Raw genomic sequence first — 54,581 nt, 5'->3', positions numbered from 1 at the left:
ACGTGATGCTCGTGGCGGACGGCACCGACGGCAAGACCACGACCCGCATCGGCTTCCGCCGCGACGAGATCACCAAGACCCGTCCCGACGGTTCGACCTATCCCGCGCACCGCAGCGTGCGCATCGCCCGCAAGACCGGAGAGGAGATCTGAGCATGGCCACCGAGACCACCCAGATCCCGCGCCTCAAGGACAAGTACCGCGGCGAGATCGTGCCGGCGCTGCGTGAGCAGTTCCAGTACGGCAACGTCATGCAGGTCCCGGGCCTGACCAAGATCGTCGTCAACATGGGCGTCGGCGAGGCGGCCCGTGACGGCAAGCTCATCGAGGGTGCCCTGAAGGACCTGACGGCCATCACCGGCCAGAAGCCCCAGGTCACCAAGGCCCGCAAGTCCATCGCGCAGTTCAAGCTGCGTGAGGGCATGCCGATCGGCGCGCACGTCACGCTGCGCGGCGACCGCATGTGGGAGTTCCTCGACCGGCTGCTGACGCTGGCCCTGCCCCGCATCCGCGACTTCCGGGGGCTCAGCCCCCAGCAGTTCGACGGTCGCGGCAACTACACGTTCGGCCTCACCGAGCAGGTCATGTTCCACGAGATCGACCAGGACAAGATCGATCGGTCACGCGGCATGGACATCACGGTCGTCACGACCGCCACCACCGACGACGAGGGACGCGCGCTGCTGAAGCTGCTCGGGTTCCCCTACAAGGAGAACTGAGATGGCGAAGACTGGTCTGAGGGTCAAGGCCGCGCGCAAGCCCAAGTTCGCGGTCCGCGGGTACACCCGCTGCCAGCGGTGCGGCCGCTCGCAGTCGGTCTACCGCAAGTTCGGCCTGTGCCGGATCTGCCTGCGCGAGATGGCCCACCGCGGCGAGCTGCCGGGCGTCACCAAGAGCTCCTGGTAACCCACCACCACTGATACGCCGCAGGTCCCTTCCCACTCGGAACCCGAGCACGAAGACCGAAACCACGGCGAGAACGGAACACACGCAATGACGATGACCGACCCGATCGCGGATCTGCTGACGCGGATCCGCAACGGCAACCAGGCGTACCACGACTCCGTGAGCGCGCCGTACAGCAAGCTGAAGGAGGGCGTGGTCCAGCTGCTCAAGCAGGAGGGCTACATCACCGACTTCGTCGTGACCGACCCGGCCGAGGGTGAGGTCAGCAAGACCCTCACCGTGACGCTGAAGTACGGCCCGCACCGTGAGCGCTCGATCGCCGGCATCCGCCGCATCAGCAAGCCCGGCCTGCGGGTGTACGCCAAGTCCACCAACCTGCCCAAGGTCCTCGGCGGCCTCGGCGTGGCGATCATCTCCACGAGCCAGGGCCTCCTGACGGACCGTCAGGCCAACAACAAGGGCGTGGGTGGGGAAGTCCTCGCCTACGTCTGGTGAGAACGGAAGGGTAGACATGTCACGCATCGGCAAGATTCCCGTCGCCGTTCCCGCAGGTGTCGAGGTCTCGATCGAGGGTCAGGACGTCCGCGTCAAGGGACCCAAGGGCGAGCTCGCGCACACCGTGGCCGAGCCCATCGTCGTCAGCAGGACCGACGACGGTGCCCTCGCGGTGGAGCGCCCCGACGACGAGCGTCGCAGCAAGGCCCTGCACGGCCTGAGCCGCACGCTCATCAACAACATGGTCATCGGTGTCACCGAGGGCTACGAGAAGAAGCTCGAGATCGTCGGCGTCGGCTACCGCGTCGTCGCCAAGGGCCCCACGGCCCTGGAGTTCGCGCTCGGCTTCAGCCACCCCGTGCCGGTGGAGGCCCCCGCGGGCATCACCTTCGCGGTGGAGTCCCCGACCAAGTTCAGCGTGATCGGCATCGACAAGCAGGCCGTCGGTGAGGTCGCCGCGAACATCCGCAAGATCCGCAAGCCCGAGCCGTACAAGGGCAAGGGCGTTCGTTACGCCGGCGAGCGCGTCCTGCGCAAGGCCGGAAAGGCTGGTAAGTGATGGCCATCTCCATCAGGCACAACAAGACCACCAAGGGTCGCACCGCCTCGCGGCTGCGTCGCCAGATCCGCGGTCGCAAGAAGATCGCCGGTTCGGCCGAGCGTCCCCGTCTGGTCGTCACCCGTTCGAGCAAGCACATGGTCGCCCAGGTCGTCAACGACCTGGAGGGCCGCACGCTCGTCTCGGCGTCGACCATGGAGGCCGACCTGCGGTCGGCCGACGGCGACAAGACCACCAAGGCCAAGCGCGTCGGCGAGCTCGTGGCCGACCGGGCCAAGGCGGCCGGCATCGAGAGCGTCGTCTTCGACCGGGCGGGCAACAAGTACGCCGGTCGTGTCGCGGCCCTGGCCGACGGCGCCCGCGAGGGCGGACTGGAGTTCTGATGACCCACACCGACAAGCAGAGCCAGACCCTGGCCAACGAGATCCTGGAGAGTGCCGCATGAGCGCACGTCGAGCGGGCGGCGGAGGTCGCGGTCGCGGAGGCGATCGCGGCGCCGAGAAGTCCAACTACATCGAGAAGGTCGTCACGATCAACCGTGTCGCCAAGGTCGTCAAGGGTGGTCGGCGCTTCAGCTTCACTGCCCTGGTGATCGTGGGCGACGGCGACGGTCAGGTCGGCGTCGGCTACGGCAAGGCCAAGGAGGTCCCCACGGCGATCTCCAAGGGTGTGGAGGAGGCGAAGAAGAACTTCTTCCGCGTCCCCCGCATCCAGGGCACCATCCCGCACCCGGTGCAGGGCGAGAAGGCGGCCGGCGTCGTCTTCCTGCGTCCGGCATCGCCCGGTACCGGCGTCATCGCCGGTGGCCCGGTGCGCGCGGTGCTCGAGGCGGCCGGCATCCACGACGTGCTGAGCAAGTCGCTCGGCTCGTCCAACGCGATCAACATCGTCCACGCCACGGTCGAGGCGCTCCGTCTGCTGGAGTCGCCCGAGCAGGTCGCGCAGCGTCGCGGCCTGACCGTCGAGGAGGTCGCCCCGGCGGCCCTCATCAAGGCCGGCGCCGAGGGCTACCAGCCCTCCCCGTCCGAGGCAGGTGTCTGATGGCCAGTCTCAAGGTGACCCAGGTCAAGTCCGGCATCGGCCGTCCCCAGAACCAGCGCAACACCCTGCGTTCGCTGGGCCTGAAGCGGATCGGTGACGTCGTCGTCAAGGAAGATCGCCCCGAGCTGCGCGGCATGGTCGAGACCATCCCGCATCTCGTGACCTTCGAAGAGGTGGAGTGACATGACACTCAAGCTGCATCACCTGCGTCCCGCCCCGGGAGCCAAGACCGCCAAGACCCGCGTGGGTCGCGGTGAGGCCTCCAAGGGCAAGACCGCGGGTCGAGGAACCAAGGGCACCAAGGCCCGCTACCAGGTCTCCCAGGGCTTCGAGGGCGGACAGGTGCCGTTGCACATGCGTCTGCCCAAGCTGAAGGGGTTCAAGAACCCGTTCCGCGTGGAGTACCAGGCCGTGAACGTCGATCGCATCGAGGCGCTGTTCCCGGACGGCGGGTCGATCGACGTCGACGCGCTCGTCGCGGCCGGCGCGGTCCGCAAGGGCCACCCGGTCAAGGTGCTCGGCGGCGGCGAGATCGGTGTGGCCGTCCAGGTCACCGCCGACAAGTTCTCGGCCAGCGCGAAGTCCAAGATCGAAGCAGCCGGGGGCAGCGCCACCGAGCGCTGAACCCACCGCAGGGAGCCCGGTGCCGTTCGGCTGGGCCCCTGACAGCCGGGGGCGACTGTTAGAGTCGCCTTCGGCTGTTGCCACTCCTACATCCAGACGACATCCCCGAGAGGGGCCGAGGGAGGACTTCGGTGCTCAGCGCCTTCGTCAACGCGTTCCGAACACCGGACCTACGCCGCAAGATCCTGTTCGTCCTCGGCATCGTGGTGCTGTTCCGCCTCGGGTCGCAGACCCCGGCGCCGGGCATCAACGTGCCGAACGTCCAGACCTGCATCGACCTGGCGTCGCAGGGTGAGAACAGCAGTCTGTTCTCGCTCATCAACGTGTTCTCCGGCGGCGCGCTGCTGCAGCTCACGGTCTTCGCGCTCGGCATCATGCCGTACATCACCGCCAGCATCATCCTGCAGCTGCTCGTCGTGGTCATCCCGCGGCTCGAGGCGCTGAAGAAGGAGGGTCAGAGCGGTCAGGCGAAGATCACCCAGTACACCCGCTACCTGACGCTCGGTCTGGCGATCCTGCAGGCCACCGGCATCGTGGCGCTCGCCCGCAGCGGTCAGCTCTTCGGCGGCGCGTGCAACCTCGACCTGCTCTACCGTCCCGACAGCATCCTGTCGTTCCTGCTGATCGTGCTGATCATGGTCGCGGGCACCGCGATGATCATGTGGTTCGGCGAGCTCATCACCGATCGCGGTGTCGGCAACGGCATGTCGATCATGATCTTCACCCAGGTCGTCGCGACCTTCCCAGGGGCCATGTGGGCGATCCGTCAGACCAACGGCCTGGCGACGTTCTTCCTGGTGCTGGCGGTGGGCCTCGTGGTCGTGGCGGGCGTCATCTTCATCGAGCAGGCCCAGCGCCGGATCCCGGTGCAGTACGCCAAGCGCATGGTCGGTCGCCGGATGTTCGGCGGCTCCTCCACCTACATCCCGCTCAAGGTCAACCAGGCCGGCATCATCCCGGTCATCTTCGCCTCGAGCCTCATGTACCTGCCGGCCCTCCTGGCGCAGTTCAACGAGGGCACCTCGTGGGCGCTCTGGATCACCGACAACTTCGTCGTGGGCGACAGTCCGCTCTACATGGTCACCTTCTTCGCGCTGATCGTGTTCTTCACGTACTTCTACGTGTCGATCACCTTCAACCCCGAGGAGGTCGCCGACAACATGAAGAAGTACGGCGGGTTCATCCCCGGCATCCGTGCGGGCCGGCCGACCCAGGAGTACCTGGGCTACGTGCTCTCGCGCATCACCGCGGCGGGCGCGCTCTACCTCGGCCTCATCGCCCTGATCCCGATGTTCGCCATCGCCCTGCTGGGCGCCAGCCAGAACTTCCCGTTCGGCGGCACGACGATCCTCATCATCGTGGGCGTCGGCCTGTCGACGGTGCAGCAGATCGAGAGCCAGCTGCAGCAGCGCAACTACGAAGGGTTCCTGCGTTCATGAGACTGCTCATCATGGGCCCGCCCGGTGCGGGCAAGGGGACCCAGGCCGTCGGCCTGGCCGAGGCGATCGGTGGGGCGCACGTCTCCACCGGTGACATCTTCCGTGCCAACGTCGCGGAGCAGACCGAGCTCGGCCGGACCGCCCAGCAGTACATGGACGCCGGTGAGTACGTCCCCGACGAGGTCACCAACGCGATGGTGCGGGACCGGTTGGCCCAGGAGGACGCCCGCAGCGGCTTCGTCCTGGACGGCTACCCCCGCACGGTCGACCAGGTCGAGACGCTCGACGGCATCCTCGCCGAGCTCGACTCCAGCCTCGACGCGGTCGTGGCGCTCGTGGTGGACCCCGAGGAGCTCATCGGCCGCCTGCTGAAGCGGGCCGAGACCAGCGGACGGGCCGACGACACCGAAGAGGTCATCCGGCACCGCCAGGAGGTCTACGCCGCCGAGACGGCGCCGCTGCTCGCGGTGTACGGCGAGCGTGGCCTGCTGCGCGAGATCGACGGCGTCGGTGACGTCGACGAGATCGCCGCCCGGATCACTGCCGCGCTCGATCTCTGACGCAGGGGACGACCCGGCGGTGTTCGGACGAGGCGTCGAGATCAAGACTCCCGACCAGGTGGCCGTCATGCGGTCCGCCGGACTCGTGGTGGCCGAGTGCCTCGCCCGTGTCCGGGCCGCCGTGGCCCCGGGCGTGACGACCGCGGAGCTGGATGCGATCGCCCGGGCCTGCATCGCCGAGCACGGCGCGACGTCGAACTTCCTCGGCTACGGCGCCACCGACCTCGCGGGTACGGGGGGATTCCCCGGCGTGATCTGCACGTCGGTCAACGACGAGGTCGTCCACGGCATCCCCGGTGACCGTGCCCTCCGCGAGGGTGACGTGATCTCGATCGACTGCGGTGCCGTCGTCGACGGCTGGCACGGGGACGCCGCCGTCACGGTGGCCGTGGGCACGGTGGCGCCTGAAGTTGCCGAGCTCGCGTCGGTCACCGAGGCGGCCCTCTGGGAGGGCATCGCAGCGGCCCAGCCGGGGGGGCGACTGGGCGACGTCGGGCACGCGGTGCAGGCCTGCGTGCGCGCACACGGCGACTACGGGATCGTCGACGCCTTCACCGGTCACGGCATCGGCACCGCGATGCACCAGGAGCCGGACGTGCCGAACACGGGACGCCGTGGCCGGGGCCTGCGTCTGAGCCCGGGGCTGGTGATCGCGATCGAACCGATGCTGACGCTCGGGTCCCCGTCGGTGCGCATCCTCGCCGACGACTGGACCGCCGTCTCGGCCGACGGTTCGTGGGCGGCGCACGTCGAGCACAGTGTGGCCGTCACGCCGGAGGGCCCGTGGGTGCTCACCGACGCCGACGGTGGCCGGGCACGCCTCGCGGCCGCCGGCGTGCCCTGTGGCGCCCGCTGACCCGAGGCGGTAGGTGAGCAACCGAACCCGCCGTCGGGCGGTAGGTGGGGCACCGAATGAGCCGGCCTTTCGGTTGCTGAGCCACCGCCGTCGCCGGCGAAGGGTTGCTGACCTACCGCCCGAGAGGGGTCAGCGGTGCAGTTCCATGGTGCAGCACTTGACGCTGCCGCCGGCCTTGAGGAACTCGTCGAGGTCGACCGGCACCGGAGCGTAGCCCCGGGCGGCCAGCCGCCCGGCCAGCTCGGTCGCGTCGGCCGGCAGGAACACGTGCCGTCCGTCCCCGACCGCATTGAGCCCGAACGACAGGGCTTCGGCCTCGGAGCACAGGAGCGCATCCGGGAACAGCTCGCGCAGGGTCCGACGGCTGTGTCGGCTGAACGCGCCGGGGAAGTACGCGATGTCCGGTGGCGCCTCCCCGTGTCCGTCGTCGAGCACGGCCAGGGCGGTGTCGAGGTGGTAGAACCTCGGGTCGACCAGCTCGAGGGACACCACCGGCCGGTCGAGCACCGCGGCCGCCTCGACGTGGGCGGCGAGGTCGGTGCGGAACCCGCTGCCCGCGAGGACGGCGTGGGCCAGGACCAGGAAGTCGCCCTCGCCCTCGCTGGGGTGACCGGCCGGTTGCACCGCGAAGTCGTGCGCCGTCAGCCAGGTGGCGTGGGCCGGGGCCTCGGCCTCACGTTCCGTGTACCGGAACCGCGAGCCGTACGCCCGGTCACCGGCGACGACGGCCCCGTTGGCGGCGAACACCATGTCCGGGTGGTCCGCGAGGGGTTCGATCAGCTCGACGGTGTGGCCGTGGCTCCGGTACGTCCGGACCAGCGCCTCCCACTGGGCGAGCGCACGGGCCCGGTCGACCGCGACGGAGGTGTCCATCCACGGGTTGATGGCGTACCGGACGGCGAACGCGGTCGGGCGGCACATCACGTAGCGACGGGCCCGTGACGAGCGGACCGTGCCGGGTGCGGGCTGCGGACCCGTCCGCGGGTCGTCCAGGACCGTCACGTGCTCTCCTTCGTCGAACGATGCAACGAATCCATGCTAGGGGCCGGCGGTGTCGACGGACGAAGCAGAAACTGGCGTCGCACGCGGCGAATTGCTGCGCAGATTTCCGTTCCACGACGGTTTCTTGCACCATGGGCGGATGGACGCCATCGACGAACGCCTGCTCGCCCTGCTCGTCGAGGACGGGCGCGCCAGCTACACGGTGCTGGGGGACCGGGTCGGGCTGTCCGCGCCGGCGGTGAAGCGACGCGTCGACCGGCTCGTGGCCGACGGGATCGTGCGCGGTTTCACCGCGGTGATCGACCAGGCCCACCTGGGCTGGACCACCGAGGCCTACGTCGAGGTGCACTGCCACGGCACCATCGGGCCCGAGGAGCTGCGCGCGTCGTTCGCGGGCGTGCCGGAGGTGCAGGACGCCGCCACGGTCACCGGTCAGGCGGACGCGATCCTGCGCATCGTGGCGCGCGACGTCCGGCACCTCGAGGACGCCCTGGAGCGGGTCCGCACCCGCGCCGCGGCGGTCGAACGCACCGAGACGGCGATCGTGCTGTCGAGGCTGGTCGAGCGGCGGGCAGCGCTCGGTACCGCCGACTGACAGCGAGCGCACAGCCGGTGTTGATCTCCCGGACATCTGGGTCGCCTAGCCTCCTCGCGTGAGTATCCAGCGGCCGCTCGTCGTCGCGTTCGTGCTCGCGGTCCTGGTCAACGGACAGGCGGCCCTCCTGTCCGAGGTGGACGGGCCCGCCCCGGTCGGGACCGCGCCCGTGGCGTCCGCCGTCGGGCCGATCCCGGCTGCCCTGGAGCGACGACCCCCTGCGCTGCGGGCCGTGCCCGAGCTCGACGTCGCGACGACCGCGCGCTGGTCGGTCGCCGTGCTGGACGGCCCGACCGGTGAGGTGACCACCTGGGGTGACCCGGGAGCGTTCGACACGGCCAGCATCGTCAAGGTGGACATCGCCGTGGCCCTGCTCCTGCGGGTGCAGGACGAGGACCGCGGGCTCACGTCGGTCGAGCGTGACCTCGCGACCCGGATGATCACGGTCAGTGACAACGACGCCACCAGCACCCTGTTCCGGGCCGTCGGAGGGGAGTCCGGTCTGGAAGCGGTCAACGCCCGGCTCGGCGTCGAGGGCATCGACGTCCCTCCGGGCGCCGACTGGGGCCTGACCCGGACCACCGCCACCGCCCAGGTCAGACTCCTGCAGCGCGTGTTCGCGGCGGACTCGCCGGTCTCGACCGAGCACCGGATCTGGTTGCAGCAGGCCATGACCGACGTGGCCCCGGACCAGCGTTTCGGGGTCGGTGCCGCGGCCGACGACCCGGCGACCACCCCCCTCAAGGTCGGCCTGCTGCAGCGGTCCACCACAGGGCGGTGGGTCGTCACGAGCATCGGGCAGGTGACCACCGACGGCCGCCCTCGCTTCATGGCCGTGCTCACCGAGGGTTCGCCCACCCTCGCCGAGGGTGTCGCCCTGTCCGACCGCCTCGGCGCGGCCGCCGTGGCTGCCCTGACCTGAGGCCGCGACCGCCGAGGCCGATTTGAACACCGGGACCCGCCCGGCGTACACTTGCCTGTCGGCCTTTACAGGCGCGCCTTCCCCTGCCGTCAGGCAGTCCCCACCCGGACCCGTGAGAGCGGAGGGTTGTCGTGCGTGCGCTGGCCGTCCCGACGAAGTCGACACGAGAAGCTGAGGTTCATGGCGAAAAAAGAAGGCGTCATCGAGATGGAAGGCGCGGTGGTGGAGGCTCTCCCCAACGCGATGTTCCGCGTTGAGCTGGCCAACGGGCACAAGGTGCTCGCCCACATCAGCGGCAAGATGCGCCAGCACTACATCCGGATCCTCCCCGAGGACCGGGTCGTGGTGGAGCTCTCGCCGTACGACCTCAGCCGTGGACGCATCGTCTACCGCTACAAGTAAACACGCACGTCCATCACGCACGCACTGCACCCGAAGAGAGTTCTCATGAAGGTCAACCCGAGCGTGAAGAAGATCTGTGACAAGTGCAAGGTGATCCGTCGCCACGGCCGCGTCATGGTGATCTGCGAGAACCCTCGTCACAAGCAGCGACAGGGCTGACGCAGAGCCCCAGCAGGTCTTCTTCACCAGCACCACGCAACATCTGAACGCTCCCGCCACCGAGGGTGGCGGGTCACCCCCGGAAGCGTAGGCCGGGGCCCGGCTCAGGATCCCCAGCGGTCCTGGAGGCAGCCGGGACGCCTCAGGTGACCACACCTCGCTCAACGGAAGGAACTGCCTCTATGGCACGCCTCGTAGGAGTTGATCTCCCGCGCGAGAAGCGCATCGAGATCGCACTCACCTATGTCTTCGGTATCGGACGCACCCGCGCCACCGAGACCCTCGCCGCCACCGGCATCGATCCCCACACCCGGGTCCACGCCCTGGACGACTCCCAGCTCGTCGCCCTGCGTGACCACATCGAGGCCCACTACCAGGTCGAGGGCGACCTGCGACGTGAGGTCACGGCGGACATCCGCCGCAAGATGGAGATCGGCAGCTACCAGGGCCGTCGCCACCGCGCGCACCTGCCCGTCCGTGGCCAGCGCACCAAGACCAACGCGCGGACCCGCAAGGGCCCCAAGCGCACCGTCGCCGGAAAGAAGAAGTGATCGCCTGATGCCTCCCAAGAGTGCCGGCACCAAGAAGGTGCGTCGCAAGGAGAAGAAGAACGTCGTTCAGGGCGAAGCCCACATCAAGAGCACGTTCAACAACACCCACGTCACCATCACCGATCCGTCCGGGGCCGTCATCGCCTGGGCCTCCGGTGGCACCGTGGGGTTCAAGGGCTCGCGCAAGTCCACGCCGTTCGCGGCGGGCATGGCTGCGGAGGCCGCCGGCCGCCAGGCCATGGAGCACGGGATGAAGAAGGTCGACGTGTTCGTCAAGGGCCCCGGTTCGGGCCGAGAGACCGCGATCCGCTCCCTGAGCGGTGTCGGTCTGGACGTCGGCACCATCTCCGACGTGACCCCCAGCCCCCACAACGGCTGCCGCCCGCCCAAGCACCGTCGTCTCTGACGTTCGAACTTTCCCCTAGGAGCAACCACCATGGCCCGTTACACCGGTCCTCTCACGAAGAAGTCGCGTCGTCTCGGCGTCGACCTCGTCGGTGGTGACGCCGCGTTCGAGCGTCGCCCGTACCCCCCCGGACAGCACGGCCGGACCCGGATCAAGGAGTCCGAGTACCGCACCCAGCTGCAGGAGAAGCAGAAGGCTCGCTACACCTACGGCGTGCTCGAGAAGCAGTTCCGTCGCTACTACGAGCTGGCCTCGCGCCGGCCCGGCAAGACCGGCGACAACCTGCTGACAATGCTCGAGAGCCGTCTGGACAACGTCGTCTACCGCTCGGGCCTGGCCCGCACGCGGCGCCACGCCCGCCAGCTGGTGACCCACGGTCACTTCCTGGTCAACGGCGTCAAGACGAACATCCCGTCCTTCCAGGTGAGCAAGTTCGACATCATCGACGTCAAGCCCAAGAGCCTGGAGACCACGCCGTTCATCATCGCGCGTGAGACCCACGACTCCGACACGGTGCCGGCGTGGCTCGACGTCTCGCCCACCCGTGGCCGCATCCTGGTGCACCAGCAGCCGGTCCGTGAGCAGATCACGGTGCCGATCCAGGAGCAGCTCATCGTGGAGTACTACTCCAAGATCTGATCACCCCCCTTCGAACCGGGTCCTCAAATAGTGGTGGCCCCGGAAAGGAACACACATGCTGATCGCCCAGCGCCCCACCCTGACCGAAGAGGTCGTCGACGAGTTCCGTTCGCGGTTCGTCATCGAGCCCCTCGAGCCGGGATTCGGCTACACCCTCGGCAACTCGCTGCGTCGTACGCTGCTGTCGTCGATCCCGGGTGCGGCCGTCACCTCGATCAAGATCGACGGTGTCCTGCACGAGTTCTCGACCGTCCCCGGTGTCACCGAGGACGTCACCGAGATCATCCTCAACCTGAAGAACCTCGTCGTCTCCTCCGAGAACGACGAGCCGGTCGTCATGTACCTGCGGGCCGACACCGCCGGCGTCGTCACGGGAGCCAACATCGAGCCCCCGGCCGGCGTCGAGGTGCACAACCCGGACCTGCACGTCGCTACCCTCAACGACAAGGGCCGGCTCGAGATCGAGCTGGTCGTCGAGCGGGGCCGCGGCTACGTGTCGGCGGTGCAGAACAAGACCGGTGACGAGGAGATCGGGCGCATGCCCATCGACTCGATCTACAGCCCGGTGCTGAAGGTCACCTACAAGGTCGAGGCGACGCGTGTCGAGCAGCGGACCGACTTCGACCGGCTCGTGGTCGACGTCGAGACCAAGAAGTCGATCCTCCCGCGGGACGCCATCGCGTCGGCCGGGTCGACCCTGGTCGAGCTGTTCGGTCTGGCCCGTGAGCTGAACGTCGAGGCCGAGGGCATCGACATCGGCCCGAGCCCGGTCGACGAGCAGCTCGCTGCCGACCTGGCCCTGCCGATCGAGGACCTGAACTTCACGGTGCGGTCCTACAACTGCCTCAAGCGCGAGGGCATCCACACCGTGGGTGAGCTCATCACGCGCTCGGAGCAGGACCTGCTCGACATCCGCAACTTCGGCTCGAAGTCGATCGACGAGGTCAAGGCGAAGCTGGCCGAGATGGGCCTGGCCCTGAAGGACAGCCCGGCCGGGTTCGACCCGTCCGCCGTCATCGCCGACTACGACGAGGACGCGAGCTTCGCCGAGGACGAGCAGTACTGAGCCCGCTCGGGTCCGCGCTGCCGTCCGCACGGACCCGATCCCACTGAAACCGGAGACATCATGCCCACGCCCACCAAGGGTCCCCGCCTCGGCGGCAGCCCCGCGCACCAGCGGCTGATCCTCGCCAACCTCGCGCAGAATCTGTTCGAGCACGGCAAGATCACCACCACGGAGGCCAAGGCCCGCCGCCTGCGTCCGTACGCCGAGTCGCTCATCACCAAGGCCAAGACCGACACGGTGGCCAACCGCCGCCAGGTCGTCAAGGTCATCCGCGACAAGAGCATCCTGCACACCCTGTTCACCGAGATCGGCCCGGCCATGGCCAGCCGCCCCGGTGGATACACGCGGATCACGAAGATCGCGCCGCGCAAGGGCGACAACGCCCCCATGGCCGTCATCGAGATCGTCGAGGAGAAGACCTTCGCGGCGCAGAACCAGACCCCCAAGAAGTCCGCTCCCGCTGCGGCACCGGTCGAGGAGGCGCCGCAGGCCGACGCCGACGTCGTCACCGAGGCCGAGTCGACCGAGGTCCTGACCGAGGAGTCGCCGGCCGTCGCCGAGGACACCACCGCGGACGACGCGCCCGCGGACACGGCAGCCGAGGACGAGACGAAGTCCGAGTAGCACCTGCTGCACCGCGAGCGGTCCGTCACCGGTTGGTCATCCATCGGGGCGGGCCGTTCGTGCGTCCCGGCACTAGGCTGGCCCCATGAAGCGCGCAATCGTGGCGGGTGTCGTCGCCGTGGCCCTGGCGGCCGGCCTCGCGGTGTTCGAGCCCTGGACCTTCTGGACCCGCTCGACCGTGGTCGAGGCCCTGCCGACGGTGAGCGCGCCGGCTGACACCGACGTCGACCCGGCCGAGGCCGCGGCGGTGCCCGCGCCGCCGGCCGAGCCGGTCGAGCTGTCCCGGGGCGAGTTCATCACCCAGGAGCACGCCACCAGCGGCGTCGCCCGGGTACTGGAACTGCCCGACGGTTCGAGGGTGCTGCGTCTGGAAGGCTTCTCCACCCGCAACGGACCCGACCTCGTGGTCGTGCTCTCCGAGGAGACCGCGGGCGGCGACTGGTTCAAGTACAACGACGTGCGGATGATCCCGCTCGGCGACCTCAAGGGCACCGACGGCGACCAGAACTACGACATCCCCCTCGACGGGGACCTCGCCGGCATCCAGAGCGCCGTCATTTGGTGCGACCGGTTCAACGTCTCGTTCGGTTCGGCGCCGATCAGCCTGTAGGTCGGGTCGTCCGCAGCACCCGGAACCCGCGCGAGCTGGCGACACGTTCGGTGGGCCACCCCTGGTCGACGAGCCAGCGGTGGAGCGAGTCGGCCCCGAGGTTGCGGCCCACCACCATCATCAGCTCCCCGTCCGGGGTCAGGCGCGGCAGCCAGCGCAGCAGCAGCTCGTGCAGGGCCTGCTTGCCGACGCGGATCGGCGGGTTGGACCAGATCGCGTCGAACTGCACCTCCGGGGGCACGCCGTCGGGCGACGCCACCCGGACGGCGAGCCCGTGCCGTTCGGCATTGAGTGCCGTGAGCTCGCGCGCCCGGTCGTTGACGTCGACGGCCCACACCTCGGCGGACGGATGCGTGCGGGCCGCCGCCAGGGCGAGCGGACCCCAGCCGCAGCCGAGGTCCAGCAGGCGGCTGGTCGACGGGCGGACCGTCACCTCGTCGAGCAGCACGCCGGTCGCGTGGTCCAGACCGTCCCCGGAGAACACCCCCGATCCGGTCGTCACGGTCCATGTCTCACCGACCATCTCGACGGCCAGGTCGCGCCGACGGTCCTCGCTGTCGGGCGTGGGGGAGAAGTACTGAGCGGCCACCCCCCGATTGTGGCAGCGTGACGAGCGGGACCCTCGTCCGGTCGAGGTCTTCACCCGGCCCGGGCCCCATGATGCCGGCATCCCCGCCGGCCCGATCTGGAGGATCCTCATGAACCGTCCCCTACGTGCCACCACCCTCGCGGGCGCCGCAGCGACCCTGGTCGTCGGCGTCGCCGTCGCCGGCGTCAGCACCCTGCCGGCCGGAGCGTCGTCCGGCACCAGCAACACCGCTGCCGTGGGCCTGTCGTCCGACGGTCTGCGCCTGGCCGAGTTCAAGACCCTGGTGCCGGGGACCTCGCGCAAGTCCGTCGCGATCACCGGCCTCGTGGGCGACGCGAAGCTCATCGGCATCGACCAGCGGGTCGCGAACGGGCTGCTCTACGGCGTCGGCGACGCAGGCGGCGTCTACACGTTGCGCGGCGCGAAGGCCACCAAGGTGTCCCAGCTGACCGTCGCGCTGCAGGGCACGGCGTTCGACGTGGACTTCAACCCCGCCGCGGACCGCCTCCGCATCATCAGCAACGCCGGTCAGAGCCTGCGCCACAACGTGGTCCCTGACGGTGTCACGGCCGTCGACGGCTCGACGGCCTACACGCCGGGCGTCATCACGACCGGCCTCCAGGCGTCCGCCTACACCAACAACGACGTCAACGGCGACACCGCGACGACGCTGTACAACATCGACGCCGCACTCGACCAGCTGGTCATGCAGGTCCCGGCCAACAGCGGCAGTCTCGTCGCCGTCGGCAAGCTGGGGATCGATCTGGTCTCGGCGACCGGGTTCGACATCGACACCGAGCTCGCCGGCACCAAGGCCGACGAGAACACGGCCTACCTGATCGGTACGCCGGTCGGCGGGGTGCCCACCCTGTACACCATCAACCTGCTGACCGGGTCGGTCGAGGAGGTCGGGGACTTCGGGACCGACATCATCGACCTCGCGGTCGTGCAGGGCTGATCGGTCCGCCTCGCTCGTGCCGTCCGGTTCCTGCGACGACCTGGTCGTCGCAGGGGCCGGACGGCGGGACGCTCAGGCGCCCTGCGCCTCCCACGCCTGCCGCACCCGGACCGGGGCGACGAGCAGCCAGGCCTCGGTGACCAGCTCGAGCAGCTCGCGGGGGTCCACGCGGTCGAGGTCCACCAGCACGTAGTCGTACCCGTCGTAGTGCGGGGTGGTGAAGAAGGCCGGGTCAGCCCCGCTGACGAGTGCCTCCTTGTCCGAGGAGCTGCACCGCAGGGCCAGTGCACCCGGGGCGTCGGCCTCGCGCCGGAGCCGCGCCACGAGCTTTCCCTTGACCTTGATCGAGGGGCTCGCGTAGGTGACGGACTCGGTGGTGTCGGGGAAGGTCGACGTCGCGAAGGCCACGACGGCGTCCCAGCTGCTGGCCATGGGCTCAGTCTGCCAGCGCCGACAGCCGCGCGAGGAATGCGCGTTGACCGACGACCAGGGCGGGCTCGGCCTCGTCGAGGGTGAACCACTGCACCCGGTCGAGCTCGGGGAACCGCTGGACGGTGCCGGACCCGGGCGGCCAGACCATCTCGAACTCGCCGGGCTCGACCGCCAGGGGATCCAGGTCGGCCTCGATCGTCCAGATCCGGACGGTCTTGCGGGACTGACGGACCTCTCCCAGATCGGTCCACGGGCCGGGTGGGACGGGCAGGCCCAGCTCCTCGGTGAACTCGCGCCGCGCGGTGTCGGCGAGCTCCTCGTCCGGCTCGACGACCCCCTTCGGGATCGTCCAGGCCGCCTCGTGCCGCCGGGCCCAGAACGGCCCGCCGAGGTGGCCGAGCAGCACCTCGACGCCGGCCGCGCCGCGCCGGTGCAGCAGCAGACCCGCGCTCTGCAGGACGGCCACGACTACTCGTCCCGCCGACGTCGGGACTGCTCGATGCGCGCGGCGATGTCCTCGTCGGCGGGGTAGCTGACCTCCTCCAGCACCAGCCCGTGCGGCTCCATCACCTTCACGCGGCCGTCACGGACCCGGCCGGAGAGGACCTCGGCGGCGAACTCCGGCGGGAACCGGCGTTCACCCACGGCCACCAGGCAGCCCATCAGCGAGCGCACCATGGCGTGGCAGAAGGCGTCGGCGCGCACCGTGGTGGCGATGGTCTCGCCACCACGGATGGTGCGCAGCGCCAGCAGGGTCCGGATCGTGGTGGCCCCGGCGCGCTTCTTGCAGAAGGCGGCGAAGTCGTGCTGGCCCAGCAGGTGCTCGGCCGCGGCGTTCATCAGGTCGACCGAGAGCGGACGCGGGTGGTGCACGATCATGCGGCGGGCCAACGGATCGGGGCCCGCGGGGTGGTCGGTCATGCGGTACACGTAGCGACGTTCGGTGGCGGCGAACCTGGCATCGAACCCCGGTGGCGCCTCCACGACGGACTTGATGCGGATGTCGTCCGGCAGGTAGCGGCGCAGACGCCGCTCCAGCACCCCCGGATGGGTGTCGAGGTCGACGTGCGCGACCTGTCCGCGGGCGTGCACGCCCGCGTCGGTGCGGCCGGCGCACGTCAGGGTGGGCGTGGGGTCGAGCCTCAGCATCGTGCCGAGCGCGGACTCGATCACGCCCTGCACCGTGCGCTGTCCCGGCTGGACGGCCCAGCCACGGAAGTCGGTGCCGTCGTAGGCCAGGTCGATGCGCAGTCTCACCCGGACACGGTAGTGGTCGGTCGCCGGCTCAACCTCGTCCGGCCCTGCGGAGCGGCACGTAGCCGTCGCCCTTGTCGGGATCGTGGAAGTCGCGGACCAGTCGGACCAGCAGGTCCGGCTTCTCGACGATCACCGCGTGGGTCGAGCGGGGGACGACGGCCAGCTCACCGTCGGGGAGAGCCTGGTACATCTCGACGGCGTGCTCCAGACGGACTTCGTCGTCGTCGCCGAGGACCACCAGCACCGGCAGGGTCAGCCGGTGCAGCTGCTCGGTGGTGACGACCGGGCTCTCGTGGTGCATCCGGTCCAGCTTGGCCACCACGACGGGCCAGTGGTCTCGGCCGTCCGGTGACACCTCGCCGTAGGAATCTGCCAGGAACGCCGGCGGATCACCGTCGAGCACACCGGCGTGCCAGCCCTCGTGGTGGAACGGCGCCGCGGCGAACACCAGGTCGCGCACCAGGTCGGGTCGGGCGAGAGCGACGTGCAGGGCGACGATCGCCCCGTCGCTGTACCCGAACAGGTGCACGGGCCCGCACCCCAGCCGGTCGATGAGTGCCGCCGTGTCGGCGGCCATGAGGTCGTGGCCCAGAGGACCGTCGACGTCCGGCGTCCGCCCGTGGCCCCGCTGGTCGGGCGTGATCAGGCGGTAGTGACCGGTCAGTCCGTCGAGCAGGGGGTCGAGGGCGCGGGAGTCCACCCCGCCGGGGTGCAGCAGGACGAACGGCTCGCCCTCACCGCGGTCGGCGAACCACAGGTCGACGGACGGCCCGGGCGGCACGGCTCAGGCCCAGCGCTCCGAGGCGGCGACGAAGTCGAGCTGCCGGCCACCGGTGTAGATCTGCTTGGGCCGGGCGATCTTCTGCTCCTTGTCGTCGACCAGCTCGAGCCACTGCGCCAGCCAGCCCGAGGTGCGGGGGATGGCGAACAGCACGGTGAACATCTCGGGCGGGAACTGCAGCGCCTCGTAGATGAGACCGGAGTAGAAGTCGACGTTGGGGTACAGCTTGCGGGACACGAAGTACTCGTCCTCGAGGGCGATCTTCTCCAGCTCCACCGCGATCTTCAGCAGCGGGTTGACGCCGGTGACCTCGAAGACGTCGTCGACGGCCTTCTTGATGATCGTGGCGCGCGGGTCGTAGTTCTTGTAGACCCGGTGCCCGAAGCCCATCAGCTTCTCGTCACCGTTCTTGACGCCCTCGATGAAATCCGGGACCTTCTCGACGGTGCCGATGCGCTTCAGCATCTTGAGCACGGCCTCGTTGGCGCCGCCGTGCAGCGGGCCGTAGAGGGCTGCGATGCCCGCACTGACCGCGGAGTACGGGTCGACCTGGCTGGATCCCACCGAACGGACGGCGTTGGTGGAGCAGTTCTGCTCGTGGTCGGCGTGCAGGATGAACAGCACCTCGAGCGCCTTGGCCAGCCGCGGGTCCGGGTCGTACTTCTGCTCGCTCATCTTGAACAGCATCGACAGGAAGTTCTCGGTGTAGGTCAGGTCGTTGTCGGGGTAGACGTAGGGCTTGCCCTGCGCGTGCCGGAAGGACCAGGCGCCGAGGGTCGGCATCTTGGCGATGAGCCGCACGATCTGCTCGTGCCGGATGTCGGGGTCCTTGATGTTGCGGGCCTCGGGGTAGAACGTCGACAGCGCACCGACGCTCGACAGCAGCATGCCCATCGGGTGTGCGTCGTAGCGGAAGCCCTGCAGCTGCGACTTCAGGTTCTCGTGGACGAAGGTGTGGAAGGTGATCTCGTGCACCCACTGGTCGTGCTGCTCCTTCGTGGGCAGCTCGCCGTGGATGAGCAGGTAGGCGACCTCGAGGTACGTGGACTTCTCTGCCAGCTGCTCGATGGGGTAGCCCCGGTACTCCAGGATCCCTCGGTCACCGTCGATGTAGGTGACGGCGCTGCGGGTCGACGCGGTGTTGGTGAATCCCGGGTCGTAGACGGCCAGTCCCGGCTCGTCGTCGGTGCGGCCGATCTGCCCGACGTCGCCGGCACGGATCGTGCCGTCGAGGATCGGGATCTCGTACTCTTCGCCGGTCCGGTTGTCACGGACGGTGAGGGTCTGGTTCTCGGTCACGATGGGTCTCCTGTGACGATCGACAGCGGCGTGTGACGGGTCTGACACGCACCTCCAACCTAGCCCGCCCGGGATCGCGGGGCAGGACAGGGTCGGCGGGCCGCCTCGTTTTGACCTGACCGGTCATCCGCGGTTAGTCTTGTACGTCGTTGTGTCCTGCGGTTTCCCGCCCGGACGACCAGCCGCCCACCGGTGGCGCAGTCGTCGGTGTGCGACCTCGCGGACACCGACCCCCGCCGGAGCCATCCAGCACCAGACATCCCTGCAACGAGAAGGTCACCGCCGTGCGCACGTACAGCCCCAAGCCTGCTGACATCACCCGTCAGTGGCACGTCATCGACGCCGAAGACATCGTCCTCGGCCGTCTCGCGGTCCAGGCTGCGACGCTGCTGCGCGGCAAGCACAAGGCGACCTTCGCCCCGCACGTCGACGGCGGCGACTTCGTGATCATCGTCAACGCCGAGAAGGTCGCCCTGTCGGGCAACAAGCGCACCGACAAGCTCGCCTACCGGCACAGCGGCTACCCGGGCGGCCTCAAGTCGATCGCCTACGGCGACCTGCTCGAGAAGGACGCCCGCAAGGCGATCGAGAAGTCGGTCCGGGGCATGCTGCCCAAGAACCGCCTGGGTGACCAGCTCATCGGCAAGCTCAAGGTCTACTCCGGCCCCGAGCACCCGCATGCCGCCCAGAAGCCCCAGCCCTTCGAGATCACGCAGATCTCCCAGTAAGCGACAGAGAGAAAACAGATCATCGTGGCCCAGACTGAGCAGGCAGCGTCCACCGCGGACGACACCGACTTCCAGACCGACGCCGACGGCGTCGCGTACACCTCCGAGAGCGCGCCGTCCGCCGACGCTCCCGAGAAGCCCGCGACGATCGTGCCCGGCGCGGCCACCGGTCGCCGCAAGGAGGCGATCGCCCGCGTGCGCATCGTCCCCGGCACCGGCGTCTGGACCGTCAACGGCAAGCCGTTGGAGGACTACCTGCCCAACAAGCTGCACCAGCAGATCGCCAAGGAGGCGTTCGCCGAGACCGGTCTCGACGGCCGCTTCGACGTGATCGCCCGGGTGACCGGTGGCGGCATGACCGGACAGGCCGGCGCGCTGCGCCTCGGCGTGGCCCGGGCCCTCAACGGCATCGACGAGGAGGCCAACCGCCCGGTGCTGAAGAAGGCCGGACTCCTCACGCGCGACTCGCGCATCAAGGAGCGCAAGAAGGCCGGTCTCAAGAAGGCCCGCAAGGCGCCGCAGTACAGCAAGCGCTGATCCCCACGTGGGTCGGATCTTCGGCACCGACGGTGTCCGCGGACTCGCCAACCGGGACCTGACCGCAGAGCTGGCCGTCGACCTGTCGGTGGCGGCGGCCCACGTGCTGGGCGAGCGCGGCGAGTTCGCCGACGCCCGGCCCACCGCTGTCGTCGCCCGCGACCCGCGGGCCTCGGGGGAGTTCCTCGAGGCCGCGGTGGTGGCCGGTCTGGCCTCGGCCGGCGTCGACGTGCACCGTCTGGGGGTCGTCCCCACTCCCGGCTGCGCGTTCCTCACCTCGTTCCTCGAGGCGGACATGGGGGTCATGATCTCGGCGAGCCACAACCCCATGCCCGACAACGGCATCAAGTTCCTCGCCCGCGGCGGGCACAAGCTCGACGACGCCATCGAGCTGCTCATCGAGCAGCGCCTGGAGGAGCCCTGGGACCGGCCCACGGGTCGGGACGTCGGCCGCGTGGGCGACAGCCACGCCGGGCTCGCCACCTACGTGCGGCACCTCGTCGACAGCGTCCCCGCGCGGCTCGACGGACTCCGCGTGGTGCTCGACTGCGCCAACGGCGCCGCCCACGAGTCCGGCCCCGGCGCCTTCGAGGCGCTCGGCGCCGAGGTGGTCGCGATCCACGACCAGCCCGACGGGCTCAACATCAACGAGGCCTGCGGCTCGACCCACCTGGACGACCTGCAGGCCGCGGTGGTCGCCCACGGTGCCCAGGCCGGTTTCGCCTTCGACGGCGACGCCGACCGGTGCCTGGCCGTCGACGCGGACGGCACGGTCGTCGACGGCGACCAGCTGCTCGCGATCCTCGCCACCGCGGCCCGCGACGCCGGCGGCCTGCGGGACGACACCGTCGTGGCGACCGTCATGAGCAACCTCGGCTTCGTGCAGGCGATGGAGCGCGAGCAGATCCGGGTGGTGCAGACCGCCGTGGGTGACCGGTACGTGCTCGAGGCGATGCGGGCCGGCGGCTACTCCGTCGGGGGCGAGCAGTCCGGTCACGTCATCATGAGCGAGTACGCGACCACCGGGGACGGCGTCCTGGCGGCGCTGCACGTGGCCGCCCGGATGGTGCAGACCGGCCGGACGTTGGCCGAGCTCGGAGCCCTCATGACCCGCCTGCCGCAGGTGCTGGTCAACGTGCCCGACGTCGACAAGACCCGTGCCGCGACCGACCCCGTCCTGCAGGGAGAGGTCACCGCCGCCTCGGCGCGGCTGGAGGGCCGCGGTCGGGTGCTGCTGCGGCAGTCGGGCACCGAGCCCCTCGTGCGGGTGATGGTCGAGGCCCCGACCCAGGACGAGGCCGCCGCCGTCGCGGACCATCTCGCCGGCGTGGTCCGCTCCCGCCTGGCCCTCTGACGCGACGGCGAGCGACAGCGCGTCGCGACGGCGGTACTCTCCCCGGGTGACCGGCATCACGGTGGTGGAACCGCACGACGACGCGATGATCACCCGCTGGCACGAGGCGTACGAGCGGGCCTTCGACCGACCCTTCGACCAGCCGTGGACGCTGGCCGAGAAGCGTGAGCACGTGCGGGACGACGCCTACGAGCACCTGACCCTGGTGCTGCTGGGCGACGATGCCGGTCGCACCGTCGCCGGCGGGTGGACCAAGCTCCCGCAGAAGGACAACACCGGGCTGGCGTACGTCGAGGTGTTCGTCGACCCGGGCCACCGGCGCCAGGGCTGGGGACGCCGCGTCGAGTCGGCGGTCGTCGACCTCGCCCGGGCCGCCGGACGGGCCAGGGTCGTGGGGGAGGCCGCCTGGGAGGTGGCGACGCCGACCGGCGACGCAGGCCGCTTCGCCGAGGCCTGCGGCTACCACCTCGACCTGATGTACGCGCAGCGCGAGCTGTTGCTCCCGGCCGCGGTACCGGCCCTCCGCCTGTCACCGGCGTACACCCTCGACTCCTGGAGAGGGTCGTGCCCGGACGCCTGGGTCGACCAGTACGCGGATCTGCGACGCCGCATGAACTCCGAGGCCCCGGCCGGTGAGGTCGAGCTGGAGGACGAGTTCTGGGACGCCGAGCGGGTCCGCGCGGACGAACGGAGCGTCGCGGCGCAGAACCGGCAGATGCAGATCACCGTGGCCCGCGACGGCGGGGGCCGGCTGGTCGGCCACACCCAGCTGGCGTTCCCCGGGGGCAGCGACGAGGTCTACCAGTGGGACACGTTGGTGCTGCCCGACCACCGCGGCCACGGACTCGGGCTCGCCCTCAAGGTCCGCACCATGCAGACCTCGGCCGACCTGCTCGCCGGTCGCCGGCGGATCCACACGTACAACGCGGCATCCAACGCCCCGATGATCGCGGTCAACGAGCAGCTCGGCTACGAGCAGGTGGCGTGGGTCGGGGAGTACGCGCGCGACGTCTGAGCGTCCGGTCAGAGCTTGCGGAGGCGGACCCAGGCGACCGAGTGGTCCTTGCCCTTGCGCAGCACGAGGTCGGCCCGGCTGCGGGTGGTGGTGATGTTCTCGCGCAGGTTCGGCCAGTTGATCGTGTCCCACAGCTCCTCGGCACGGGCCGCGGCCTCGGTGTCGGTGAGCTCGCTGTACCGGTGGAAGTAGGAGTCGGGGTCGGCGAAGGCCGTCTTGCGCAGGCTCAGGAACCGCTCGATGTACCAGCCGCGGATGTCGCGACCCGAGGCGTCGACGTAGATCGAGAAGTCGAAGAAGTCGCTGATCGCCAGACCGGGGCTGCCGTCCCCCCGACGCCGGGCCGGGGCCAGCACGTTGAGGCCCTCCACGATGACGACGTCGGGACGGTTGAGGGTCACCACGTCGTCGGTGACGTCGTACGTCAGGTGGGAGTAGACCGGAGCCTCCGCGGCCTCGGCCCCCGACTTGACGTCGATGACGAACCGCAGCAGCGCCTTGCGGTCGTAGGACTCCGGGAACCCTTTGCGTTCGAGCAGGCCGCGGCGTCGCAGCTCGTCGTTGGGCAGCAGGAAGCCGTCGGTGGTCACGAGCTCGACCTTGGGCCGCTCCGGGGCGTGGCTCAGCAGCTCGCGCAGCAGCCGGGCGGTCGTCGACTTGCCCACCGCGACCGAGCCCGCCACGCCGATGACGTACGGCGTGCGTTGCGGCTGGGGGTTGCCGAGGAACTTCTCGGTGGCCCGGTGCAACCCGGAGGCGGCCCGGATGCGCATGCTGATCAGCTGCGTCAACGGAAGGTAGACCTGCCGGACCTCCTCGAGGTCCAGCTCGTCGCCGAGCCCCCGGACGCGCTCGATCTCGGCGGCACTGAGCGGTTGAGGGGCGTCGCCGGCGAGCTCGGCCCAGGCGGCGCGCTCCAGCTCGACGTACGGCGACGTGTCGCGTGACATGGTCTCCATTCTCACGATGCCCGGTCCGGGCCGTGCACTCGGTACCCTGATGCGCATGTGCGGAATCGTCGGATACGTGGGGCAGCGCTCGGCACTCGACGTCGTGATGGGCGGTCTGCGGCGCCTGGAGTACCGCGGCTACGACTCCGGTGGTGTCGCCCTGGTCGCGGACGGCGAGATCGTGAGCGCCAAGAAGGCCGGCAAGCTCGCCAACCTCGACGCGGTGCTCGCCGAGACCGTGATGCCGCCGGCCACGACGGGCATCGGACACACCCGGTGGGCCACCCACGGTGCACCGAACGACCGCAACGCCCACCCGCACCTGGACGAGAGCGGCCGGGTCGCCGTGGTGCACAACGGCATCATCGAGAACTTCGCGGAGCTCCGCGCCGGCATCGAGGCATCGGGACGAGAGCTGTCGTCCGAGACCGACACCGAGGTGGTGGCCCACCTGCTGGCCGCGGAGATGGAGCGGACGCCGGACCTCACCGAGGCGGTGCGGCTGGTCTGCCGGCAGCTCGAGGGGGCGTTCACCCTGGTGATCTGTCATGCCGACCACCCCGGGACGGTGGTGGGCGCGCGCCGCAACTCCCCGTTGGTGGTCGGCCGCGGTGACGGCGAGAACTTCCTGGGGTCCGACGTGGCCGCGTTCATCGAGTTCACCCGGGACGCGATCGAGCTGGGGCAGGACCAGGTCGTCACCATCACCGCCGACGACGTCGTCGTGACGGGGTTCGACGGTCGCCCCGCCGAGACCCGCGAGTACCACGTCGACTGGGACCTGTCGGCCGCCGAGAAGGGCGGCTACGAGTGGTTCATGCTCAAGGAGATCGCCGAGCAGCCGCAGGCCGTGGCCGACACGCTGCTCGGCCGCCACGGTCGTGACGGACTGCTGCAGCTCGACGAGATGCGCCTGTCCGACGACGAGCTGCGCAACGTCGACAAGATCGTCGCCATCGCCTGCGGCACGTCCTACTACGCGGCCATGGTGGCCAAGTACGCGATCGAGCACTGGACCCGCATCCCCGTCGAGGTCGAGCTGGCCTCGGAGTTCCGCTACCGTGACCCGATCCTCGACAAGACCACGCTGGTCGTCACCATCAGCCAGTCGGGGGAGACCGCCGACACGATCGAGGCCATCCGCTACGCACGGCAGCAGCGGGCCCGCGTGCTGAGCATCTGCAACACCAACGGCTCGACCATCCCCCGGGAGTCCGACGCCGTCATCTACACCCACGCGGGCCCGGAGGTGGCCGTCGCCTCGACCAAGGGGTTCCTGTCCCAGCTGGTGGCCTGCTACCTGCTGGGGCTGTACCTGGCCCAGGTGAAGGGGGTCAAGTACGGCGACGAGATCGCCCGGATCATCGCCGATCTCGAGGGTGTGCCGGCAGGCATCCAACGGATGCTCGACGACGGTGACGAGATCCGCAAGGTCGCGCGCGACCTCGCCGGGTCACGCTCGATCCTGTTCCTCGGGCGGCACGTCGGCTACCCGGTCGCGCTGGAAGGGGCGCTGAAGCTCAAGGAGCTGGCCTACATCCACGCGGAGGGATTCAGCGCCGGCGAGCTCAAGCACGGTCCCATCGCAGTCATCGAGGAGGGTCTTCCGGTCTTCGTCGTGGTGCCGCCCAAGGGCCGTGACCTGCTGCAGAAGAAGATCGTGAGCAACATCCAGGAGGTCCGCGCCCGCGGGGCCCGCACGATCGTCCTGGTCGAGGACGGCGACGACGACGTCGTGCCGTACGCCGACCACCTGATCCGGCTCCCGCGGCTCCCCACGCTGCTGCAGCCGCTGGTCGCCACGGTGCCGCTGCAGATCTTCGCGTGCGAGTTCGCGGCGCAGCTGGGCCACGACGTCGACCAGCCCCGCAACCTCGCGAAGTCGGTCACGGTCGAGTGACCCGGCAGGTGCGGGGCATCGGGGTCGACGTGGTGGACCTGGCCCGGTTCGCCGAGACCCTCGAGCGCACCCCGGGCATCCGGGAGCGACTCTTCACCGGCGACGAGCGGGACCTGCCGCTGGAGTCGCTCGCCGGCCGGTTCGCGGCCAAGGAGGCGCTGGTCAAGGCGCTGCGGGGATCGCACGGCCTGTCGTGGACCGACGTCGAGGTCGTCGTCGACGACCGGGGCGCGCCGTCGTTCCGCCTGTTCGGTCCGGCGCGTGACCGGTGCGACCAGCTGGGCGTCACCGCCCTGCACCTCTCGATCTCCCACGACACCACCGTCGCCACCGCCTTCGTGGTCGCCGAGGAGGGCTGACGTGCTCGCCGCCCACACGGTCGCCGACGTGCGTCGGGCCGAGCAGGGCCTCGCGGACGACACCGGCTGGGACGTCCTCATGCAGCGGGCCGCCCGCGGACTCGCCGACATCCTGGACGACCGGCTGCCCCCCGGGGCCACTCCCGTGGTGCTGGTCGGTCCCGGTCACAACGGCGGGGACGCGCTGTTCGCCGCGGCGCACCTGGGCGAGCGCGGTCGCCGCGTCAACCTGTGCCTGCTCGACCCCGACCGGGTGCACGGGCCCGGGCTGGCCGCCGCGCTCGCGGCCGGCGCCAGCGTCGTGGACTCCCCGCGCGGGCACACCCACCTCGTCGACGCGGTGTTCGGGATCGGGGCCCGACCCGGATTGGAGGGTCCGGCCGCCGAGTGGGCCCGTTGGCAGCGCGAGGAGGATCCGTGGACCCTCGCCGTCGACGTGCCGTCGGGTGTCGACGTCGACGGCGGCACGTTGCCCGGTGAGCACCTGCTGGCCGACGTGACGGTGACGTTCGGGACGCTCAAGCCGGCGCTGCTGCTGGGTCCGGCCGCCGACGCCGCGGGCGACGTCGTGCTGGTCGACATCGGACTCGGGCCGCACCTGGCGACGCCCGCCGTCGAGACCTTCACCCCGGACGACGGGCCCCCTGCCGGTCACCGGATGACCGGAGACGGTCCGGAGCACAAGTACTCGCGCGGTGTGCTCGGCGTGGCCGCCGGGTCGGAGGCCTACGCGGGGGCCGCTCACCTGGTCGTCGCCGGTGCCCAGGCCGGGCCCGCCGGGATGATCCGGTTCGCCGGGTCCGCCGAGCTCGGCCGACGTGTCGTCGACCGGGCGCCGGAAGTGGTCGCCGGACCGGGACGGGTGCAGGCCTGGGTCGTGGGACCGGGCGGCGACGACGGGACCGCCGAGCTGGTCCGGGCCGCGCTCACCGAGCAGGTGCCGGTGCTGCTCGACGCCACGGCACTGCAGTCGCTGCCCGACCGGTTCGACGTCCCCGCCCTGCTGACTCCGCACGCGGGCGAGCTCGCCCGGATGCTCGGCGTCTCGCGGGACGACGTCGACGACGACCCGTGGGGTCACGCCCGGGCCGCGGCCTCGCGGTGGGGGGCGACGGTCCTGCTCAAGGGTCGGCGCACCCTGGTCGTGCCTCCCGAGGGCCCGACCCGCGCCAACCGCTCCGGCACGCGGTGGCTCGCCACGGCCGGCACGGGCGACGTGCTCGCCGGGCTCGCCGGCGCCTGGTTGGCCGCCGGGCTCACTCCGCTGGAGGCCGGCTCGGTGGCGGCACACCTGCACGGGGCCGCCGGGGTCCGGGCCAACCCCGGCGGCCCGGTCACGGCCTCGGGGGTCGCTGCCGCCGTGCCGGCCGTGACCGCTGACTTCCTGGCGGGGGACCTGCACCGGGTGCGTGACTGGTGAGCGCCCACGGCGGCCCTCCCCAGGCCGAGGCCCACGTGGACCTCGACGCCTACCGGGAGAACCTGCGGCTCCTCGGGGACCTGGCCCCGGCCTCGGCCCTCATGGCGGTGGTGAAGGCCGACGCGTACGGCCACGGCATGACCGAGATCGGCCGGGCCGCGCGGCAGGCCGGAGCCGACTGGCTGGGTGTCGCCACGGTCGAGGAGGCGCTCGCCCTCCGGTCGGGCGGCGACGACGGCCCGGTGCTGTGCTGGTTGGCCTCGCCCGGAGCCTCGTACGCCGCCGCGGTCGCTGCCGACGTGGAGGTGACGGCGTCGTCGGTCGGCCAGCTCGAGGAGATCGTGGCAGCGGGCGGACGGCCGCGGGTCCAGCTGAAGGTCGACACGGGACTGTCGCGCAACGGAGCCGCCCCCGAGGAGTGGCCGGACCTCGTGGAGGCCGCCGCCCGTGCCCGCGACGCCGGCCGGATCGAGATCACCGGCACCTGGTCGCACCTGGCCTGCGCAGACGATCCGGAGCACCCGGCCAACGAGCTCCAGGAGCGGGCCTTCCGCGCGGCCCTGGACGTCGTCACCGCGGCGGGGGTCGACCCCGGGCTGCGCCACCTGGCCAACTCGGCGGCCACCCTCACGCGTCCGAGCACGCACCTCGATCTCGTGCGGGTCGGCATCGCCGCGTACGGGATCCCGCCGGACCCCCGTCTGTCGATCGACCTGCCGCTCCGGCCGGCGTTGACGCTCCGGGCCCGGCTCGCGGCGGTCCGCCGGGTGCCGGCCGGCACGGGCGTCAGCTACGGTCACCGGTACGTCACCGAGCGGCCGACCACCCTCGGGCTCGTGCCCGTCGGCTACGGCGAGGGTGTGCACCGGGCCGCGACCGGTCGCGCCGAGGCAGGGTTCGCGGGTCGGCGGGTGCCCGTGGTCGGGACGATCTGCATGGACCAGCTGGTCGTCGACCTGGGCGACCTCCCGGCGGACCGCGGTGATGTCGTGACCCTGTTCGGCGACGGCAGCGACGGCGAACCGAGCGCCACGGACTGGGCCGAGGCCGCCGGGACCATCGGCTACGAGGTCGTGACAGGGTTGGGGGGCCGGATCCGGCACACCTACGGAGGACGACGATGAAGCGCCTGACCACCGCCGCGGTCACCGCAGGGGCGTTCGCGGCAGCCGGGGCCACCGCGACCGTCCTCAACCAGCGCCGCGCGCACCACCGCCGCCTGCGCCGTGGGGAGGCGGTCGAGTTCGGCAGCGTGCGCGGCGACCGGCACACCGTCGTGGCGAGCGACGGCATCGCGATCAACCTCGAGATCGACGAGGTGGACCCCGGCACGCAGGACCCGGTCACCCTCGTGCTCGTCCACGGCTGGATGTGCGACCTCGACACCTGGCACTACCAGCGGCTCGCACTGCGGGGCCGGGTCAGGATCATCGCCGTCGACCAACGGGGGCACGGCCGGTCGGGCCGGACCTCAGGACGCAGCTCGACCTTCCCCCTGCTGGCGGACGACCTCGCGCGCGTGATCGAGGCCCACGCGCCGACCGGGCCGGTCGTGCTGGTCGGCCACTCGATGGGCGGCATGGCCGTCATGCAGCTGGCCGCCGACCGGCCGGACCTGTTCGGCGGACCGGTCGCCGGGGTCATGCTGATCGGCACCAGCGCGGGGCGCCTCGTCCGCGGGAACGCCGCCCTCCAGCGGGTCGGCGCGCTCATCGGTGTGTCGAGCCCCCTGCTGGACTGGGGTCGCGGATTCAACAGCTACTCGGTGATCCGGCGTTGGGCCGTGGGGCCCGATGCCGCCGAACGTCACGCCGACATGTCCAACGAGATGATCCTGCGCGCCCCGACCCGGGTCATCACCGACTTCTACCCGAACTTCCCGAGCCTCGACCTGTTCCACGCGTTGCCCACCCTCGCGACGGTCCGCACCGTCGTGCTGTGCGGCACCGCCGACCTGCTGACCCCGCCGAAGCACAGCCGCCGGCTCGCCGACGAGATCGACAGCGCGACGCTGACGCTGGTCGACGGGGCCGGACACATGGTGATGTTCGAGGAGCACGAACGGGTCACCGAGGCGCTCGAGCACCTGGTCGCCGAGGTCGCATGAGCTCCTACCACGCCCTCGACGTCATCGATGCCGAGCCGGAGCACGCCGAGGTGGTCGCCGACATAATCCGGCGTTCGTTCGGTGCCCGGCCTGCGCTGGACCCGCCCGCGACCGCAGTGCACGAGACGGCCGAGGCGGTCGCCCGCGTGCTGGCGTCCTCCGGCGGCATCCTCGTGGAGCGGCGGGGCCGTCCGATGGGCGCCTTGCTGTTCGACGAGTCCCGTGCCGGTCTGCTGGGACTGCGGCGGGTGGCCGTCGACCCCGAGATCCAGTCGCGCGGGGTCGCCTCGGCGATGGTCGGCGTGGCGGAGGACACCGCCGAGGAGCGGGGGAAGGACGGCATCTGGCTGCACGTCCGGGAGGAGCTGCCGGACACGATCCGGTTCTGGGCCCGGCGCAGGTACGAGCAGGTCGGCGCCCGCGGGCCCCTGCTGGAGTTCGGCAAGACGCTCTGGCTGGCCCGGGAGGCACCGACGCCCCAGCACCTGCACGGGATCGCCGCCCGGTTGGCGACCCTGCTGCGGCCGGGTGACCTGCTGGTGCTGTCCGGCGACCTGGGGGCCGGCAAGACCACGTTCACCCAGGGGCTCGGCGCTGCGCTCGACGTGCGGGGTCCGATCACCTCGCCGACGTTCGTCCTCGCGCGGACCCACCCGTCGTTGGCCGAGGGCCCCCCGCTGGTCCACGTGGACGCCTACCGGCTCGGTGACGTGGCCGAGCTCGACGACCTCGACCTCGATGCCACGACCGAGGAGGCGGTGACGGTCGTGGAGTGGGGAGAGGGTCTGGCCGAGCAGCTGGCCGAGTCGCGTCTGGATATCCGCATCGAGCGTCGACGCGCGCGTCCGGGCGACCCCATCGGCACGGCCGTCACGGACGACGGACCCGGCGAGGAGGTCCGGGTCGTCTCGATCAGGCCCCGCGGCCCACGATGGGTCGGCGTCCCGCTGAGGTCGACGGTGGTGGGCCGCCCCTAGGCTGGCCCCGTGCTGCTGCTCGCCTTCGACACCGCCACCCCGGTCGTGACCGTGGCCGTCCACGACGGTCGATCGGTGCTCGCGGACGCGCACGCCGAGGGATCGATGGTCCACGGGGAGCGACTCGCCCCGGCCGTCCAGGAGGCGATGGCGGCGGCCGGAGCGGCGATGGGTGACCTCACCGACGTCGCCGTGGGCGTGGGACCGGGGCCCTTCACCGGACTCCGCGTCGGCGTGGTGACCGCCCTGACGCTCGCCCACACCCTGGGACTGCGGTCGCACGGCGTGTGCACCCTCGACACGGTCGCCGCCCAGGTGGAGCCGGCCGGCCCGTACCTCGTGGCGACCGACGCGCGTCGCAAGGAGGTCTACTGGGCGCGGTACGACGCCGACGGGGGTCGCGTCGAGGGCCCCGACGTGGCCACCCCTGCGACGCTGGCCGCGAGGTTCCCCGGACTGCCCGTCCACGGGCCGGGGGCCCGGCTCTACGCCGACCTGCTCACCGGCGGGGGAGACGCGGCGGAGCCGTCGGCGAGGGTGTTGGCCGAGCTGGTCGTGCAGGGCCGGGTCGCCGAGCTGCCCCTGCAACCGCTGTACCTGCGCCGCCCCGACGCGGTCCCACGCGTCGTCCGACCGTGATCCGTCGTGCCGTCGCCGCGGACGCCGGGGCGATCGTGGCGATCGAGCAGACCTCGTTCGACGACCCGTGGTCAGCGGCGGCCGTCGAGCAGGAGCTGTCGGAGCGCTCGCGTCTGGTCGTGGTCGACGGCCGGTTGCGGGGCTGGGCCACGGTCATGGTCGTGGGCAGCACGGCCGACCTCCTGCGGATCGCGGTGCGACCGGAGCACCGCCGTGTCGGACTCGGGGCTGCCCTGCTCGACGCCGCGGTGGCGGCCGCGGTCACGGCCGCGGCGACCGAGATGCTGCTCGAGGTGCAGCACGACAACCGGCCCGCCACGGCCCTCTACGCCACCGCGGGGTTCGAGGAGATCGCCCGACGCGCCGACTACTACGGCCCCCGGCGGCACGCCGTGGTGATGCGCCGACCACTCGGACAGGACCCGCCTCCCGACGGAGCTCGGCTGCTCCCGTGACGCCCGACCTGCACTGACGTGGCAGGCAGGGCGGCGTGATCGCGGTGGTAGGTTGGGCCCGCCCAGAGACCCATCCCACCGGACCGCGCGAGGCGTCATCATCTCCACCCTCACCACCATCCTCGGACAGGCCTGTCTCTTCACGGTGACCGACGGGGGCCAGCGCCTCGAGGAGCTCTCCGCCCGCGAATGGGCCATCCTCGCGGGTGCCTGCAACGCCCACGCGCTGATGGCTCCCGGACGAGAGCTGACCGTCCACGTGTACCACCCGGACGGCCAGCACTTCCCCCGCACGACCGACGACCGCAGCTTCGACGGCCGCAGCCGCCTGTACCGTCGGCGCCGGCTCACGCTCAGGATCCGCAACGACCTGCAGGTGTCGCCGGCCCCCGTGCCCGACAGCCGGCAGCGGGTGCTGCTGGAGGGCGACACCCGGCACGTCCTGCTGTCCGACGACGCCACCGCGGTCGAGAAGCCCCTGCTGGTGCAGCCCGGTGACCTTCGCGGGCGGATCCTGCGATCAGCGCGGGGACGAGCACCGCTGTGGTACGACGAGCTGCGCGACCTCGAGGCGCTGCGCCACCGGTGGTCGATCACGCGGCCGCGTCGGCGCCGGGTCTACACCGACGACTTCGCGCCGGGCGGCGACCACGAGGAGGACACCGTCGTGCCGGCCGGCCCGGTGGCCCCCGGCGCTCCCCGGGCGGTGCTGGTCGGCATGCACTGGTTCGAGATCGGCGGCGCCGAGCGGTGGGCGTTCGAGACGGTGCGGCTCGTGCGCGAGGCGGGCCTCCTGCCCGTCGTGCTCACCAGCCGCGACTCGCACCACGAGTGGATCACCCGCCCGGAGCTGGAGGGTGCGGTCCTGCTCCCGTTGTCCGAGCCGACGGCGCTCACCCAGACGCCCGGCGGTGAGCAGCTGTTGCGCGCCGTGCTCGAGACCTTCGACGTACGCGGCGTGGTCGTGCACCACAGCCAGTGGCTGTACGACCGGCTGCCCTTCGTCAAGCTGAGCCGGCCGGACGTCCCGACGGTCGACTCCACCCACATCGTGGAGTACCGGGGCGGGGGGTTCCCGGTCAGCGCCGTGCTGGCGGACCACTCCATCGACCTGCACCACGTCATCTCGCCGTCGTTGGCCGCCTGGATGGTCGACACGCAGCGGGTCCCGGCCGAGAAGGTCGTGATGGCGCCGCTCGGTGGTCTCACGGTCGAGGCCGCGGACCAGGCCTTCCGGCCCCGTCCGGACGGGCGACCGTTCACCGTGGCGTTCGTGGGCCGCCTGGCGCGCCAGAAGGCCCCCGAGGTGTTCGTGGCCGCGGCCGCGCGGGCCCGGTCCCGGGGGTCCGACGTCCGGTTCATCCTGCACGGCCACGGCGAGCTGGCCCCCTGGGTCGACGACCTCGTCGACCGCGCCGGACTGCAGGACGTCCTCGAACGACGCTCCGGCGACGTCCCCGTGGTGCGGACGCTGGAGGACTCGGACCTGCTCGCCGTGACCTCCCACAACGAGGGACTCACCCTCACGACCCTCGAGGCGGTGGCCCACGGTGTCCCCGTCATCTCGACCGACGTGGGTGCGCAGTCCGACCTCGTCCCGCGCGAGGCGCTGGTCCCGCGGAACGTCCACCGGGCGGTGCCGGCCCTGGCCCGACTGATCGGCGAGCTCGCCGACGACGAGGCCGCGCGCCGACTGCTCTGGGAGACCGAACGCACCGCCGAGCGCAGGCTGCTCACCCACACGTCCGCCAACGACTGGTTCCGAGAGGTGGTCTCGACATGGTGATGGTTGCTGCCGTCGTCGTCACGTTCAACAGGCTCGACAAGCTCCGCACGGTCCTGACGTCGCTCCAGGCGCAGACGCTGCCGCCGGCCTGGATCGTCGTCGTCGACAACGCCTCGACCGACGGGACCGGTGACTACCTGGCCACGCTGGAGACCAGCGTCCCGCTGAAGGTGGTCTCGATGCCGGAGAACCTCGGCGGTGCCGGTGGCTTCTCGCGCGGGATGGCCGAGGGCTACACGCTGGGCGCGGACCACGTGTGGATCATGGACGACGACTGCTACCCCAGGCCCGAGGCGCTGGAGCGTCTCGTGGACGGTCTGGACTCCGCCGTCGACGAGCTCGGCCCCGACGTGCCCTTCGCGTGCTCGGTGGTGACCTTCACCGACGGCACCATCTGCGAGATGAACAACCCGGTGCCGACCTGGGACTGGGGACGGCTGCTGGTGCGTGGCCAGCGCAACGTCATGGTCACGGCCTGCTCGTTCGTGTCGGTCCTCGTGCCCCGCTGGGTCCTGGCCGAGCACGGGTTGCCGTACGCGGAGTACTTCATCTGGTTCGACGACCGGGAGTACACCCTGCGTCTGACCCGACAGTGCCCCGGGGTCCAGGTGCTCGACAGCGAGGTCGTCCACGACATGGGCGACAACAAGGGGGTGAACTTCTCGATGGTGTCGACCGACAACGCCTGGAAGTTCGCCTACGGCATCCGCAACGAGGCCTCCTGGCTGCTGCACCACGGCGGACTGCTGAAGTTCCTCGAGTTCGGGGCCCGCCTGGCCGTCAACTTCCGGGGCGGCCGGGTCCCGTGGCGGCTGCGGCTGCAGATGTTCCGCCAGTACGCCAAGGGGATCAGGTTCAACCCGCCGATCCGCTACCCCGAGCCCACCCCGGCCGAGCTGACGGATCGTCGACGCACCTGACGGGTCGCCGGACCGCGAGCCCTCCTACCACCCTGAGATCGATTTCGGGTGACACGACACGCCTCGATGCCTCAGGATGTCCTCATGCCCCATGAGCCTCAGCCGTCACACGCGTCACAGCGACGCCGAGCCTCGGCCGCGCGTCGGCGGTGGGGGTGGCTGGTGGCGGCCGCGACCGCGGTGGCCACGATGTCGCCGGCCGTGCTGGTCACGTCGCCGGCGTCGGCCGCTCCGGTGGTGGGGTTCCAGCCGGGGAACATCATCAGCGACCAGGTGTTCTTCAACTCCTCGACGATGTCGGCCGCGGCCGTGCAGAGCTTCCTCGACGGCAAGGTGTCCCGGTGCGTCACGGGCTACACGTGCCTTAAGGCCTACGCCCAGGCGACGACGCAACGGCCCGCCGATGCCTACTGCAACGGGTACGCCGCCTCGGCCCGGGAGACCGCGGCGCAGATCATCGTCAAGTCGGCCCAGTCCTGCGGCATCAACCCCCAGGTGCTGCTGGTCATGCTCCAGAAGGAGCAGGGGCTCGTGACGGCCACGTCACCCACCCAGGTGCGCTACGACAAGGCGATGGGATTCGCCTGCCCCGACACGGCCGCGTGCAACTCGGCCTACTTCGGACTCCAGAACCAGATCTACTCCGCGGCGCTGCAGTTCCGACGCTACGAGCGCAGCGGTCTGTACACCGCCTACGCCCCGGGCCGCACGGTCACCGTGCGGTACCACCCCAACGCCTCCTGCGGTGGAGCCCCGGTCTTCATCGAGAACCGGGCGACCTCCAACCTGTACACCTACACGCCCTACCAGCCCAACGCCGCCGCTCTGGCGGCCGGTCGCGGCACCGGGGACGCCTGCTCGGCGTACGGCAACCGGAACTTCTACACCTTCTTCAGCGAGTGGTTCGGGTCCCCGTCCGGCATCGCCGTCACCGGGTCGCTGCGGGACTACTGGGTCGCCAACGGTGGGGCGTCGGGTGTCGTCGGCGTGCCCACCTCGCCCATGACCGGCACCGCCGACGGCTGGTTCCAGCGGTTCACGGGCGCCGACCTGTTCCTCAGGGCGGGCCGCACCGTGGCACCGGTCCGCGGCAGCATCCGCACCGAGTACCGCGGCGTCGGCGAGATCGCCAGCGGTCTCGGCTGGCCGGTCGGGCCCGAGTACTCCATCGTCGGGGGCGCCTACCAGGACTTCGAGTTCGGGCGGATCTTCGCCAAGTCGGGCATCGGGACGGCCGCCGTCGCGCCGCCGATGGTGGTGCCGCACGAGCAGCTGGGCAACGTCGGCGGTGTGCTGGGCTGGCCCAAGGGCCGGGCCGTTCCCGTCGGTGAGGGGTCGCGCCAGGAGTTCGACGGCGGCACCATCTACGCGCGCGACGACGAGTCGGTGCACGTCCTGACCGCCGACCTGGCCGACCTGTACCGGGCGCAGGGTGGTCCGGCCGGACTCCTCGGGTGGCCGGGCAGCGGGGTGACCCCGGACCGCGTCGGCACCCACGTGGTCTTCGACGGCGGCTGGATCCAGAAGGCCGGCCCGTCGACGTGGCTGGTGAAGGGCCTGATCGGCGCCTACTACGTCAGCTCCGGCGGCATCGACGGCGAGCTGGGGGCCGTGCGCGGCCCGGAGGTCTGGCACCCCACCGGCGGCTGGAGCCAGGAGTTCGAGAACGGCACCGTCTACGCCTCCGAGGCCGGGACCTTCGCCGTGACCGATGCGCGGACGGCGATGTCGGCGGCCGGTGGCGTCGCGGCCACGGGGTTCCCGGTGGAGGAGGTGCGCCGCACGGGTTCGTCGTGGTCGCAGCGCTTCGGCACGGTGACCTTCACCGGCTCGTCGTCCGGCGAGGTCGCCGGCGTGCGCGGTGCGATCCGCCGGCACTACGACGCCCTCGGAGGGGCGTCCAGCTTCCTGGGTCGCGCGACGAGCGGCGAGCGACCGGTCGGACCGGGGTTCGTCCAGGACTTCGAGGGCGGCCAGATCTGGTGCGGCACCTCGGCACTCGTGGCGATGGACTCGCGGACCGCCCAGCACTACGCGCGGGTGGGCGGCCCCACCGGCCGGCTGGGCTGGCCGGTGTCCTCACCGACGGCCGAGCCGGGCGGCGCCCGACAGGAGTTCCAGGGCGGCACGGTCTTCACGTCCTCGACCCCGGGTGGCGCGGTCGGTCACGTGTGGGGCGGACTGCGCACGGTGTACGTGGGGCTCGGCGGACCCCGCGCGGTGGGGTTCCCGACCGGTGACGAGCAGCTGGTGGCCGGCGCGTGGAAGCAGAACTTCGAGCGCGGTGCCGCCTACCTCCCCCTCGACGGATCACCCGGGTCGCTGGTCTCCGGCCGGATCTGGGAGGCCTACGTGGCCGCGGGCGCCGAGGGGGACCCCCGCATCGGCGTGCCGATCGCCCCGTCGACCACCACGGCGTCGGGGGCGACCAAGCAGGTGTTCCGGTCGGCGACGTTCTTCACCACCCCCACCGGGACGCATGTCGTCCGGGGCTACCTGCGCACGATGTTCAGCCAGTTCGGCGGTGAGGCGGGACGGCTCGGTCTGCCGCTGGAGTCCGAGCGGTCCGTCGGCGTCGGCCACGTCCAGCGTTTCGAGGGGGCCCGCCTCTACGTGTCCCCGTTCGGGGCCGCGGCCGTCTGGGGCGCGATCGGGGCGGAGCACGAGCGTCGCGGCGGGGTGCAGGGATCCCTGGGCTGGCCGGTCGGACCCGAGGTCGCGGGTCCCGGCCGCTGGTCCCAGAAGTTCCAGCACGGGACCCTCGTCCTGCTGGCCGACGGCAGGTACCTGGTCGAGTGAGGGGCCGCGTCCCCGGTGTTACCCTCGGTCCATCATGACGGGCGACGCGGAGCGGTTCCTGGTGATCGTGCCGGCGTGGAACGAGGAACAGAACGTTGGTTCGACCGTGGCCGAGATCCACGCCCAGGGCTTCGCCTGCGACGTGCTGGTGGTCGACGACGGCTCACGGGACGCCACCGCCGAGGTGGCGGCCGCAGCGGGTGCGACGGTCCTGACCCTGCCCTTCAACCTGGGGGTCGGCGGGGCGATGCGAGCGGGCTTCACCTACGCCCAGCGGCACGGGTACCCCGCAGCGATCCAGGTCGACGCCGACGGTCAGCACAACCCGGCCGACATCATGACCGTCCTGGCGGGACTCGAGCAGGCTGACATCAGCATCGGCGCCCGGTTCGCCGACACCGGCGACTACGAGGTCAGCGGACCTCGACGGTGGGCGATGGTGATGCTCGCCGGCATCCTGTCCCGCGTCGCCGGCGTCCGCCTGACCGACGTGACCTCGGGCTTCCGAGCCGCCAACCGACGAGCGATCGACCAGTACGTGCAGTACTACCCGGCGGAGTACCTCGGTGACACCGTCGACTCCCTGGTGGCCGCCCTGCACGAGCAGCTGACGGTCGTCCAGGTCCCGGTGGCCATGCGTCCGCGACTGCACGGGACCCCGAGCCAGGGGTTCGTCGGGTCGGCCGTCTACCTGCTGCGCTCGATGTTCGCCCTGACCCTGGCCCTGATGCGCCGCCCACGCCGCGGCGCGGTCGCGGAGGTGACCGCATGATCATCGTGTTCGCCATCGGCTTCTCGGTCGTGATCCTCGGCATCATCGTGAGCCTGCTGCTGCGGCGTCAGCTGCGGGAGAAGTACGCCGTCATGTGGCTGCTGATCGGCCTCACGGTCCTGGTGCTGAGCATCTGGCCCGGACTGCTGGTCATCATGGCGGAGCTGGTGGGTGTCCAGGTGCCGGCGAACCTGTTGTTCACCCTCGCGCTGGGTCTGCTGCTCGCGGTGGCCCTGCACCTGTCCTGGGAGCTCTCCCGGGCCGAGGAGGAGATCCGCCGGGTCGCCGAGGAGGTCGCGATCAACCGCGCCGCCCTCGACCGGCTGCTCGCGGCCGAGGCCGCCCGTCGGCGCCCCCCGAACGACTGATGGCGCGGACCGTCCGATGACCTCCGAACCGGGGTCCGGCCGCACGGTGCCCGGTGTCGGGTGGGTGCTGTTCGCGACGGCGGGCGCCGGAGTGGCGGGGTACGGCATCCAGGTCGTCGCCTCGGCCACGCTCGACGACCCCGGGCTCTACATCGCGTTCGGCACGTTCTGGTCGGCCATGTACGTCATGGTGACCCTGCTGTCCGGCATCCAGAACGCCGTCACGCGCGCCGTGCGACCGGCGGGCACCGCCCGCGAGGACGGTGTGGCCGGAGCGGCGGACCTGGCCGTCCTGGCCGCTGTCGTCGTCGGAGCGCTCGCGGTGCTGGCCGGTTCGGTCGTCGTCATCGACGGCACCGACGGTCCCGTGGGCGGGGCGGCCGGGTGGATGCTGCTGGCGGGCACCGGCTACGTCGGAGTCACCCTCGTGGGCGGCGTGCTGCAGGGCCTCCAACGCTGGCGTGCGGTGGCCGGCCTGACCCTGACGGACAGTGCGGTCCGGACCCTGCTGGTCGTGTCGGCCCTGCTGATGACGGCGGCGAGGCCCCAGCTGTTCGCCGCGATGGCCCTGCCGTTCCTCGTCGCGGCGGTCGCCGTGGGCCTCGCGACCTGGAGCCGTGGTCGGGGCCGGTTCACGCTCGACGTGGGACGTGGCGAGCTGGTGCGTCAGGTCCTCGGCGCCGTGGTGGCCAGCTCCGCGCTCGGGGTGATGGTCAGTGGGATGCCGGCCGTGATGGCGGCCGTCTCCCGTGACACCACCCCTCAACGGCTCGCCGAGCTGGTCATGGTCACGAGCCTGGCCAGGGCGCCACTGATCGTGCCGATCCTGGCCCTGCAGGGATTCCTGCTCGTGAGGTTCCGTGACGGGCACGACCGGGCCGTCCAGGTGCTCCGCCGAGGAGGGTCGTTGATCCTCGTCGTGACGGTGGTGGCCGCCGGCGCCGCCGCCGCAGTGGGGCCGGCGGTCCTCGACACCGTGACGGGCGGCTCCTACGCGATCGAGCCGTGGTTCGTGGCAGGAGTCGTCGTCGGAGCAGGTCTGCTCGGAGTGCAGGTCCTGGTGGGTTCGGCGCTGCTGGGACGGTCGCACCATCGCGACTACGTCACGATGTGGACCGTCTCGGCCGTCGCGACCGTGCTGCTGGTGCTCGTGCCCGGAAGCCTGGGGGCCCGATCGCTCCTCTCGATGATCGGGGGCCCGCTCGCCGGCATGGCGATCGCCGCCGTGCTGCGGCGCGTCGCCGCCGCCGATCGAGGCTCGTCACCGGCCGGGCGTTAGAGTCGTCGGGCCGACGAAGAGAGGACGGGTGTGGGCATGTGGTCCGAGGTCGTGCTCCCGCTGGCGGCGACGCTGGCCCTCCTCGGCGTGCCCGGACTCGTCCTGGGTGCCGCAGCAGGTCTGCGGGGGGCCTGGCTCGCGGCGGCGACGGCGCCGCTGTCGGTGACGACGGTCGCGACCGCCTCGGTCGTGGCCGAGTGGGGCGGTGTCACGTGGTCGGTCGTGCCGGTCGTGGTGATGACGGCGGCAGCGGCCGTCGTGCTGGCGGCCGGCCGTCGTGTCCTCGTCGGGCGATGGGGGAGCGACGAGCCGAGAGGCGCAGCGGGCCCGTGGCCCGTGCTGCTGGCGGTGGGGCTCGCCGCCGGGCTGATCGGCCGTCGTCTGTGGCTGATCCTCCAACGGCCCGACGCCGTCTCGCAGTCGTACGACAACATCTTCCACCTCAACGCCGTGCAGTACGTGCTGCAGACCGGGAGCGCGTCCCCGTTCACCGTCGGGGGGATGACGTCCCCCGAGGGCAACCTGGGCTTCTACCCGTCGGCCTGGCACGCCGTGGTCAGCCTCGTCGCGGACCTCACGGGCGCCGGCGTCCCGGTCGCCGTCACGGCGGTGACGCTGGTCGTGGCCTGCGTCGTGTGGCCCCTGTCCGTCGTCGTCCTCGCCCGCACCTGGTTCGGCACGTCGGCAGCGTTGACCGTCGCAGCGGGGGTCCTGGCGGCCGCGACGGCCGCCTTCCCGTTCCTGCTGCTCACCTACGGGATCCTGTATCCGCTGTTCCTGTCCGGTGCCGTGCTCCCGCTGGCGGTGGCGGCCCTCGCCCGAGCAGCGGGGGTGGGCGTCACCGGCCCGCCACGAGGGGTCTGCGCCCTGCTGCTGGTGGGAGTCGTCCCCGGCATGGCCGTGGCTCACCCGAGCGCACTGGTGGCCCTCCTGGCGTTCTCGGTGCCGGTGGCGGCCGTCGTCGCCGTCCGGCATCTCCGGCACCCGTCGCGTCGGGTTCCGGTCGTGGCCGCGGTGGCGGCCTACCTGGTGCTGGGTCTCGTGGCCGTCCGGGTCATCCGTCCGCCCGCCGACCAGATCTACTGGCCCACCATCGTGACGACGGGACAGGCGGTCGGTGAGGTCCTCACCGCGTCGGTGTACGGCATGCCGGTCGCGATCGCCCTGGCCCTGCTGACCCTCCTGGGCATCGTGGTGTCGCTGAGGGGCGGTCGCGGAGCGGGCGCGGCGGCGAGCGGTGCGTTCGTGATCGCCGGACTCCTCTACGTCCTGGCGGCCGGCTCCCAGCAGGACTGGCTCCGCACGCTGCTCGTCGGCCCCTGGTACAACAACCCGCCGCGGCTGGCCGCCCTCGTGCCCCTGGCGATGATTCCGTTGGCGGCACGCGGGGCCGAGGCGGTCCACGACCGCGGCCGGGCATGGCTGCGGGACCGCGACCAGAGGATCGACCGCCCCCGTGCTCGCGCCGTCGTGGCCGTCGTGGGGGTCGTGGCCCTGGTCGTGGCGACCCACGTCGGCGGCCCGCTGCGACAGATCACCACGGAGTCGCAGCGGTCGTTCGCCCTGGTCGACGACGCGTGGCTGCTGACCCCCGACGAGTCCCGTCTGCTGGAACGGGTCCCCGACCTGGTGCCGCCGGACTCGGTGATCGCCGGCAGCCCGTACACCGGCGCGGGCCTGGCGCTGGCGCTGGCCGACCGGCGGGTGCTGATGCCGCACCTGCTCATGGACATCGGTGCCGACACCGCACGCGTCAACCGGTCGTTGCGGTTCGCCACCCCCGGGTCGGAGACGTGTGCCGCGATCGACCGCCTGGGCGTCGACTTCGTCCTGGACTTCGGCGAGCAGCAGATCAACAACTACGAGGTCACCTATCCGGGGCTGGAGAACCTGGAGCGCTCCGACGCGGTCGAGGAGATCGACCGCGAGGGGGAGGCCGTGCTGTACCGGGTCGTCGGCTGCTGAGATCAGCGGCCTGACGCGGTCAGGACCTCGTCGAACACCGCGAGGGTTCGTCGCGCCGTGTCCTCCCACGAGTACCGCGACGCCTGGTCCAGGCCCTTGCGCGCGTGCTCGGCCAGGAGCGCCGGGTCGGAGACCACCCGGGCGATCGTGGCCGCCATGGCTGCCGGATCGGACGGATCGACGTAGACGGCCGCATCGCCGGCCACCTCGCGGTGGACGGCGATGTCGCTGATCAGCACCGGGATCCCGGACAGCATCCCCTCGACGGGCGTCAACGAGAACCCCTCGCAGAACGACGGGGTCGCGAGCAGGGTCGCCCGGGAGTACAGGTCGGCCAGCTCGGACTCCTCGATCCAGCCGTGCAGCTCCACCCACGGCTGGAGCTCGAGCTCGGCCACGAGCGCGATCATCGGATCGTCGGGACCGCTGCCGGTCAGGGCCAGGCGGGGGCGCTGGGGCGGGTCGATCAGGGCCAGTGCGCGGACGAGCGTCTCCCAGTTCTTGTGCGGTCGCCGGTTGCCCGTGCCGAGCAGCAGCGGCTGGTCGGGGCGGTGGCGGTCACGGTCCACCCCGGCGATCGCCCGTCCGGCCAGGTGGATCACCGAGATGCGGGAGCGCGGCACGGACAGGTACCGGCCGATGGCCTCCGCCGAGGCCTCGCTGATCGTGACGACCCGGTCGGCCCGGCGGGAGACGATCCGCTCCATGAGCTTGACCGGCGCGGTGTACAGGGGCGTCGACATGAACTCGGGGTGCGACCAGTAGAGCATGTCGTGCATCGTCACGACGGTCGGGATGTCGCGGCGGTGCGGTCCGAGCGTCGCAGGGGAGTGGATGAGGTCGGCTCCCGCGCGGCGCGCCGCCGGGTTCACGGCCAGCAGCTCACCCCGGGCCCACTGCAGCCGGTTCTCCCCGCTGATCCCGGAGTCGACGATCCTGCCGGGGAACCAGGTGAGGTCCATCGCGGCGGCCTCGGTGCTGGCGAACCCGACGAACTCGTGCTGAGGCGCCTGGACGGCGAACTGCTGGTACAGCTCGCGCGTGTAGACCTCCATCCCGCCCTTCGAACCGGTCAGCGACAGCAGGTCGACGAGGATGGTGGCCATGGCGGCAGGGTATCGAGACGCTGCCGCCCCGCCGCGCGGCGCCCGGGGTCAGGCCCGAGCGGGTCGGGTCGCTCGCAGCCGGGTGTGGGCCGCCCGCATGACGGGCCGCTCGACGGCGAACCAGCTGAGTGCAGCCAGGGCCGCGGTGCCGACCGCGGTGAGCAGCAGGTAGGCGACGAAGCCGAGCGAGGAGACACCGACGAGCACGCCGAGCTGCTGCACGGGCCAGGCGTAGATGTAGAAGCCGTACGAGATGTCGTTCGTGGCGACCCAGCGAGGCTGCGGCACCACGGTGGAGAGCCACAGCAGACCCCACGCCAGCAACGGCGCGGCGAGCTGGCCACCGACCCGGGGCACCAGCACGATGCTCGCCACGGCGAGGACCAGGGCGGTGGCCCCGGCCACGTGCGGCACGCCGAACCGGGCGACCACGAAGTAGGCGACGGCGCCGCCGAGGAAGTACGGCAACAGCTTGGCGAGCAGGAAGAAGCGCTCGTCGAGCTGCAGGGCGGCCCACTGCGTCTCGGTCGCGTACACCGCCACGCTGAGGGCGAACATCGCGGCGAGCGGCCACGGCGACCGTCGGACGACCCCGACGACGGCGATCACGCCGACCAGCAGGTAGCACGCGAACTCGTAGTACAGCGTCCACAGCGAGCCGTTCCACACCCGCGGGTACGGCACCGACTCGAGCGACCGGCCGATCTCGTACTGGTTGATCAGCAGGCCGGCGTTGGACCACACGTAGGACGCCGGGGTGGGGCCGGTCGTGAGGTAGCCGTCGAGCGAGCGGAACTCCCACCACATGGCGAACGGGGCGAGGACCGTGGCGGTGAGGACGAGACAGACGATGAAGGCGGGGAAGATCCGGGCGACCCGCAGCACGATGTAGTCGCCGACCGCGTTGCGGAACCGGCTGGTGGTGATGAGGAAGCCGCTGAGGACGAAGAACCCCCCGACGGCGAGACCGCCGAGGTTCTCACCCTGGATGTGCGGTCCGATGCCCCGGCCGTCGAGGTAGAAGGCGTGCGCGAACAGCACCATCGCCGCCAGCACGAGGCGGAACAGGTTGAGGCTGTTGGTGCGCGGGTCGAACGTGCGGGGCAGCCCCTCGGCAGCGGTCGCGGCGGTCATTTCAACAGCCGGCGTGACGCCATCTCCTGCAGCGACTTCTCGTACCCGCCCTCCTCGACGGGCTCGGTCAGGACCCACTCCACGAAGCGACCGACCCCGGTGGCGAAGTCGACGGCGGGGGTGAACCCCAGCACCTCGGCCAGGCGGGTGGTGTCGGCCACGTTGTGGCGGATGTCGCCCAGCCGGTAGTTGCCGGACACGCGCACCGGAACGTCGGACCCGAAGGCGGCCTGCAGTGCGGCCGTGACCTCCAGCACGGAGGTCGCGACGCCGCTGCCGACGTTCATCACCTGGTGGGCGGCGCCCGGCACCGTGGAGGCGAGGTACGTGGCCTCGACGACGTCGTCGATGTAGACGAAGTCCCGGCTCTCGTGACCGTCCTCGAAGATGTTGATCTCACGGCCCTGTCGGATCAGGGTGGAGAAGATCGACAGGATGCCCGTGTAGGGGTTCTTCAGCGACTGGCCCGGTCCGTAGACGTTCTGGTACCGCAGCGCCACCCCCTCGATGCCGATCGTCGGCGCGACGGTCATGATGAGCGACTCCTGGACCTGCTTGGAGATCCCGTAGACCGAGGACGGGTGCAGGCGCGCCGACTCGTCGGTCGGCACGAGGGTCAGCGGGTCGTGTCCGGGCGCGTGCACGTCGAAGTCGCCCGCCGCCATGGCGGCGTCGTCGCGGTGCGAGGGGTAGACGATCTCGCCGGCGCTGCTGCGGTAGGCGCCCTCGCCGTAGATCGACCGGGACGACGCGATGACCACGCGCCCGACGTGGTGGGGCTCGTTGGCGAGCAGGTCCAGCAGCTTCGCCGTGCCGCCGATGTTCGCCTCGACGTAGCGGTCGATCTCGTACATCGACTGTCCCGTGCCGGTCTCGGCGGCCAGGTGGACCACGACGTGCTGGTCGGGGAGCACACGGCGCAACGCGTCGACGTCGGTGACCGACCCCTGCACCACCTCGGCGACCTCCGCGGCCGCCTTCAGCAGGGGGGAGTCCTGGGCCGGGTCCGCGCCGTGGACCTGGGGGGACAACGTGTCCAGGATCGTGACGCGGTGGCCGTCGTCGGCGAACCGGCGGGCCAGGCGGGAGCCGATGAACCCGGCGCCACCGGTGATCAGGACGTTCGACGGCATGGAGCTCCTCGGGTGGGTCGTCACGGCGCCAGGATGTGGGCCACGGTCGATGATATCCCGGCGCGGCTGCGCGACCGGAGCACGCCGGGCAGCTCGGCCAGTCCGTGCAGGCGCGACAGCAGGCGCCAGCGGGCGGCCCGTGCGGTGCGCCTCCAGCCCAGCCGCCGGGCGAGCTCGCGGGCCGTCCGGTAGTAGGTGCGTTCGTCCCGGAACCGCTGGCCGCTGACGATGGTCTTCTGCGAGGCGCTGCCGGAGTGACGCCGGTAGGAGAAGGCGGTGACCGGCGAGTACACCAGGGCGCCCCCCTCGAACGCGATGTCCATGAGCAGGGCCAGGTCCTGGATGATCGGCAGGCCGTCCCGGAAGTCGATGCGCTGCAACGTCTCGGTCCGGAAGGTCAGGGACGGCCAGTAGAGCCAGTTGCCCCGGATCAGGCTCGTGGCCATGTCGGGGCCGCGCAGCTCGACCTCCCGGCGCGGCGTCAGGAGCCGCTGCTTGACCCGGTCGACCAACGGCAGGACCGGGGTCCCGTCCGCGTCGATGACCTGCACCCCGGGCTGGAACACGTCGGCGTCGGGGTGCCGCTCGACCAGTGACCGCATCAGTCCGACGTACCCCGGGTGGAGCAGGTCGTCGCAGCCGAGCAGGGTCAGGTGCGACTGCGTCGCCCGACCGACCGCGGCCCGGTAGTTGTCGGTGATGCCGAGGTTGCGCTCGTTCACGTGGTACGTGATGCGCTCGTCCCCGAGGGACTCCACCCACGTGCGGACCTCGTCCCCGGGGTACTGGTCGTCGAGGATCGTCAGGCGCCACCGGGGGTCGTCCTGGGCGACGACCGACGCCGTGGTGGCGATCATCAGGTCCGGGTCGCCCCAGTAGGGGATGAGGATGTCGAGCGTCATGACGGGTCCTTCCCGAGCGCCTCGACGGCAGCGGTGAGCCGTGCGGCGATCGTGGGCTGGGCGGTGCGGGCGAAGGTCGTGGTGAGGTGGTTGTCGTCGGTGTAGACGACGATGCCGCCGATCTGGGTGAAGCACCGTGCGTCGTCGCACACCAGGTCGTCGAGGTCGACGACGGGCGACCCGGTCATCTCGCCGGCGGTCCGCAGCGGGTCGTCGAACGCGATCTCCGCCCGTGGCACCGAGCAGTCGGTGGCGTCGTCGGTCTGCAGCAGGCAGTCCACGGCGCCGACGCCGCCCTCGACCGGGACGCCGCGCATCTCGGGGGTGTCGCGCAGGACGACCACGGCCTTGCCGGCCTGCTGCAACCGGGTCAGCACATCGGCGACCTGGGCGGCCGTGAGCGGCCAGAGGTCGGGGTCCTCGGAGAGGTACAGCCGCGTGCGGTTGGTGACGACGACCACGTCGATCGTCGGGTCGGCGGCGACCTCGTCGAGGGCCCGCACGGCCGTGGTGCGGCAGATCTCGGAGTAGGTGGCGTCCGCCCCCCAGGTCGAGCCGACCCACTCGCGCGCGAGCATCGGGCATCCCGACACCAGGAAGGTGGAGAGTCGCCAGGACTCGGACTCGGCGGTGGTCCTGACCGCGTCCGCGATGCGGGTGGCGTGGGAGTCGCCGACGAGCGCGACCCCGAGCGCGGCCGGGTCGGTCGAGCCGAAGGAGCACCGGCGGTAGGTCCGGGAGTTGGCGGACGTCTCGCAGGCACTGATGTCGGCCGGGGCGAGATCGGTCGCGAAGGCCGCGGCCTCCGTGACCAGCGCGTCGTCGATCCGCCCGTCGCACCCCGGGTCGAGCAGGGCCTTCGCGCCCAGGCACGGGGTGGCGGCGACCTCGCGGGCGTCGGGCAGGGCCGCCGGTGTCCAGGTGACCAGGGCCAGGCAGGAGACGACCAGGACGGCCGAGGCGGCGCCGACGGTCGCGAACGTGCGGCTCGGACCCGTCCACCCGCCGGTCGGCGGACCCGGTGAGCGGAACCGGTCCTCGACCAGCGTCTTGGACAGCCAGCCCAGCAGGACCGATCCCAGCAGGATCCCCAGCTTGTCGGTCGTCCCGAGGTCGGCACCGGTGACGTACGGCAGCAGCACGATCAGGGGCCAGTGCCACAGGTAGACGCCGTAGGAGACGTCCCCGAGCAGCTGGACGGGTCGCCGGTCCATCAGGGGTGCGGGGGAGAGGCGCGACGACGGCGCACCCGCGAGGATCACGGCGACCGTGCCGAGCACGGGGAGTCCGGCGGCGTACCCGGGGAACGGCGTGCTGCCGTCGATCACGAGCAGGGAGACGCCGATGGCCGCGAAGCCGCCCCAGGAGACAGCCGAGCGGAGGCCGGCCCCGCCGACACGTTCGAGCGCCACCCGGCGGCCCAGCCATGCCAGCAGGCCACCCGCCGCGAACTCCCAGGCGCGGGTCAAGGTCGAGAAGTAGGCCCGGCCGGGATCGCTCGGGGTGAGGTCGACCGAGTGGGCCAGACTGGCAGCGAAGACGAGCAGGAGCGCGGCCGCGACCACGACGTCGGGGCGTCGCCGCAGGCGGACGGCGAGCAGGGTCGCGGCGCCGATGAGGACGGGCCAGACGAGGTAGAACTGTTCCTCGACCCCCAGGGACCAGAAGTGCTGGCTGGGTGACACGACGTTGGACTGCGCCAGGTAGTCGACCGCCTGTCGCGACAGCTCCCAGTTCTCGACGTAGAACGCCGAGGCCAGCAGCTCGCGACCGAACTGTGGCCAGCGGTTCTCGGGAACCCACAGGTACACGGCGGCAGCCGTCGCCGCGATGGTGACGAAGGAGGCGGGGAGCAGACGCCTGGCCCGCCGGGCCCAGAACGTCGGCAGGTGCACCCGGTTCCGCGTCGCCACCTCACGGAGCAGGTGGTCGGTGATGAGGAAGCCGGAGACGACGAAGAACACGTCGACGCCGACGAACCCGCCCGGCAGCCGGTTGGGCCACAGGTGGTACCCGACGACCGCCAGCACCGCGACCGCCCGCAGCGCCTGGATCTCGGTGCGCACCCCTCCGGCGGGGGCTGACGGACGGGGAACGGCTGCTGGCACAGACAAGGAGGCTACCCCGGTCCGGGTCGTGGCCGGCGCGACGCGACCGGTCCGGGGCCCGAGGTCCGGCCGGGTACCGCCGAACCCGGCTCGGTGCACGCGTGTGCACTAGGCTCGGGCCATGCGCGACATCACCTACCCGCCGGTCATCGTCACCGCCAAGACGCTCTTCAAGGTGCTGGGCATGAAGTTCCAGACGTCAGGCACCGAGCACATCCCGCGCACGGGCGGCGCCATCCTGGCCGCCAACCACATCGGGTACGTGGACTTCGTCTTCGACGGACTCGCGGCCCAGCCCAGCGGGCGGCTCGTGCGGTTCATGGCCAAGAAGGAGGCGTTCGAGGGAAAGACCGGGGCCCTCATGCGCTCGTTCCACCACATCGAGGTCGACCGGGCCAACGGCGAGGCGTCGTACCGCACGGCCGTCGAGTACGCGCGGTCCGGCGAGATCGTCGGCATCTTCCCGGAGGCGACGATCAGTCGCTCGATGGAGATCAAGGAGCTCAAGACCGGTGCCGTGCGCATGGCCGCCGAGGCCGGGGTGCCCCTGATCCCGATGGTCACGTGGGGCACCCAGCTGCTGAAGACCAAGGACCAGGAGTCCGACATCTTCGGCCGTGGGCGCACGATCGCCCTGCACGTGGGGGCGCCGCTGGAGGTCACGGGCGAGGACCCGGTCGCCGAGACGGCGAAGCTGCGAGAGGCCATGTCGGCCCTGTTGGACAAGGCCATCCACGAGTACCCGATCCGGCCCGAGGGCCAGTGGTGGGCGCCCGCCCGGTACGGCGGAACCGCCCCCACGCCGGAGGAGGCCGCCCGTCTGGACGCCGAGGAGAAGGCGGCCAAGGAGGCGCGTCGGGCCGCCCGTGAGGCCGGCGACTGATCCGGGCTGCACCGCTTGCCGCTCGGGTGCAGACTGAGGTCGACCCAGGAGGTTGACATGAAGGCCGTACTCGGCAGCACCGTCCTTGCAGAGGCACCCACCGACGAGCTCGTGCAGATCGAGGGCAACTGGTACTTCCCGCCCTCCAGCCTGACCGAGGGCGCGTTCGAGAAGAGCCCGACCGCGTACCGCTGCCCGTGGAAGGGTGACGCGCAGTACTGGAACGTCGGTCTGGGCGAGGACACCCTGCCCGACGGCGCGTGGTCGTACCCGGACCCGATCAAGGCTTCGTTCGACCGCGTCGGGTCCGACTACAGCGGCTACGTCGCCTTCGACCGCAAGGTCAAGATCAGCGAGTAGGCCCGCCCCGGCAGCACCTCAGGTGCCGGTGGACCCGTCGATCATCTCGCGCAGCAGGTCGAGGTGTCCGTTGTGGCGCGCGGTCTCCTCCACGAGGTGCTGCACGACCCAGCGGACGTTGGGGTGGAAGTCCCGCAGGGGCTCGGCGGACTCGGTGTCGAGGTCGAGCTCGGCGAGCAGCGCCCGGGAGAGCTGCACCTGCTCCCCGTAGCCGGCGACGATCTCGTCGACCGGCAGCACCAGACCCTCCTCCAGCTCCCCGTCGGGATGCTCGTCGGACCATGGAGCTCGGTCGTCGCGACCCAGCAGCACGACCTCGACCCAGTAGTGCTCGTTCCACCTCAGGTGGTGCAGCAGCGACGCGGGGGTGGTGAGGGGTGACGTGGCCACCGGGGCTCGCCTGGCCTGTTCGTCGTCGAGTCCTCGCACCTTCGACAGGGCCGTCTGCTGGACGTACTCGAGCATCTGGAACAGGACGGAGCGTTCGTCGCCGGCGGGCGGGGTGTCGGTGCGGGCCATCGGGCCACCGTCCCACATCGGACCGTCGGGACCCCGGGACCCGGCGCGGTGGGGTGCAGTGCCCTGAGACACTGGGGCCGTGACTGAACCCCTGGTGCTCGGCATCGAGTCCTCGTGCGACGAGACCGGCGTCGGGATCGTCCGGGGCACCGAGCTGCTGGCGCACGTGGTGGCGTCCAGCGTCGACGAGCACGTGCGGTTCGGCGGCGTGGTGCCCGAGGTGGCCAGCCGCGCCCACCTGGAGGCGATGGTGCCGGCCCTCGAGCAGGCCTATGCGGACTCCGGGGTCCGGATCCAGGACGTCGACGCCGTGGCCGTCACCTGCGGCCCGGGTCTCACCGGAGCCCTCCTGGTCGGCGTGGCGGCGGCCAAGGCGCTGGCGCTGGCGCACGACAAGCCCCTCTACGGGCTCAACCACCTCGCCGCCCACGTGGCGGTCGACCAGCTCGAGCACGGCCGCATCGAGGGCCGGGTGGCGGCCCTGCTGGTCAGCGGTGGGCACTCCGAGATCCTGCTGGTCGATGACATCACCTGCGACATCACCCTGCTGGGGCAGACCATCGACGACGCCGCGGGCGAGGCGTTCGACAAGGTCGCCCGGCTGCTCGGCCTGCCCTACCCCGGCGGGCCGCACATCGACCGGATCGCGGCCGACGGTGATCCCACCGCCATCGCGTTCCCGCGGGCGCTGACGGCGGCCCGCGACCAGGCCCGGCACCGCTGGGACTTCTCGTTCTCGGGCCTGAAGAGCGCGGTCTCCCGGCACGTCCAGCGCGAGGCGCTCGCCGGACGTGAGCTGCCCGTCGCCGACGTGGCGGCCTCGTTCCAGGACGCGGTCTGCGACGTGCTCACCCGCAAGGCCGTCGAGGCCTGCCTCGAGCACGACGTGTCGACCCTCGTGATCGGAGGCGGCGTCGCGGCCAACTCGCGCCTGCGGCACTACGCCGAGCAGCGGGCCGCCGAGGCCGGCATCGAGATCCGGGTGCCGCGCATGGGCCTGTGCACCGACAACGGTGCGATGGTCGCGGCGCTCGGGGCCGAGGTCGTGCGCCGGGGGCACCGCCCGTCGTCGCTCGATCTGCCGGCGGACTCCGGCCTCCCGGTCACCCAGGTGGTCGCCGGCTGACCCTGCCCCGGGGCGGTAGGTCACCAACCTCTCGCCGGGGGAGGCGGTAGGTGAGCAACCCTTCGACCGTGCCATGAGGTTGCTCAGCCACCGACCCGTCGTGGGTTCGGTTGCTCACCTACCGCCCAGGGTGCAGGACAGGGGTCCAGAGGTCAGGGGCCGAGCAGGGCGTCGAGCGCGTCGTCGAGCACCTGAGTGGGGCTCGTTCCGCGCCGGTGGGCCGCCTCGACGAGCCGCGCCCGGGCCGCCGGGCTGAGCAGGTCCGGCTCGCCTGCAACGGGTCGTGCTCGGCGCCCGGAGGCCCCGGTCGCCGCCAGCACCACGGTGCCCAGCACGTCGAGGATCGCGACCACTCCGAACAGGCGCCAGTACCAGTCGCCGAGGTCCTCACCGGCGACGATCGCGAGGCAGATCATGGCGGCCACCACGGTGATGGCGACCAGGGTGCCGGTCAACCCGGCCCCGAAGCGGTGTCGGCCGGCCAGCGCGATCAGCAGGCAGGCCTGGGCGAGGGACGCGGCGATCGTGACGGAGACGCCGAACACCTCGAAGAGAGCAGCGGTGTCCGACCCGCCCCACGTCAGCCACAGGGCCAGGCCGGTCGGGACCAGCGAGACCACACCCCCGAGGGCGCCCACGAAAGCAGCGGGTCGTCCCGCGACCGCGAGGTAGCAGAGCACGGCCACGGACTCCACCCCGACGACGACCGTGGTCAGCAGCACCCGACCCTGGGTCTCGCCGAAACCGTCACCACCGGTGAGCAGGGCCAGGATGCCGAGCGCGGCCGCGACGGAGAAGGAGCCGATGACGAGGGTGACGACGAGGCGCCGGACGTCTCTCATCGCCTCATCATGCACCCGCACCGGGGCGCCGGCGGTGAAGCCGCACCACCTGACCGGGTCGGGCCTGGGCCAGCAGGTCGGTGTCGGCGTCGTCGACCACCGCGATCACCGGGTAGCCCCCCGTGACGGGATGGTCCGGACCCAGCACGACGGGCAGGCCGGCGGCGGTCACCTGGATGCTCCCGCGCACCACCGGTTCGCTCGGGAGCTCGGCGGTGCGGGACCGGACGAGCGGCGGTCCCAAGAGGCGGACGCCGATGCGGTCCGACTGCGGCGACACGGCCCACCCGGTCGTCAGGAGCTGCTCGAGGGCCCCCTCGACGAACCAGTCGTCCCGCGGACCGGGCGTCACCGAGAGGTCGATGCAGCCCGACCGAACGGTGGGCACGATGTCGTCGACGAGAGGGGTGGGGTGAGCGGGTCCGACCGACAGGACCGCCCCGTCGGCGAGCCGGTCGGGCCCGAGGTCGGCCAGGACGTCTCGCGAGCGCGACCCGAGCACCACCGGGGTGCGGATGCCGCCGGCGACGCCGACCGTCAGCCGCAGGCCGGGTGAGGCCGGGCCCACCCTCAGCAGCGATCCCCGCGGCAGGGTGAGTGCACGGCCCTGGGGGACCGGCCGTCCGTCGAGCAGGACCGGTGCGGGTGCTCCCGTCACGGCCACCACGTGGCGGCGGGCCGCCCGGAGGGCCAGGTCGCCGTAGGTCTCGAGCACGGCGGCGCCCGCGGGGTTGCCCAGGACGTGGTGGGACTGGCGCATCGCCGGACGGTCGAAGGCGCCGGACGCCGACACGCCCCACCCGGTGTGGCCGGGCCGGCCCGCGTCCTGCACGAGGGTCAGGGGACCGGCCGACTCCACGACGAGACTCATGGTGACGCCGGTCCGTCCGCGGCCTCGAAGCGGACGACGGTGCCCGGGGTGAGCAGGGCCGGCGGGTCACGGTCCAGGTCCCACATCGCGGTGTCGGTCCGACCCAGCAGCTGCCAGCCGCCGGGCGACGAGCGCGGATAGATGCCGGAGAACTCGCCGGCGAGCCCGACCGCGCCGGCCGGCACCGACGGTCTGGGCGTCGCGCGGCGCGGCACGTGGAGCCGCCGGTCACCGCCGGCCAGGTAGGCGAACCCGGGGGCGAAGCCGCTGAAGGCGACCGTCCACGGGGCGCCGGTGTGTGCGGAGACGACCTCGTCGGGGGTCAGTCCGGTCAGCGTGGCCACCTCGTCGAGGTCGGCGCCGTCGTAGCTCACCGGCACCACCACGGTGGTCGGCGCGACCTGGTGCGCAGGCGCGGGTGCGGACGCAGCGACGAGGCGGCGCAGCTGGTCCGGCTGCCCCCGCAGCAGGACGGTCCGCGCCCCGACCACCGCCTCCGCCCGGTCCTGCAGCGCCGTGAACCAGCCCAGTGCCTCCTCCAGGTCGGCGCAGTCGAGCAGCACCGCCCGGTCGCCGCACGGCAGGACCCTCACGCGAACGGTCCGATCGTCGCGCCCGCCCGCTCCAGTGCCGCCCGGACGGCCCCGGCCAGATCCACGGCGCCGGGGGAGTCGCTGTGCAGGCAGATCGAGTCCACCGTGCCGAGCAGTCGCACCGCCTGGGCGGCGACGGCGGCCCGGTCGTGCAGCACCGCGCCCGGGTCGGAGCGGGGCACGAGGTCGCCCGAGGGCGTGTAGGCGCGGTCCGCGAACCCCTCGACGACGACGGGCAGGCCCTCGGCGCGGGCGCGGGAGAGTGCCAGCGCATGGGGCAGCCCCAGGAGCGGGAGCCCGTAGGGGGCGACGGCCTCCACGACGGCCGCCGACTGTGCCTCGTCGGACGTGACGGCGTGGTAGAGCGCGCCGTGCGGTTTGACGTAGGCCACGGTCGCGCCGGTCTCGTCGGCGATCTCGGCGAGCAGGTCGACCTGCTCGCGCACCTGCCGCACGAGCTCGTCGTGGTCGGGGTCCTGCGGCCGCCGGCCGAACCCCTCGCGATCGGGGTAGCCGACCTGGGCGCCGATCGCCACGCCGCGCTCCGCCGCTGCCAGACAGGTCGCGAACATCAGACCCTCGTCGCCGGCGTAGGCACCGCAGCAGACGTTGGCGCTGGTGACGACGTCGAGCAGCGCAAGGTCCTCACCGGACTCCCAGCGTTCGACGGACTCGCCGAGATCGGCGTTGAGGTCGACACGCGGCGGCTCGAGCGGGTCCATGGGCCGACCCTAGCCGCGTGGACCGGGTCAGAGTCGTTCGACGAGGAACGCGCGGCCGGCGCCGTCCACCCGGGTGAGGATGACGGTCGCCGGGTGGGGGCCGTCGAGCTTGAGCCGCTTCACCAGGACCTCCGGGACGACGTCCACGCCGCGCTTCTTGACCGTCAACGTGCCGATGCGCCGGACCTGCAGGGCGGCCCGCAGCTGCTTCTCGCGGAACGGCAGCTCGTCGACGACCCGGAAGCCGCGGCCGAAGGGCGTGCTCACGGCCCGGTCGGTGCTGACGAACGCCACGTGGGGGTCGGGCAGCCAGCCGCCGATCGAGCTGGCGAACTCGGCCACGAGCCCGGCGCGGATGACGGCGTCGTCGGGCTCGTAGAGGTGCGTCCCGACGGGGGCCACCGCCGCCTCGTCGCCCGCGTGCGCCAAGGAGGAACCGGACGGCAGCAGGGTGGCGCGACGGCGGTCGCGGGCGAACGCGCGACCCCACAGGCACGCCTCGACCAGGTCGCCACCGTCGCTGACCCACTCAGCCTCGACGCCGGCCGGGACGTCGCGGTGGGCGATACCGGGCATCACCTTGGCGACGGCGCGACCGTCCAGCAGGGGTGCGACCCATTCCCACGGCGGCTGGAGTCCGTCGGTGCCGAAGACCCGTCCACGTCCGTCGCGGCGGGCCGGGTCGACGAAGGCGACCTCGTCGTCGGCGAGGTCGACGGACGTGGCGTCGCCGACCTCGACGGTGCCGGGGAGTCCGAGAGCTGCGAGGTTGGCGCGGGCCACGGCGGTGCGGACGGGGTCGCGTTCGACCCCGCGGACCGCGATGCCGGTGCGGGCGACGGCGATCAGGTCGGCACCGATCCCGCACCCCAGGTCGACGACCCGTCCGACCCCAGCGGCCCGCAGCCGGGCCGCCCGATGGTCGGCGACCCGCCGCCGGGTCGACTGCTCGAGGGCGTCGTGGGTGAAGTACAGGTGCGCGGCGTCGGGACCGAACTTCGATGCCGCCCTCCCGCGCAGGTGGTTCTGCGTGACGGCGGCGGCGACCAGACCGGCGTCGTGGTGGCGCCGCAGCCGGGTGCCGAGGCCGAGGTCGGACTCGACGCCGGCCCGCTGGGCGATCTCGGCCAGCAGGGCCTGCCCGGCGGGCGTCAGCAGCTGCTCGAACGTCGCCAGGTCCA

At 71.5% G+C, this 54,581-nt stretch carries 64 protein-coding genes (1 of these 64 cut by a window edge); 45 read left to right on the top strand and 19 right to left on the bottom strand.

The window, feature by feature from the left end; translation table 11 throughout:
* The 12 genes from rplX to map all read left to right on the top strand — a co-directional run.
* Positions 1–152, top strand: partial view of a 50S ribosomal protein L24 gene (gene rplX, locus HMPREF0063_RS10395; protein WP_007078625.1) — the final stretch only. 220 nt of this gene lie to the left of the window's left edge; 152 of the gene's 372 nt are visible here — the last part of the coding sequence; the start codon falls outside the window, past its left edge; the stop codon is at positions 150–152.
* Between the two features lie 2 nt (positions 153–154).
* Positions 155–718, top strand: coding sequence for a 50S ribosomal protein L5 (gene rplE, locus HMPREF0063_RS10390; protein ID WP_007078624.1), 564 nt, complete (start codon positions 155–157; stop codon positions 716–718).
* A 1-nt stretch (position 719) separates the two neighbouring features.
* Positions 720–905, top strand: coding sequence for a type Z 30S ribosomal protein S14 (locus HMPREF0063_RS10385; RefSeq protein ID WP_007078623.1), 186 nt, complete (start codon positions 720–722; stop codon positions 903–905).
* A gap of 87 nt (positions 906–992) precedes the next feature.
* Entirely contained in the window at positions 993–1,400 is a 408-nt protein-coding gene (gene rpsH / locus HMPREF0063_RS10380; RefSeq protein WP_007078622.1) for a 30S ribosomal protein S8, read from the top strand.
* A 16-nt stretch (positions 1,401–1,416) separates the two neighbouring features.
* Complete coding sequence (rplF, locus tag HMPREF0063_RS10375) at positions 1,417–1,959, top strand: 50S ribosomal protein L6 (RefSeq protein ID WP_007078621.1); 543 nt, start codon at positions 1,417–1,419, stop codon at positions 1,957–1,959.
* The gene (rplR, locus tag HMPREF0063_RS10370; RefSeq protein WP_040320774.1) at positions 1,959–2,342 is read left to right on the top strand and encodes a 50S ribosomal protein L18; all 384 of its coding nucleotides are present in this window, start codon (positions 1,959–1,961) and stop codon (positions 2,340–2,342) included. The genes rplF and rplR overlap by 1 nt, the downstream gene beginning before the upstream one ends.
* Before the next feature lie 58 nt (positions 2,343–2,400).
* Complete coding sequence (gene rpsE / locus HMPREF0063_RS10365) at positions 2,401–3,000, top strand: 30S ribosomal protein S5 (RefSeq protein WP_007078619.1); 600 nt, start codon at positions 2,401–2,403, stop codon at positions 2,998–3,000.
* The gene (rpmD, locus tag HMPREF0063_RS10360; RefSeq protein ID WP_007078618.1) at positions 3,000–3,182 is read left to right on the top strand and encodes a 50S ribosomal protein L30; all 183 of its coding nucleotides are present in this window, start codon (positions 3,000–3,002) and stop codon (positions 3,180–3,182) included. The genes rpsE and rpmD overlap by 1 nt, the downstream gene beginning before the upstream one ends.
* A gap of 1 nt (position 3,183) precedes the next feature.
* Positions 3,184–3,624: a 50S ribosomal protein L15 gene (gene rplO / locus HMPREF0063_RS10355; protein WP_007078617.1), complete on the top strand. Its 441-nt coding sequence runs from the start codon at positions 3,184–3,186 to the stop codon at positions 3,622–3,624.
* Positions 3,625–3,755: 131 nt separating this feature from the next.
* Positions 3,756–5,063: a preprotein translocase subunit SecY gene (gene secY / locus HMPREF0063_RS10350; protein WP_007078616.1), complete on the top strand. Its 1,308-nt coding sequence runs from the start codon at positions 3,756–3,758 to the stop codon at positions 5,061–5,063.
* Complete coding sequence (locus tag HMPREF0063_RS10345) at positions 5,060–5,623, top strand: adenylate kinase (RefSeq protein WP_007078615.1); 564 nt, start codon at positions 5,060–5,062, stop codon at positions 5,621–5,623. Before secY ends, HMPREF0063_RS10345 begins: the two co-directional genes overlap by 4 nt.
* A gap of 19 nt (positions 5,624–5,642) precedes the next feature.
* Entirely contained in the window at positions 5,643–6,479 is an 837-nt protein-coding gene (gene map / locus HMPREF0063_RS10340) for a type I methionyl aminopeptidase (RefSeq protein WP_007078614.1), read from the top strand.
* A gap of 129 nt (positions 6,480–6,608) precedes the next feature.
* On the opposite strand, the gene ddaH is transcribed toward map, so the two are convergent.
* Complete coding sequence (ddaH, locus tag HMPREF0063_RS10335) at positions 6,609–7,481, bottom strand: dimethylargininase (RefSeq protein WP_007078613.1); 873 nt, start codon at positions 7,479–7,481, stop codon at positions 6,609–6,611.
* 139 nt (positions 7,482–7,620) lie between these two features.
* Between ddaH and HMPREF0063_RS10330 the strand changes: the two genes are divergently transcribed.
* The 10 genes from HMPREF0063_RS10330 (at position 7,621) to HMPREF0063_RS10285 (ending at position 13,455) form a co-directional block, all read left to right on the top strand.
* A complete protein-coding gene (locus HMPREF0063_RS10330) occupies positions 7,621–8,076 on the top strand; it encodes an Lrp/AsnC family transcriptional regulator (RefSeq protein ID WP_007078612.1) in 456 nt (151 codons plus the stop codon).
* 58 nt (positions 8,077–8,134) lie between these two features.
* Positions 8,135–8,998 carry a serine hydrolase gene (locus HMPREF0063_RS10325; RefSeq protein ID WP_007078611.1) on the top strand — a complete coding sequence of 288 codons (864 nt, stop codon included), beginning with the start codon at positions 8,135–8,137 and terminating at the stop codon, positions 8,996–8,998.
* A gap of 180 nt (positions 8,999–9,178) precedes the next feature.
* Complete coding sequence (gene infA, locus HMPREF0063_RS10320; protein ID WP_007078610.1) at positions 9,179–9,400, top strand: translation initiation factor IF-1; 222 nt, start codon at positions 9,179–9,181, stop codon at positions 9,398–9,400.
* Positions 9,401–9,445: 45 nt separating this feature from the next.
* Complete coding sequence (gene rpmJ, locus HMPREF0063_RS10315; protein ID WP_008361054.1) at positions 9,446–9,559, top strand: 50S ribosomal protein L36; 114 nt, start codon at positions 9,446–9,448, stop codon at positions 9,557–9,559.
* A gap of 182 nt (positions 9,560–9,741) precedes the next feature.
* On the top strand, positions 9,742–10,110 hold the full coding sequence (rpsM, locus tag HMPREF0063_RS10310; RefSeq protein WP_007078608.1) for a 30S ribosomal protein S13: 369 nt from the start codon (positions 9,742–9,744) through the stop codon (positions 10,108–10,110).
* Between the two features lie 7 nt (positions 10,111–10,117).
* Complete coding sequence (rpsK, locus tag HMPREF0063_RS10305) at positions 10,118–10,516, top strand: 30S ribosomal protein S11 (protein WP_007078607.1); 399 nt, start codon at positions 10,118–10,120, stop codon at positions 10,514–10,516.
* Positions 10,517–10,546: 30 nt separating this feature from the next.
* The gene (gene rpsD, locus HMPREF0063_RS10300) at positions 10,547–11,155 is read left to right on the top strand and encodes a 30S ribosomal protein S4 (RefSeq protein WP_007078606.1); all 609 of its coding nucleotides are present in this window, start codon (positions 10,547–10,549) and stop codon (positions 11,153–11,155) included.
* Between the two features lie 55 nt (positions 11,156–11,210).
* Complete coding sequence (locus tag HMPREF0063_RS10295) at positions 11,211–12,221, top strand: DNA-directed RNA polymerase subunit alpha (protein WP_007078605.1); 1,011 nt, start codon at positions 11,211–11,213, stop codon at positions 12,219–12,221.
* A 60-nt stretch (positions 12,222–12,281) separates the two neighbouring features.
* Positions 12,282–12,845 carry a 50S ribosomal protein L17 gene (rplQ, locus tag HMPREF0063_RS10290; RefSeq protein ID WP_007078604.1) on the top strand — a complete coding sequence of 188 codons (564 nt, stop codon included), beginning with the start codon at positions 12,282–12,284 and terminating at the stop codon, positions 12,843–12,845.
* 85 nt (positions 12,846–12,930) lie between these two features.
* Positions 12,931–13,455, top strand: coding sequence for a DM13 domain-containing protein (locus HMPREF0063_RS10285; RefSeq protein ID WP_007078603.1), 525 nt, complete (start codon positions 12,931–12,933; stop codon positions 13,453–13,455).
* On the opposite strand, the gene HMPREF0063_RS10280 is transcribed toward HMPREF0063_RS10285, so the two are convergent.
* Positions 13,445–14,044 (bottom strand): class I SAM-dependent methyltransferase, encoded by a 600-nt coding sequence (locus tag HMPREF0063_RS10280; protein WP_007078602.1) that lies wholly within the window; start codon positions 14,042–14,044, stop codon positions 13,445–13,447. The two genes, HMPREF0063_RS10285 and HMPREF0063_RS10280, sit on opposite strands and share 11 nt — an antisense overlap.
* Before the next feature lie 109 nt (positions 14,045–14,153).
* On the opposite strand from HMPREF0063_RS10280, the gene HMPREF0063_RS10275 reads away from it, so the two are divergent.
* The gene (locus tag HMPREF0063_RS10275; protein ID WP_007078601.1) at positions 14,154–15,002 is read left to right on the top strand and encodes a DUF4394 domain-containing protein; all 849 of its coding nucleotides are present in this window, start codon (positions 14,154–14,156) and stop codon (positions 15,000–15,002) included.
* 72 nt (positions 15,003–15,074) lie between these two features.
* On the opposite strand, the gene HMPREF0063_RS10270 is transcribed toward HMPREF0063_RS10275, so the two are convergent.
* Genes HMPREF0063_RS10270 through HMPREF0063_RS10250 form a run of 5 tightly spaced genes read right to left on the bottom strand, consistent with a single transcriptional unit; the run spans position 15,075 to position 18,771 of the window.
* Positions 15,075–15,434 (bottom strand): MmcQ/YjbR family DNA-binding protein, encoded by a 360-nt coding sequence (locus HMPREF0063_RS10270; protein ID WP_007078600.1) that lies wholly within the window; start codon positions 15,432–15,434, stop codon positions 15,075–15,077.
* 4 nt (positions 15,435–15,438) lie between these two features.
* Positions 15,439–15,900 carry an NUDIX hydrolase gene (locus HMPREF0063_RS10265; protein WP_007078599.1) on the bottom strand — a complete coding sequence of 154 codons (462 nt, stop codon included), beginning with the start codon at positions 15,898–15,900 and terminating at the stop codon, positions 15,439–15,441.
* Between the two features lie 2 nt (positions 15,901–15,902).
* Positions 15,903–16,691, bottom strand: coding sequence for a tRNA pseudouridine(38-40) synthase TruA (truA, locus tag HMPREF0063_RS10260; protein ID WP_007078598.1), 789 nt, complete (start codon positions 16,689–16,691; stop codon positions 15,903–15,905).
* A gap of 28 nt (positions 16,692–16,719) precedes the next feature.
* Positions 16,720–17,472 (bottom strand): alpha/beta fold hydrolase, encoded by a 753-nt coding sequence (locus HMPREF0063_RS10255; protein WP_007078597.1) that lies wholly within the window; start codon positions 17,470–17,472, stop codon positions 16,720–16,722.
* 3 nt (positions 17,473–17,475) lie between these two features.
* Complete coding sequence (locus HMPREF0063_RS10250) at positions 17,476–18,771, bottom strand: citrate synthase (protein ID WP_007078596.1); 1,296 nt, start codon at positions 18,769–18,771, stop codon at positions 17,476–17,478.
* A gap of 284 nt (positions 18,772–19,055) precedes the next feature.
* On the opposite strand from HMPREF0063_RS10250, the gene rplM reads away from it, so the two are divergent.
* The 4 genes from rplM to HMPREF0063_RS10230 are packed head-to-tail and all read left to right on the top strand — an operon-like array spanning position 19,056 to position 22,405.
* Positions 19,056–19,499, top strand: a complete 444-nt coding sequence (gene rplM, locus HMPREF0063_RS10245; RefSeq protein WP_007078595.1) for a 50S ribosomal protein L13 — start codon at positions 19,056–19,058, stop codon at positions 19,497–19,499.
* Between the two features lie 24 nt (positions 19,500–19,523).
* Positions 19,524–20,036, top strand: coding sequence for a 30S ribosomal protein S9 (rpsI, locus tag HMPREF0063_RS10240; RefSeq protein WP_007078594.1), 513 nt, complete (start codon positions 19,524–19,526; stop codon positions 20,034–20,036).
* Positions 20,037–20,043: 7 nt separating this feature from the next.
* Positions 20,044–21,390: a phosphoglucosamine mutase gene (gene glmM / locus HMPREF0063_RS10235; RefSeq protein WP_007078593.1), complete on the top strand. Its 1,347-nt coding sequence runs from the start codon at positions 20,044–20,046 to the stop codon at positions 21,388–21,390.
* A gap of 46 nt (positions 21,391–21,436) precedes the next feature.
* On the top strand, positions 21,437–22,405 hold the full coding sequence (locus tag HMPREF0063_RS10230) for a GNAT family N-acetyltransferase (protein ID WP_007078592.1): 969 nt from the start codon (positions 21,437–21,439) through the stop codon (positions 22,403–22,405).
* Positions 22,406–22,413: 8 nt separating this feature from the next.
* Here the strand turns inward: HMPREF0063_RS10230 and coaA are convergent, their stop codons facing one another.
* Positions 22,414–23,364: a type I pantothenate kinase gene (gene coaA, locus HMPREF0063_RS10225; RefSeq protein WP_007078591.1), complete on the bottom strand. Its 951-nt coding sequence runs from the start codon at positions 23,362–23,364 to the stop codon at positions 22,414–22,416.
* Positions 23,365–23,410: 46 nt separating this feature from the next.
* Between coaA and glmS the strand changes: the two genes are divergently transcribed.
* From glmS to HMPREF0063_RS10150, 15 genes are all read left to right on the top strand, one after another.
* Entirely contained in the window at positions 23,411–25,255 is a 1,845-nt protein-coding gene (gene glmS, locus HMPREF0063_RS10220) for a glutamine--fructose-6-phosphate transaminase (isomerizing) (protein ID WP_156794094.1), read from the top strand.
* The gene (locus tag HMPREF0063_RS10215; RefSeq protein WP_007078589.1) at positions 25,252–25,614 is read left to right on the top strand and encodes a holo-ACP synthase; all 363 of its coding nucleotides are present in this window, start codon (positions 25,252–25,254) and stop codon (positions 25,612–25,614) included. Before glmS ends, HMPREF0063_RS10215 begins: the two co-directional genes overlap by 4 nt.
* A gap of 1 nt (position 25,615) precedes the next feature.
* Positions 25,616–27,034 (top strand): bifunctional ADP-dependent NAD(P)H-hydrate dehydratase/NAD(P)H-hydrate epimerase, encoded by a 1,419-nt coding sequence (locus HMPREF0063_RS10210; RefSeq protein WP_007078588.1) that lies wholly within the window; start codon positions 25,616–25,618, stop codon positions 27,032–27,034.
* On the top strand, positions 27,031–28,158 hold the full coding sequence (alr, locus tag HMPREF0063_RS10205; protein ID WP_007078587.1) for an alanine racemase: 1,128 nt from the start codon (positions 27,031–27,033) through the stop codon (positions 28,156–28,158). The genes HMPREF0063_RS10210 and alr overlap by 4 nt, the downstream gene beginning before the upstream one ends.
* On the top strand, positions 28,155–29,141 hold the full coding sequence (locus HMPREF0063_RS10200; protein WP_007078586.1) for an alpha/beta fold hydrolase: 987 nt from the start codon (positions 28,155–28,157) through the stop codon (positions 29,139–29,141). Before alr ends, HMPREF0063_RS10200 begins: the two co-directional genes overlap by 4 nt.
* The gene (gene tsaE, locus HMPREF0063_RS10195; protein WP_007078585.1) at positions 29,138–30,118 is read left to right on the top strand and encodes a tRNA (adenosine(37)-N6)-threonylcarbamoyltransferase complex ATPase subunit type 1 TsaE; all 981 of its coding nucleotides are present in this window, start codon (positions 29,138–29,140) and stop codon (positions 30,116–30,118) included. Before HMPREF0063_RS10200 ends, tsaE begins: the two co-directional genes overlap by 4 nt.
* 9 nt (positions 30,119–30,127) lie before the next feature.
* A complete protein-coding gene (gene tsaB, locus HMPREF0063_RS10190; protein ID WP_007078584.1) occupies positions 30,128–30,757 on the top strand; it encodes a tRNA (adenosine(37)-N6)-threonylcarbamoyltransferase complex dimerization subunit type 1 TsaB in 630 nt (209 codons plus the stop codon).
* A complete protein-coding gene (rimI, locus tag HMPREF0063_RS10185; RefSeq protein ID WP_007078583.1) occupies positions 30,754–31,212 on the top strand; it encodes a ribosomal protein S18-alanine N-acetyltransferase in 459 nt (152 codons plus the stop codon). Before tsaB ends, rimI begins: the two co-directional genes overlap by 4 nt.
* Before the next feature lie 145 nt (positions 31,213–31,357).
* Positions 31,358–32,998 carry a glycosyltransferase gene (locus HMPREF0063_RS10180; protein WP_050760940.1) on the top strand — a complete coding sequence of 547 codons (1,641 nt, stop codon included), beginning with the start codon at positions 31,358–31,360 and terminating at the stop codon, positions 32,996–32,998.
* A complete protein-coding gene (locus HMPREF0063_RS10175; protein ID WP_007078581.1) occupies positions 32,992–33,918 on the top strand; it encodes a glycosyltransferase family 2 protein in 927 nt (308 codons plus the stop codon). The genes HMPREF0063_RS10180 and HMPREF0063_RS10175 overlap by 7 nt, the downstream gene beginning before the upstream one ends.
* 84 nt (positions 33,919–34,002) lie before the next feature.
* Positions 34,003–36,717 carry an LGFP repeat-containing protein gene (locus tag HMPREF0063_RS15820; RefSeq protein ID WP_169309977.1) on the top strand — a complete coding sequence of 905 codons (2,715 nt, stop codon included), beginning with the start codon at positions 34,003–34,005 and terminating at the stop codon, positions 36,715–36,717.
* Between the two features lie 34 nt (positions 36,718–36,751).
* Positions 36,752–37,489, top strand: a complete 738-nt coding sequence (locus HMPREF0063_RS10165) for a glycosyltransferase family 2 protein (protein ID WP_007078579.1) — start codon at positions 36,752–36,754, stop codon at positions 37,487–37,489.
* Positions 37,486–37,857 carry a DUF2304 domain-containing protein gene (locus tag HMPREF0063_RS10160; protein ID WP_007078578.1) on the top strand — a complete coding sequence of 124 codons (372 nt, stop codon included), beginning with the start codon at positions 37,486–37,488 and terminating at the stop codon, positions 37,855–37,857. Before HMPREF0063_RS10165 ends, HMPREF0063_RS10160 begins: the two co-directional genes overlap by 4 nt.
* Positions 37,858–37,873: 16 nt before the next feature.
* Positions 37,874–39,136, top strand: coding sequence for a hypothetical protein (locus tag HMPREF0063_RS10155; protein WP_007078577.1), 1,263 nt, complete (start codon positions 37,874–37,876; stop codon positions 39,134–39,136).
* A 36-nt stretch (positions 39,137–39,172) separates the two neighbouring features.
* Positions 39,173–41,101 carry a DUF6541 family protein gene (locus HMPREF0063_RS10150; protein WP_007078576.1) on the top strand — a complete coding sequence of 643 codons (1,929 nt, stop codon included), beginning with the start codon at positions 39,173–39,175 and terminating at the stop codon, positions 41,099–41,101.
* Between the two features lie 2 nt (positions 41,102–41,103).
* Here the strand turns inward: HMPREF0063_RS10150 and HMPREF0063_RS10145 are convergent, their stop codons facing one another.
* Genes HMPREF0063_RS10145 through HMPREF0063_RS10125 form a run of 5 tightly spaced genes read right to left on the bottom strand, consistent with a single transcriptional unit; the run spans position 41,104 to position 47,484 of the window.
* The gene (locus HMPREF0063_RS10145) at positions 41,104–42,207 is read right to left on the bottom strand and encodes a glycosyltransferase family 4 protein (protein WP_007078575.1); all 1,104 of its coding nucleotides are present in this window, start codon (positions 42,205–42,207) and stop codon (positions 41,104–41,106) included.
* A gap of 48 nt (positions 42,208–42,255) precedes the next feature.
* Positions 42,256–43,341, bottom strand: coding sequence for an acyltransferase family protein (locus HMPREF0063_RS10140; protein WP_007078574.1), 1,086 nt, complete (start codon positions 43,339–43,341; stop codon positions 42,256–42,258).
* On the bottom strand, positions 43,338–44,474 hold the full coding sequence (locus tag HMPREF0063_RS10135) for an NAD-dependent epimerase/dehydratase family protein (RefSeq protein ID WP_007078573.1): 1,137 nt from the start codon (positions 44,472–44,474) through the stop codon (positions 43,338–43,340). Before HMPREF0063_RS10135 ends, HMPREF0063_RS10140 begins: the two co-directional genes overlap by 4 nt.
* A 20-nt stretch (positions 44,475–44,494) precedes the next feature.
* Positions 44,495–45,376 (bottom strand): glycosyltransferase, encoded by an 882-nt coding sequence (locus tag HMPREF0063_RS10130; RefSeq protein WP_007078572.1) that lies wholly within the window; start codon positions 45,374–45,376, stop codon positions 44,495–44,497.
* Positions 45,373–47,484 (bottom strand): acyltransferase family protein, encoded by a 2,112-nt coding sequence (locus HMPREF0063_RS10125; RefSeq protein WP_169309976.1) that lies wholly within the window; start codon positions 47,482–47,484, stop codon positions 45,373–45,375. The genes HMPREF0063_RS10130 and HMPREF0063_RS10125 overlap by 4 nt, the downstream gene beginning before the upstream one ends.
* Positions 47,485–47,605: 121 nt before the next feature.
* Here HMPREF0063_RS10125 and HMPREF0063_RS10120 point away from each other — a divergent pair, with 121 nt between their 5' ends.
* On the top strand, positions 47,606–48,367 hold the full coding sequence (locus HMPREF0063_RS10120; RefSeq protein ID WP_007078570.1) for a lysophospholipid acyltransferase family protein: 762 nt from the start codon (positions 47,606–47,608) through the stop codon (positions 48,365–48,367).
* A 57-nt stretch (positions 48,368–48,424) separates the two neighbouring features.
* Entirely contained in the window at positions 48,425–48,727 is a 303-nt protein-coding gene (locus tag HMPREF0063_RS10115) for a DUF427 domain-containing protein (RefSeq protein WP_040320237.1), read from the top strand.
* Between the two features lie 18 nt (positions 48,728–48,745).
* On the opposite strand, the gene HMPREF0063_RS10110 is transcribed toward HMPREF0063_RS10115, so the two are convergent.
* Entirely contained in the window at positions 48,746–49,246 is a 501-nt protein-coding gene (locus HMPREF0063_RS10110) for a DinB family protein (protein WP_040320236.1), read from the bottom strand.
* A 79-nt stretch (positions 49,247–49,325) separates the two neighbouring features.
* Between HMPREF0063_RS10110 and tsaD the strand changes: the two genes are divergently transcribed.
* Positions 49,326–50,372, top strand: coding sequence for a tRNA (adenosine(37)-N6)-threonylcarbamoyltransferase complex transferase subunit TsaD (gene tsaD / locus HMPREF0063_RS10105; protein ID WP_040320235.1), 1,047 nt, complete (start codon positions 49,326–49,328; stop codon positions 50,370–50,372).
* A 152-nt stretch (positions 50,373–50,524) separates the two neighbouring features.
* Here tsaD and HMPREF0063_RS10100 read toward each other — a convergent pair whose 3' ends face one another.
* The 5 genes from HMPREF0063_RS10100 to HMPREF0063_RS10080 form a co-directional block, all read right to left on the bottom strand.
* Complete coding sequence (locus HMPREF0063_RS10100) at positions 50,525–51,214, bottom strand: hypothetical protein (RefSeq protein ID WP_007078566.1); 690 nt, start codon at positions 51,212–51,214, stop codon at positions 50,525–50,527.
* Between the two features lie 7 nt (positions 51,215–51,221).
* The gene (locus HMPREF0063_RS10095; protein ID WP_007078565.1) at positions 51,222–52,085 is read right to left on the bottom strand and encodes a 5-oxoprolinase subunit C family protein; all 864 of its coding nucleotides are present in this window, start codon (positions 52,083–52,085) and stop codon (positions 51,222–51,224) included.
* On the bottom strand, positions 52,082–52,678 hold the full coding sequence (locus tag HMPREF0063_RS10090; RefSeq protein WP_007078564.1) for a 5-oxoprolinase subunit B family protein: 597 nt from the start codon (positions 52,676–52,678) through the stop codon (positions 52,082–52,084). The genes HMPREF0063_RS10095 and HMPREF0063_RS10090 overlap by 4 nt, the downstream gene beginning before the upstream one ends.
* Positions 52,675–53,400, bottom strand: coding sequence for a 5-oxoprolinase subunit PxpA (locus HMPREF0063_RS10085; RefSeq protein ID WP_007078563.1), 726 nt, complete (start codon positions 53,398–53,400; stop codon positions 52,675–52,677). The genes HMPREF0063_RS10090 and HMPREF0063_RS10085 overlap by 4 nt, the downstream gene beginning before the upstream one ends.
* 27 nt (positions 53,401–53,427) lie before the next feature.
* On the bottom strand, positions 53,428–54,581 hold a 1,154-nt coding region (locus HMPREF0063_RS10080), incomplete at its 5' end, for a class I SAM-dependent methyltransferase (RefSeq protein ID WP_007078562.1).

This window comes from Aeromicrobium marinum DSM 15272, assembly GCF_000160775.2.
In the GTDB taxonomy this organism is placed as follows: Bacteria; Actinomycetota; Actinomycetes; order Propionibacteriales; family Nocardioidaceae; genus Aeromicrobium; species Aeromicrobium marinum.
Note: the sequence above shows the minus strand (reverse complement) of the source record. Positions and strands in the feature narration are given on the sequence as shown.

Coding starts and splice junctions, on each gene's coding strand:
- HMPREF0063_RS10200 (WP_007078586.1), top strand. CDS start 28,155: ATGAAGCGCCTGACCACCGCCGCGGTCACCGCAGGGGCGTTCGCGGCA.
- rpsE (WP_007078619.1), top strand. CDS start 2,401: ATGAGCGCACGTCGAGCGGGCGGCGGAGGTCGCGGTCGCGGAGGCGAT.
- HMPREF0063_RS10275 (WP_007078601.1), top strand. CDS start 14,154: ATGAACCGTCCCCTACGTGCCACCACCCTCGCGGGCGCCGCAGCGACC.
- rplE (WP_007078624.1), top strand. CDS start 155: ATGGCCACCGAGACCACCCAGATCCCGCGCCTCAAGGACAAGTACCGC.
- HMPREF0063_RS10155 (WP_007078577.1), top strand. CDS start 37,874: ATGACCTCCGAACCGGGGTCCGGCCGCACGGTGCCCGGTGTCGGGTGG.
- HMPREF0063_RS10095 (WP_007078565.1), bottom strand. CDS start 52,085: ATGAGTCTCGTCGTGGAGTCGGCCGGTCCCCTGACCCTCGTGCAGGAC.
- rpmD (WP_007078618.1), top strand. CDS start 3,000: ATGGCCAGTCTCAAGGTGACCCAGGTCAAGTCCGGCATCGGCCGTCCC.
- HMPREF0063_RS10145 (WP_007078575.1), bottom strand. CDS start 42,207: ATGGCCACCATCCTCGTCGACCTGCTGTCGCTGACCGGTTCGAAGGGC.
- HMPREF0063_RS10120 (WP_007078570.1), top strand. CDS start 47,606: ATGCGCGACATCACCTACCCGCCGGTCATCGTCACCGCCAAGACGCTC.
- tsaE (WP_007078585.1), top strand. CDS start 29,138: ATGAGCTCCTACCACGCCCTCGACGTCATCGATGCCGAGCCGGAGCAC.
- HMPREF0063_RS10285 (WP_007078603.1), top strand. CDS start 12,931: ATGAAGCGCGCAATCGTGGCGGGTGTCGTCGCCGTGGCCCTGGCGGCC.
- rplF (WP_007078621.1), top strand. CDS start 1,417: ATGTCACGCATCGGCAAGATTCCCGTCGCCGTTCCCGCAGGTGTCGAG.
- HMPREF0063_RS10330 (WP_007078612.1), top strand. CDS start 7,621: ATGGACGCCATCGACGAACGCCTGCTCGCCCTGCTCGTCGAGGACGGG.
- rplO (WP_007078617.1), top strand. CDS start 3,184: ATGACACTCAAGCTGCATCACCTGCGTCCCGCCCCGGGAGCCAAGACC.
- HMPREF0063_RS10160 (WP_007078578.1), top strand. CDS start 37,486: ATGATCATCGTGTTCGCCATCGGCTTCTCGGTCGTGATCCTCGGCATC.
- HMPREF0063_RS10270 (WP_007078600.1), bottom strand. CDS start 15,434: ATGGCCAGCAGCTGGGACGCCGTCGTGGCCTTCGCGACGTCGACCTTC.
- rplQ (WP_007078604.1), top strand. CDS start 12,282: ATGCCCACGCCCACCAAGGGTCCCCGCCTCGGCGGCAGCCCCGCGCAC.
- HMPREF0063_RS10165 (WP_007078579.1), top strand. CDS start 36,752: ATGACGGGCGACGCGGAGCGGTTCCTGGTGATCGTGCCGGCGTGGAAC.
- glmS (WP_156794094.1), top strand. CDS start 23,411: ATGTGCGGAATCGTCGGATACGTGGGGCAGCGCTCGGCACTCGACGTC.
- HMPREF0063_RS10130 (WP_007078572.1), bottom strand. CDS start 45,376: ATGACGCTCGACATCCTCATCCCCTACTGGGGCGACCCGGACCTGATG.
- HMPREF0063_RS15820 (WP_169309977.1), top strand. CDS start 34,003: ATGCCCCATGAGCCTCAGCCGTCACACGCGTCACAGCGACGCCGAGCC.
- HMPREF0063_RS10115 (WP_040320237.1), top strand. CDS start 48,425: ATGAAGGCCGTACTCGGCAGCACCGTCCTTGCAGAGGCACCCACCGAC.
- HMPREF0063_RS10085 (WP_007078563.1), bottom strand. CDS start 53,400: ATGGACCCGCTCGAGCCGCCGCGTGTCGACCTCAACGCCGATCTCGGC.
- coaA (WP_007078591.1), bottom strand. CDS start 23,364: ATGGAGACCATGTCACGCGACACGTCGCCGTACGTCGAGCTGGAGCGC.
- HMPREF0063_RS10140 (WP_007078574.1), bottom strand. CDS start 43,341: ATGACCGCCGCGACCGCTGCCGAGGGGCTGCCCCGCACGTTCGACCCG.
- rplR (WP_040320774.1), top strand. CDS start 1,959: ATGGCCATCTCCATCAGGCACAACAAGACCACCAAGGGTCGCACCGCC.
- HMPREF0063_RS10100 (WP_007078566.1), bottom strand. CDS start 51,214: ATGAGAGACGTCCGGCGCCTCGTCGTCACCCTCGTCATCGGCTCCTTC.
- infA (WP_007078610.1), top strand. CDS start 9,179: ATGGCGAAAAAAGAAGGCGTCATCGAGATGGAAGGCGCGGTGGTGGAG.
- rpsH (WP_007078622.1), top strand. CDS start 993: ATGACGATGACCGACCCGATCGCGGATCTGCTGACGCGGATCCGCAAC.
- HMPREF0063_RS10150 (WP_007078576.1), top strand. CDS start 39,173: ATGTGGTCCGAGGTCGTGCTCCCGCTGGCGGCGACGCTGGCCCTCCTC.
- HMPREF0063_RS10175 (WP_007078581.1), top strand. CDS start 32,992: ATGGTGATGGTTGCTGCCGTCGTCGTCACGTTCAACAGGCTCGACAAG.
- rpsD (WP_007078606.1), top strand. CDS start 10,547: ATGGCCCGTTACACCGGTCCTCTCACGAAGAAGTCGCGTCGTCTCGGC.
- rpsM (WP_007078608.1), top strand. CDS start 9,742: ATGGCACGCCTCGTAGGAGTTGATCTCCCGCGCGAGAAGCGCATCGAG.
- HMPREF0063_RS10295 (WP_007078605.1), top strand. CDS start 11,211: ATGCTGATCGCCCAGCGCCCCACCCTGACCGAAGAGGTCGTCGACGAG.
- rpsK (WP_007078607.1), top strand. CDS start 10,118: ATGCCTCCCAAGAGTGCCGGCACCAAGAAGGTGCGTCGCAAGGAGAAG.
- rpmJ (WP_008361054.1), top strand. CDS start 9,446: ATGAAGGTCAACCCGAGCGTGAAGAAGATCTGTGACAAGTGCAAGGTG.
- HMPREF0063_RS10345 (WP_007078615.1), top strand. CDS start 5,060: ATGAGACTGCTCATCATGGGCCCGCCCGGTGCGGGCAAGGGGACCCAG.
- HMPREF0063_RS10385 (WP_007078623.1), top strand. CDS start 720: ATGGCGAAGACTGGTCTGAGGGTCAAGGCCGCGCGCAAGCCCAAGTTC.
- HMPREF0063_RS10135 (WP_007078573.1), bottom strand. CDS start 44,474: ATGCCGTCGAACGTCCTGATCACCGGTGGCGCCGGGTTCATCGGCTCC.
- HMPREF0063_RS10110 (WP_040320236.1), bottom strand. CDS start 49,246: ATGGCCCGCACCGACACCCCGCCCGCCGGCGACGAACGCTCCGTCCTG.